The sequence below is a fragment of the Actinacidiphila cocklensis genome, from assembly GCF_907177275.1.
Taxonomy (GTDB): domain Bacteria; phylum Actinomycetota; class Actinomycetes; order Streptomycetales; family Streptomycetaceae; genus Actinacidiphila; species Actinacidiphila cocklensis.
The window spans coordinates 1-57,277 of record NZ_CAJSLV010000072.1 but is presented as its reverse complement, the minus strand read 5'-3'; the positions used below and the strand labels follow the sequence as shown (position 1 = coordinate 57,277).

The window sequence follows — 57,277 nt, the reverse complement described above, 5'->3', positions numbered from 1 at the left end:
GGTCGATCCCGTCGCCCGCACCGCACGGGTCGGCGCGGGGGTGCGCTGGGGCGAGGTGCAGCAGGCCGCCGGCGCGCACGGCCTGACCGGCCTCCCCGGAAACTCTCCTGTGGTGAGCGTGACCGGCTACCCCCTCGGCGGCGGACTGAGCTGGTTCTCCCGCGCCGTGCACCGGGCGCTCTGAGCGCACCGGGACAGGCCGGCCGGTCCCTCAGCCCGCAGCCAGCGCGGCGACCGTGGCCGAGGCCAGCGCGTCGAGCCCGGCGGGGCTGTACGCCGCGCCCAGGACGGCCTGCCGCCAGTAGAGCGGACCGGCCAGCAGGTCGACGGCGAGGTCGGGGGACATACCGGCGGGGACCTCGCCGCGGGCGGCGGCCTGCGCGAGCACCGCCGCCACGATCCCGCCGTGCGCCTCGCGCAGCGCGCCGTGCAGCGCTTCCGCCAGCTCCGGGCTGCGGGCGGCCTCGGCGAGCAGGTCGGGGAGGATCTGCGCGACCGCGGGATGGCGCAGCGCCCGCGCGCTGACCTCCAGCAGCGCTCGCACGTCGCCGCGCAGCGAACCCGTGTCCGGCACCGGGAGCCCCTGCGCGGCGACCGCGGGCACGACGTCGAGGACCAGCGGCAGCTTCGAGTGCCACCGCCGGTAGACCGCCGCCTTGCCGACGCCCGCCCGCCGGGCGATGCCCTCCATGGACATCCGCGCGTAGCCGACCTCGGCCAGTTCCGCGAAGACCGCGGCCCTGATCGCCTCGGTGACCTCCGCCCGGAGGACGGCAGCACCGGCGGGCGGCCGGCGGGGCGGCGGCGAGGTGGAGTCTTCTGCGGTCATACGAGGAGCCTATCGCGACGGAACGGTTGCGTTCCGACCTCCACGGGTCGTAGCGTTCGTTGCGACGATACGGACCCGTTCCGACGTGAACCCTCGGAGACCGCCCATGCAGGACACCACTCCCCTCGCCGCCCTGGCCGCGGCCCACGGGCTGACCGTCAGCGGCGCCCGGCCCTCACCGGCCGGATACGCCCGGCAACTGTGGAGCCGCCGGCACTTCATCCACGAGTTCGCCAAGGCGCGCGCCAAGGCCCCGTACGCCCAGGCCAGGCTCGGCCAGCTGTGGCAGCTCGGGACACCGCTGCTCAACGCGGTCGTCTACTACCTGGTCTTCGGCGCGCTGCTCGGGTCGGGCCGCGGAGTGCCGGACTACATCCCCTTCCTCTGCACGGGGATCTTCGTCTTCGGCTTCACCCAGTCGGCGGTGCTGGCCGGCGCGCGCTCGCTGACCGACAACATCGGGCTGGTCAGAGCCCTGCACTTCCCGCGGGCCGGGCTGCCGCTGGCCGTCACCCTCGTACAGCTGCGACAGCTCGTGCTGTCGCTCGCGGTGCTCGCCGTGATCGTCGTGGCCGGCGGGGCACCCGTCACCGCCCGCTGGCTGCTCGCGGTCCCCGCCCTGGCGCTGCAGACCGTCTTCACCGCGGGATGCGCCCTCGCCGTGGCCCGCGCCGGCGCCCGCACCACCGACTTCGCCCAGCTGCTGCCCTTCGTGGTCCGCAGCTGGATGTACGCCTCCGGGATCTTCTACGACCTCTCCCGGATCACCGCCCGCGTCCCGCACGCCGTGGCGCTGGCGCTGGCCGCCAACCCGGCGCAGGTCTACGTCGCGCTGGTGCGCTACGCCCTGATCGACAGCGTCACCCCCGGCCGGCTGCCGGCCCACGTGTGGCCGCTCGCGCTGATCTGGGCGACTGTGGCGGGGTGTGCGGGATACGCGTTCTTCTGGTCGTCCGAGGAGGAGTACGGACGTGGCTGAACAGTCCGCAGGCGAGGCCGCAGCGCAGCCCCAGCAGGCCGGGAGCAAGGCCGGGCCGGTAGCCGGGCCGACGCCCCGGCGGGAGACCGAGCGCGAGACCGGGCCGGAAACACGCCCCGAGCAGGGAGCCGGGCCGCGGCCCGCGACGCCGCCGGGAGTGCCGACCGTCGTGGTCGACGGCCTGCACGTCGTCTACCGGATCTACGGCGCCGGCGCCGGCCACGGCAGCGCCACCGCGGCCCTGCGCCGCATGCTGCTGCGCCAGGGCACGCCCAGCGTGCACCTCGTGCACGCCGTCAGGGGCGTGAGCTTCACCGCCTACCGCGGCGAGGCGATCGGCATCATCGGCTCCAACGGCTCGGGCAAGTCCACCCTGCTCAAGGCCATCGCGGGCCTGCTCCCGCCGGACCGCGGCCGGGTCTACACCGACGGCCAGCCGTCCCTGCTCGGCGTGAACGCGGCGCTGATGAACGACCTCACCGGGGCCGTCAACGTGATCCTCGGCGGCCTGGCGATGGGCATGTCCCAGGAGGAGGTGCACGAGCGCTACCAGGGCATCGTCGACTTCTCCGGCATCAACGACAAGGACGACTTCATCTCCCTGCCGATGCGCACCTACTCCTCCGGCATGGCCGCCCGGCTGCGGTTCTCGATCGCGGCGGCCAAGAACCACGACGTGCTGATGATCGACGAGGCGCTGGCCACCGGCGACCGCGACTTCCAGCGCCGCTCCGAGGAGCGCATCCGCGAGCTGCGCAAGGAGGCCGGCACGGTCTTCCTGGTCAGCCACAACAACAACTCCATCCGCGACACCTGCGACCGCGTGCTGTGGCTGGAGAAGGGCGAGCTGCTCATGGACGGCCCCACCGACACCGTGATCAAGGCCTACGAGGCCCACACCGGCGGCAGCTGACCCCGCCGGAAACAGGGCCACCGCCTTCCCGTCAGTACGGGTAGAAGCCCGCCCCCGACTTCCGGCCGAGGCGCCCGGCGTCCACCATCCGCTGGAGGATCGGCGGGGCCGCGTACAGCGGCTCCTTGTACTCGGCGTACATGGAGTCGGCGATGGCGGCGATGGTGTCGAGGCCGATCAGGTCGGACAGCTTGAGCGGACCCATCGGGTGGGCGCAGCCCATCTCCATGCCGTTGTCGATGTCCTCGCGGGTCGCGATGCCCGACTCGAACATCCGGATCGCGGACAGCAGGTACGGCACCAGCAGGGCGTTCACCACGAAGCCCGACCGGTCCTGCGCCCGGATCGCGTGCTTGCCCAGCACCTGCGTGACGAGGTGCTCCGCCCGCTTGAGGGTGTCACTGCCGGTGGTGAGCGCGGGGATCAGCTCGACCAGCGCCTGCACGGGCGCCGGGTTGAAGAAGTGGATGCCCAGCACGTGGTCCGGGCGGGAGGTCGCCACCGCCAGCCTGACCAGCGGGATCGACGAGGTGTTGGACGCCAGGATCGCGTCCTCGCGGGTGACCACCTGGTCGAGCACCCGGAAGATGTCGGTCTTGACCTGCTCGTTCTCCACCACGGCCTCGATCACCAGGTCGCGGTCGGCGAACTCGCCGAGATCGGTGGTGAAGCTCAGCCGCCCGAGCGCGTCGTCCCGCTGCTCCGCGGTGATCTTGCCGCGCTCGGCCGCCTTGTCGAGCGAGTGGGTGAGCCTGGCCCTGCCCAGCTCCAGCGCCTCGCCCGTGGTCTCGGCGACCCGGACGTCGAGCCCGGCCTTCGCGCACACCTCGGCGATCCCGGAACCCATCTGGCCGGCGCCGACCACTCCGACGCGCTCGATGTCACTCACTCGACCAGCCTTTCGCGCAGCTTCACGTTTACCGGACAGACGTTACCGGTGTACGGAGCCGGCGCCGCGGGTGGGACCGGCACCGTGCCGGTCCCACCCGCGGCCGCCATGCGCTCAGGAGTGCGGCTGCCAGGCCCCTGCGGGGCTCAGACCTTGGTGCACGCGGCTCCGTTCAGCGTGAACGCGCCGGGCACGGCCGCGGTCCCGGTGACGGTGCCGCCGAAGCCGAACGTCGCGTTGCCGCCCGCCGGAATCGAGGTCGCCCAGCTCGGCGCGGTGACCGACACGGCCGCCCCGCTCTGCGTGTAGTCCGCGCTCCACAGCGAGCTGATCGTCTCGCCCGCCGTGAACGTCCAGCCGAGCTTCCAGTTGCTCACCGCGGAACTGCCCTTGTTGGTCACGGTGACGGAGGCCTGGAAGCCGCCCGGCCAGCTGTTGGTGATCGCGTAGCCGACCGTGCACGCCCCGGTGGCGGGCGGAGTCGTCGGAGGCGTGGTGGGCGGTGTGGTGGGGGGAGTCGTCGGAGGTGTCGTGGGAGGCGTGGTGGGGGGAGTCGTCGGAGGTGTCGTCGGCGGGGTGGTCGGCGGCGTCGTACCGCCGGAGCTGTCCGAGGTGTCGCCGTAGATGATGCCGCGGCCGTTGGTCGCCACGTACACCCGGCCGAAGACCCGCGGGTCGCCGGTGATGGCGGTGTTGGTGACCCCGTACTGGTGGGCGTTGTCGTTGATCCGCACCCAGTTCGCACCCGCGTCGGTGGAGCGGAAGATGCCGCGGACACCGCCGATCTTCGCGCTGGTGTACAGCGCCTGGTAGGACGCGCCGGGGGCGGCCTTGCCGAAGCCGATGGTGTCGGCCTCCTGCACGTCGGACAGCTTGGTGAAGGACGCGCCGGAGTTCGTGGAGTGCCACAGCCCGTAGGTGCTGCCGCTGCCGCCCACGACCCACACGTCGCCCTCGGCGCCGGGCAGCGCCTTGAGCTTCCCGCTGTCGTTGGGCAGCCCGGTGGCCGCGGTGGCGGTGAAGGTCGCGCCGCTGTCGGTGCTCACGTAGAACTTCCCGGCGTACAGGCCGTAGAACTTCTTCGGGTTCACCCGGTCGGACCCGATCGCCGCGCCGGTCGGCAGGCCGCTGGAGGCGGACCAGGAGTTGCCGAAGCCGGTGGTGTGCTGGACGCCGGTGCCCTGCGGGCTCCACAGGAACCCGCTGCCGTCGGCCGCCGCCGCGACCGTACCGCCGCCGCTGACGCCCGACGGGTCGGTGCCGGCGAACCAGTTGGCGCCGTCGTCGGTGGAGAAGGCCACATGGGCGCCCGTGTCCTGGTTGCCGACCCGCACCATGGTGTTCGGGTTGGCGGCCGCGAAGTCCAGGCTCGTGGTGGTGGTGAAGTTCGGCTGGGTGAACATCATCGGGGGTACGGCCGTCAGGTCGGTGTGCCGGAAGCCGCCGATGTCGCCGAGCGCGCTGATCAGCGGGGCGCCGCTGGGCGGGCTGATCAGGTCCTGGACCGACGTCTCCTCAAGGCCCTTGGCGTTCGGCTTGACGGTGAACTTCGCGCCGGTGTCCCAGTTGGTGAGGTTGTCGGTGCCGTAGAGGGTCGCGCCGGTGCCGTACCACATGCGGTTGGAGTTGAACGGGTCGATCTCCAGCGACTCGGTCATCCAGCCGAGCTTGGGGGTCTCCTCCGGCGGTGCCGGGTTCGCGCCCCAGCTCAGCCAGGGGGAGGCGGAGACGTCCATGGTGTAGCGGTCGCTGCGGGTGGGGTAGCTGGGGGTGTCCCAGGCCCGCGTCCAGGTCGCGCCGCTGTCGGTGCTGCGGAACACCTGGGTGTCGGCCCACCAGGAGCTGTACCCGGTGACCATGACGGTGCCCGGGTGCTGGCGGTCCACCGTCAGGCCGCTGTAGCCGAAGTAGGTGTCGGCGTCCGACATCGGGCTGATGTTGGTCCACGTGCCGGTCGCGGTGGCGTATCGCCAGACCTGGCCCTTGGCGCCGTCGTAGGGGCCGCCGGTGTCGCTGGTGGCGAGGTAGAGGTAGCCGTTGACCGGGTCCAGGACGCCCTTGTGCGCGATGTAGCCGGTGGGCTGGCCGGCCAGCCGGGACCAGGTGGCGCCGCCGTCGGCCGAGCGGTAGACGGTGTTGGCCTTGTCGGCCACGCCCACGTAGATCGTCTGCGTGGTCGAGCCCTTGGCGGCGCTGCGCGGGTCGAAGGTCACCCACACGTCGCCCTGGTTGTCGCTCTGGTAGCCGGTGCTGTCGGAGGCGTCGGCGACGTAGTTGCCCACGTTGGGGAAGGAAGTGACCTTCGCCCAGGTCACGCCGGAGTCCGTGCTGCGCCACAGTCCGTTGCCGCTGGGCGCGGCGAAGTACAGGATGCTGTCCTTGTTCGGGTCGATGGCCAGCCGCTCACCCATGCCGCGGCCCGGCATGTTGCCGCCGAGCTTGAACGGCAGCGCGGTCGCCGACCAGGTCGCCCCGCGGTCCGACGAGCGCAGGATGGAGCCGTTGTCGGGATCCCAGGAGTTGGTGTACATCCCGACCGCCGCGTACACCTTGTCCGGTGCGAGGGCGTCGGTGGCCAGGCTCACCACGCCGTTCTTGTTCCAGTCGGTCCAGCCCGCCGAGTCCAGCAGGGGTGTCCAGGACTTCGTCGACTCGTTCCAGCGGTATGCGCCGCCGATGTCGGTACGGGCGTAGGCGAGGTTCTTCTCCGACTGGTTGAAGATGATGCCGGGGACGAAGCCGCCGCCCTGGATCTGCACGTTCTTCCAGCTGTACGTGTCCGCGACGGCGGTCGGCGCCGCCGCGGCGTCCGAACCGGTGGCGGCGGCGGTGGCCGAGGCCACGGTGACGGCGCCGCCGATCAGGGAGAGTGCCGCGACGAGCGCGGCGAGGGGTCTGCGAAGCATGGGTACGTCCTCGATGTGGGGGGCGGACGAACGATGAGAGATGCGTGGGAGCGCTCCCACGAGAGGTCCGATGATAGCGCTCGCATGTCAGGGCGAGAAGGGTCTGCCAACGGTCGTTTGTGGGCGGTCCGTTGCCCCACCCGTCGGATGTCGCCCCGTGCGCAGGGTGCCCCCGGAAAGGCTCACCCCGCGCGCGGAGAGGGCCTGGTTCGGGGAGGGGGTGGTGGGGGAAGGGATGGACGGATCCCGGGTCGGCGAGTGACACATCCTCAGGAGGCAGCATGCCGAAGCTCTCGCGGAGAACGCTCACATTGGGCGCGGCCACCGTGGCCGCATCCGCGGCACTGCCGCTCGCGGCGGCGACCGCGGCAAGTGCGGCGACAGCCGCGTCCTCGGGGCGGACCGCGGCGCAAACGGCATCGCACGGCCACCCCGACCCGCACCGCAGGGAACTGCGGGGCATGTGGATCGCGACCGTCGCGAACACCGACTGGCCGTCGGCCCCCGGCCTGTCGCCGGAAGCCCAGCGCGCCGAACTGCTCGACCTGCTCGACCTGGCGGTCGAGCGGCGGCTGAACGCCGTCATGCTCCAGGTGCGGCCCACCGCGGACGCGTTCTGGCCCTCCCCGTACGAACCGTGGGCCGCGTACCTGACCGGGACCCAGGGGCGCGACCCCGGCTGGGACCCGCTGGGCACCGCCGTCCGCGAAGCGCACAGCCGCGGCCTCGAACTGCACGCCTGGTTCAACCCCTACCGGGTGGCCAACAGCGCCGACCCCGCCCTGCTCGCCCCCACCCACCCGGCACGGCTGCACCCGGAGTGGACGGTCGCCTACGGCGGCAAGCTCTACTACAACCCCGGCCTGCCCGAAGTGCGCCGCTTCGTCCAGGACGCGATGCTCGACGCGGTCCGCCGCTACCCGGTCGACGCCGTCCACTGGGACGACTACTTCTACCCCTACCCGGTCGCCGGCCAGGTCTTCGACGACGACGCCGCCTTCGCCGAGTACGGCGCCGGCTTCCCCGACCGCGACGCCTGGCGCCGCAACAACACCGACCTGCTGGTGCGCGAGACCGCGGCCCGTATCAAGGCGATCCGCCCCGGGACCCGGTTCGGCATCAGCCCCTTCGGCGTCTGGCGGAACGCCGCCACCGACCCGCTGGGCTCGGCCACCACCGCAGGCGTGCAGACCTACGACGACCTGCACGCCGACACCCGCGGCTGGGTCCAGCGGGAGTGGATCGACTACATCGTCCCTCAGGTCTATTGGAACATCGGCTTCGCCGCGGCCGACTACGCGGCCCTGGTCCCCTGGTGGTCCGACGTCGTCGCCGGCACCCGGGTGCGGCTCTACGTCGGTGAGGCCCTCTACAAGGTCGGGGTCGCGGGCCAGCCCGCCGCGTGGCAGGACCCCCGAGAGCTGCTCCGACACCTGGACCTCTGCGCCGAACACCCGGAGGTCCGAGGGAACGTCTACTTTTCGGCGTCGCAGGTCCGGGCTGACCCCTTTGGGGCCATGACCCTCGTCCAGGACCGCTACGCACAGCGGGGTGGGCAATGGGCACGCTAGAGAGGATGGCGGTGGCACGGCTGCTGCTCCTCACCAGCAGATAGCGCCGCGGGTTACAGCTGCGCGCTTGTCTTTCCAGGAGCCGGCACAAAGTGCCGACCGGCGCGGGGTGCTGCAACTCCAGAGCGCGCGTCGCCCAGGAGGGGTGAGCGCTCACATTCAGTGTGAGAGGCCCAGGTGTGCGCAGTCGGCCAGCGGGGACACTGCTCCGGTAGATGGTCGAAATGAGACTGACACATCCTTCGGCGCCACCTCAAGGGGTGTGCGGTACGAGCCTGTTCCGGCGCCGGCCCCGCGCGCCAGCCGTCCGCGCGGGGACCTCGGCTTCTGGCGCCGACGCGAGCGCAGGGGCACCCAGGGCAAGGGTTGGGACGGGAGGTCTCACCGATGACCGGGTGAATCGGTTCGTGTCGTGAGGCTTGACACTGCGAGGGGTGCAGGTGCACGTTCTTGTATCCGAAACATCTGTCCCTCCAGTGACGCCATATCTCCGACCGATCGGTATGTGTGAGCGCTAACACCGTGGGTGCCTTTCAGGCGAGCCGAGGGGTCGGGCGGTCCGGGCGCCACCCTTCCCCCTGGTTGTCGGCGAGTTGTGGTGGGACAAGGCCAACCCGGCGGGTCGCTCACCGCCTTACGGCTTCAGCGCCGCCCCAACCGGTTCACCACCTGCCCGTGCCTGGTCCGTTTACAAGGAGGATCGTGTGAAGCGACAACACGTACAGCCGCCGCGCCGTCGACGCCTGGCCCTTTGGTCCGTGGCCGTCGTGGCGCTGCTGACCGGGGCTGTGGGAACACAGCCGGCCACGGCGACCGCCCCTCGAGCCACGCCGGCAGTTGCCTCGCCGGCCTCCGGCACCGACGGCGTCACCGCTGGCAACGCCGCCATCGCGTCGGTCGACCTGGCCGGCACGTGGGGGTTCACCCCGGTGGGCCGGTCGGCGACGTCGATCACGGTGCCGGGCGGCGGTTGGTACAAGCAGGGCTTCACCGATGTGAACGAGGCGGTGTACTCCCGCACGATCACCGTGCCGGACTCCGGGCAGCCGCAGTCCGCGTGGATCGAGTTCGGCGCGGTGAACCACCAGGCGACCCTGTCGGTCGACGGTCGGACGGTGGCGACCAGGACCACCGCCTTCACGCCGTCGGGCTTCGACATCAGCGCGTACGCGGCACCGGGTACCACGCACACCATCACGGTCGATGTGAAGGGCAGGGGTGCCCTGAAGAACCCCGCGAACGGCAGGTATCTGGTGCCCGACGCGGCCGACTGGGCCGAGGCCGTGCCGCAGGGGATCTTCCGTTCGGCGTTCCTGCGCGTGTATCCGGCGGTGTACGTCAGTGACACGTTCGTCCGTACGTCGGTGGCGAATCAGACCCTCGCCTACGACGCGTCGGTGACCAACACCTCCGGCGCCGCGCGGACGGTGACGCTGACCGGTTCGCTCGCATCGGACAACGGCACGTCGTTCACCTACCCGGCGCTGCCGAGCAGCACGGTGACCGTGGCCGCCCATTCGACCGTCAAGGTGACGGTCGGGCCGGTGGCGTGGAACCTGGGCTCCTCCTCGTACTGGTGGCCCAACGTCCCCTACCGGCAGGGGTATCGGGCGCAGTTGCACCGCCTGACGGTCCACGCGGCGACCGACGACGGCCGCACCAGCGACGCGACCTACCGCTTCGGATTCCGGGAGAGCAGCCAGAACGGCGAGTACTACTACCTCAACGGCGTGCGGGTGAACTTCCGCGGCGACAACCTCCAGGGCGCGGACTTCGACCGCATCAACGACGGCGGCAAGGGCGACGCCTACGACACCCTGCCCGGCTTCCTCGCGCCCTCCTCGGGCAACGGCGGCTGGCCGCAGGCGGTCGACAACTACCAGCGGCTCAACTACAACGTGGTCCGCATTCATCAGGAGCCGGCCAGCCCCTACATGCTCGACGTGGCCGACGAGATGGGCCTGATGATCATCGACGAGACCGGCATCCGCGGCTCCAACAGCCTTCAGGACTTCGTCGCCGGGCACGACAACATGGTCGACCACGCCCGCGCGCTGACCCTGCGCGACCGCAACCACCCGGCGATCATCCGCTGGAGCCAGAGCAACGAGCCCGGCAGCAGCGGTATGGACTCGGAGCAGTTCGAGAAGGACCTGTACGCGGCGATGAACGGCAACGACGGCACCCGGCCGGTCAGCGTCGACGCGTGGGTCGGCGCTCCGGCCAACCCCTACCCCACCATGACGTACGCCAACTTCGATGTCTTCGGGCACTACTTGGACGGTTTCGGCACCTACGGCGAGAAGGTCGTGTCGGTGGCCGGCCGGCCCGACGGCGAGGGCGAGTACATCTGGCCGAAGTGCAACACCAAGCAGGGCTTCGAGTGGTTCGCCACCACGATGGTGGCCAAGCGCGGCAAGGACGCCAGCGACTTGCGCCCCTACACCCTGCTGTCCGCCTGGGCGGGCGTCATACCCGGCGTCCGCACCACCGACTTCACCCCCGAAGAGGGCGGCCATCCCGTCTACGGCGCCGACAACCTCTCCGACCCGTGGAGCAATCCGCAGATCCAGCGCATCCAGGCCGCGTTCAACCCGGTCGCCGCGATCGACCTGCCCTACTGGTCGGCCTCGGGCGCGTCGGACTCCAACGGCACCTTCCCGCTCCCGCAAGCGGTCCCCGGATACGCCGCCAACAGCACCGTGAACCGTGCGATCTCGGTGTTCAACGACGACTTCACCGGCACCGCCGTGGGCTTCGCCTGGAGCGCCCACCTCGACAGCGCCACCGGCCCGGTGATCGCCTCCGGGAACACCACCCTCACCGTCCCGCTCGGCTCGAAGGCGACGCAGACCGTGTCGTTCACCGCGCCGTCCAGCGGCTCACGGGTCTACCTCGTCCTGTCCACCAGCAAAGCCGGGACGACCGTGTTCAGCGACGCGGTCGAGTACTTCACCCTTGGCAGCTCCACGAGCCCCGCGCCGGGCACCTACCGGATCGTCAACCGCAACAGCGGCAAGCCGCTGGCCATCGCCGGCAACTCCACGGCCGACGGCGCCAAGGCCGTCCAGCAGACCGGGAACGCGACCTGGACCCTCGGCTCCGCCCAGGACGGCGCCTACACCCTGCGCTACACCGCGAGCGGCAAAATGCTCGACGTCAACGCCTCCTCCACCACTGCCGGACTGCAGTTGCAGCAGTGGTCCGCCAACGGGGGCACGAACCAGCAGTGGTACCTCCGGCCGACCGGTGACGGCTACTACACCATCGTCAGCCGCGCCAGCAGTCTGGCCGCCGATGTGTCCGGCCAGTCGACCAGCGACGGCGCCCAAGTCGTGCAGTGGGCCGTCAACAACGGCGCCAACCAGCAATGGCAGCTGACACCGGCCTGAGCCGGCGGCCCGCCTGTCGGATGTGCCGCCACCTCCCCGTGGCGGCACATCCGGGGCGTGCGGACATCCCGGGGGGCACACAGGGCTGATTCAAAGTCCTGGTGATCATGTGTTGGTGCAGGTCAGGTGAGTCCGAGCAGGTCGAGTGGGTGTGTGAAGGGTTGGTAGGAGGCTTGTCGTAGCCCGGCGGCGATGCTGCGGTGGCCGGCGTCGCGGAGTGTGTTGACTGCGAGGTTGCGCAGTGTGGCCATGTTCGCCGGACCGTGCCCGGTGCGGATCTGGGAGGCGTCCTCGGCGAAGGTCGTGTCCCTCACGTGGTGGACCGACTCGATGCCCCAGTGGCCGCGGGCGAGTTGTCCGAGATGCTGGGGGGATGCCTGATGGGTAGCCATATCGGTGATCGCGTGGACGGTCTGCCGGGTGGTCTTCCCGCTCTTGGCGTCGGTGCGGTAGCGGTGGATCTTCACGGCCTGCGTGACATGCGGGAAGTCCAGGCCGAGGCCGGTGACGGTCAGCACACGCACCGAGCGGGTCTCGCGTCGGCCGTGCCCGGTCTCGCGGTCGTAGCGGGCGGCGGGTGGAACCTGCAGGGCGGCCTGGTGGATGGCGTCGGTGATGGTCATGCCGACCGAGTACGACAGCCACCGGCCCCGCTTCGCGAGCCAGGCGACGAACTCGTGGGTGCCGCCTGCGGAGTCGGTACGGATCAGCGTCTGGCGTCCGCGCCGGTACTTCTTCGGCAGCTGGGCCAACGCGAGTTGGGCTGTGGTGATGTGGTCGGCGGCGGTGTTGCCGCCCGCTACCGCCAGCGCGCCGATGGTACGGGCCATGTTCCCAGTGCCGATGATCTGATGCCGCTCATGAGGTGTGCTCTCTTCCTTGTTCTCGAACTTTCGCTTTGTTTCGTTTGTGCCGAGTCACCCAACTGGGTGAGCCGCAGAGCTCGGCGCTGGCGGAGGAGCCGGGGGTCCGACTGGATGCCGGCATCCAGTCGGACCCCCGATTCCGCCGGTAGGTCGGGATGCGTGAACCTGCCCCTCGATGACCTCTTCCAAGGAGGTCACAGACATGGGACGAGGCATCCATGATCGTTACTCCCCGTTCGTGCGCAGTTCCCAGGGCTGCATGCCGAGGACATGCGCAAGGTGCCCCTGCAACTCGACGGCGGACGGCAGCGGGCGCCACCATATGGTCACCTCGGCAATCTCGCCGTCCGCGTCGAGCAGGGCGTAATCCACTCCGTTGACTACGGTGTCTTCGATCTGCAGCCGGAAGAATGCGGTGTGGTGGGTCTCGCCGCTGAGGACCTCCCTGTAAGTGAGGTCGGCCGCCAGCCTGTGGACGGTCTGTATGGCTTCCACGACGGCCTCGCGCCCGATGAGTGGCTCGTCGCCGAGCGGGCTTCGGGCGCGCGCAGCACTTCAACGTGTTGCGAATGTCCGCATTCGGGGCCAGTCCCTTGGCCCGTGATGACTGCGTTCCAGCGGGCATGCCCGCACATACCGGTGTGTCCGTTCAGATCACCGTGGTGCCGCCGTCAGTGGTCAGTTCCAGCCCGTTCACGTAGCTTGAGTCGTCCGAGGCGAGGAACAGCGCGACCGTCGCGATCTCCTCGGGGCGGCCCATCTTGCCCCGCGGGATCAGGGACTCGAACTGCCGCTTCCTCTCCTCGTCGAACAACTCCTCCTGCTTGGCCGTGGCGACCTGGCCGGGGGCCAGCACGTTCACCCGGATCCGCCTGTCCCTCAGCTCGTTCAGCCACACACGGGCCCAGGCCTGCTGCACGGCCTTGCTCCCCGCATACACACTCCACCCGGGGAAGCCCCTGAGCGAAGCGTTCGACCCGGTCATGAAGATCGAGCCACCGTCGTTGAGCAGCGGCAGCGCCTTTTGCGCCGTGAACAGCGTGCCGCGCGCGTTCAGCCAGATACGCACGCGAATACAAGCTCGCCATCGCCGCGCGGCTCGCCGGAACGGCCCGCGAAGCCGGCGCCACCAACCCCGAACAGCTCGGCGAACAACTGGCGCTGCTCCTCGATGGCGCCTCGGCCCGCCCCCGGGTCCTCAACGCCGAATCCTTCCCCGCCGCCATCGCCGCCGTCCTCATGGACAACGCCCTCCCCGCGACAGACCCGGGGGCGCCATCTGGCTACTGAGGTCGATCGGGTCATTGAGTGACTTCAGGTTCTTATGGGGCTTCTGGCACCACTCAATGATCACCTGAAGGTCCAGGATACGCCGAACAAATCGGTCCAGCTTCCAGAAGTAGAGGACATCGAACTCAGGTGCCCGGTCGTTCAACCACTCTCCGAGTTCCTTGTGCTTTCCATGGCGGAACCTTGGTTGCGGACACGTTCAGACCCCGGGTGCCGATGGCCGTTCATCTATGCGGGCAGTCATCCCAACACCGGAGCAAACCCCCGGATCGGGTCCAACCCGTACACCACTTCATAGGACGCAACCTTAGTGCGGGCCTCAGGCCGCCAAGTCGTCGCCAAGCGCGGTGAGCTAAATTCGTGGCGCATGCCGTGTACGTTGGCTGACTTTTGGAGGAGTTTATGCCAGAAGCTATTGGATTGGACAAGGTTTATTCAGCGATCGAAGAAGCGGCCCGGCTGCTGGACGTGCCGTGTTCGCTCGACCAGGTCTCGCAGGCTCTGAAGGCGTTCGGAGACGAACTCCCCGATGCCCACCTGGTTTTCAGTATGGCGGGCGGTGAACGCCATCGCGGGGAGCTCGACTTCGACTTCTCGGTGTCTCCCAAGGGCCTGAACCCCTATGCCACCGCGCTGGCGGAAGGTCTTGCCAAGGAGACCGACCACCCCGTCGGCTCACTGCTGACGGAGGTCCAGGCGCGCTTCGATATTGCAAGTTACGGTGTCGAGTACGGCGTCATCGGCGGCTTCAAGAAATCTTATGCGTTCTTTCCGCTCGACGATCTCCCGCCGCTGGCGAAGCTCGCCGAAATCCCCTCCATGCCGCCTGCCCTTGCCGAGCACGTGAGCATGCTGACGAGCCTCGGACTGGACGACAAAGTGTCGATCATCGGGCTCAACTACGCGAAGCGGACGCTGAATGTGTACTTCGGCGCGGCAGTCGTGGAGACGGAGGCCAAGCTTTCGATGCTGCACGCGTTCGGGTTCCCTGAGCCGGACGCCCGCGTCGCGGAGTTCATCAAACGGTCGTTCTCCATGTATCCCACCTTCAACTGGGACTCCTCGGCGGCCGAGCGGATCTGCTTCTCCGTGAAAACCCAGAACCCGAAGGAGCTTCCCGCTCCTTTCGACCCGGAGATCGAGAAGTTCGCGTGTGACGTTCCCCAGGCATATGCCGGTGACCGGGAGTTCGTTTCCGCCGTCGCGCTGGCACCATTCGGCGAGGCATACTATAAGCTCGCAGCTTATTACCAGAAGGCGCGCGAGTCGTCGAAGGCCGCTTTTGCGGCCAAACCGAACTGATGGTGCGTTACAAGACAAGCAGGCACCAGGCCCGCGCTATGCGCCTGGCGAGTTGACGTCAAGCGGGGTGGGCGACCATCCCAGCAGGATCCGAAGTTGGCACCTGGAAGGGGAGCGCATGTCTACAGCCATTGAAGTGGAAGAATCGTCGGCCGTCATCACTGCGTACGGACAGGCATTCGCGAAGGCCGGAGCGGCGGCGTTCAACGGGCCGCGCGATAAGCTTGGCGAGACAATAGTCAGGCTCACTCTGGAATTCTTCGAGGACTCCGAGTGGCAGCCGAAGCTCATTGAGACCCTGCGTACTGCGAACAACAGTAAAGAGGGCGCGGAGGTAATGGGAAACCTGTTCTCCGCCCAGGTCTTCGCGCAGGCGGGCGTGATATTCGACGATGCCCCGCTGACCATCGACGAGCTCTCGGACAAGCTCGGCATCAATCCGCTCAACATCAACTCCTCGGCCGCGCAGCTCTGGGGCGTGTTCCTGTTCCGCTACGTCCTGGGGGTGCAGCCCCTCGCGTCGGCGTCGGTGGACCAGATCGTCGAGGTCGTCGCGCCCACCCTCCAGCGCTACATCGTTGGCTAGCGGGCATGACTAATCTCGAAAAGCCACAGGACAAGCCAGGCGACCACACCGGCGGCAATCCCATGCGCTGGAAAGCTCTGGCTGTGCTCACCGCCGTGCAGTTCATGCTCATGCTGGACGTCACCGTGGTGAACATCGCGCTCCCCAACATCCAGGACGACCTCAACTTCTCCACCGAAGGCCTCGCCTGGGTGGTCAACGGCTACCTGCTGACCGCCGCCGGATTCCTGCTGCTGGGCGGGCGTATCGCCGACCTGCTCGGCCGCCGCCGGGTCTTCGTGGCAGGCGTCCTGGTCTTCGGTGTCTCCTCGGTCATCTGCGGCGCCGCGAACACCTCCGGTCTGCTGGTCGGCGGCCGGTTCCTCCAGGGATTCGGTGAAGCGCTCGCGGGACCGGCCGCGCTCGGCCTCATCGCCGTGCTGTTCACCGACGGCAAGGAGCGGGGCAAGGCGCTGGGGATCTGGGGCGGAATGGCGGCGCTCGGCGGGGCGGTCGGCTCGGTCGTCGGCGGGCTGGTGACCGATTACATCGACTGGCGCTGGATCTTCTACATCAACGTGCCCGTCGTGCTGCTGGCGCTGGTGCTGATCCCTCGCCTGATGTCGGAGAGCCGGATGGCTCGCCGCGAGAGCCACCAGCTGGACCTGGTCGGGGCGGTCACGATCACCGGCGGGCTGACGGCAGCCGTGTACGGCCTGCTGGAGGCAGCCGACAAGCCGTGGGGGTCCTCGCGGGTGCTGCTGCCGCTGCTGGGCGGAATCGCCCTCCTGGTCATCACGGTGGTGTGGGAGGCGCGGGCACCCGAACCGCTGATCCCGCTCCGGTTCTTCAGGAACCGCACGCGGGTGACGAGCAACGTCGTGAGCATGATGTCGTTCGCGTCGTTCTACACCTACGCCTTCGTGGCGACCCTGTACCTCCAGCACGTGCTGCACTATTCGCCGATGAAGACGGGGCTGGCGTATATCCCACTCACCCTCGCAACGGGCGTCGGCATGGGCCTGTCCACCGCGCTGATGCCCCGTATCGGCGTCAAGCCGCTCGTGGTGATCGCCTTCTTCGGCAGCGCCCTGGGGCAGCTCATCGCCGCCAGCGGCTTCGCCCCGCATGCCAGTTACGTCGGCGGGGTCATGCCAGGCCTCATCGTGTTCGCATTCTTCAACGGCATGGGCTTCCCCGTTCTGATCAACGGCGGGTTGCACGAGGTCACCGGGCAGGACTCGGGGCTGGCCTCCGGTGTGCAGACCTCGATGCAGCAGATCGGTGCGGCACTGGGCCTCGCGGTCCTGGTGCCGATCGCCCTGCGCTACGTCAGCGACCACGCGGCGGACGGCAACCTCCCTGCGGTCACGTCCGACGCGTACACGCTGGTGTTGCGCGTCTCTGCCGGCGTACTCGCTGCCGCGGGTCTGCTCGCCCTCTTCCTGCTCGGGAGGGTGAACGCCAAACCGCGGGACGCCCATGCGGAGGCCGCCGGCTCGCTGACGGAATCGCCCGCCCCCGCGGCCACCGGAACCTGATCGGCGCTCAACCCCTCGAGCACGTCAACGCGCCACCCCCGAACCTGGCCGGGGATGGCGCGTTGTGCTGTGCGCCCGGGGGCAGCAGGACAGCCCGGGGCCTGGCAGGACCAGGCCGCGGGCTGTCCCGCACCTCACCTTCGACGCCGACTACCCCCAGGTGCGCGGCAACGTCTGCTTCTCCGCCACCCAGGTCGCCGCGAACCCGCTCGGCGCGATGACCCGCGCGGTCGCGGACCAGTATCCGACCCGGTTGCGCACGCCGTGAGTTCGGGCGCAGGGAAGCAGGGAAAACCCGTCGAACGGGTATGCGGTGTGCTGTTACGGTCTGCCGCGTGGCGAAACTGAACCAGATCATCGCGGTCGAGAAGGGCGTCAAGGCCAAGGCGCAGCAGGAGTTGACGGCAGCTCAGCACGATCTGCAGAAGCCCGCGCTGCTCTCCGGCATATCCAGGACCTACCAGCCCAAGGACGAGGAGGGCGAGCAACTGCCGCCCGAGTCGACGAGGGTGCAGGTCCAGGCGGAGGGCGCGCTGCGGGCCACCGCGGACGCGCTGACCCGGCTGTTCGACGTGACCGCCACCAAGGACTGGGCCAACTGCGAGGCGCGCGCCGACGTCACCGTCGAGGGACGGGTGGTCGTCGCCGCGGTGCCGGTGCCGTATCTGCTGTTCCTGGAGAAGCAGTTGACCGACCTGCACGGCTTCGTCCGCAAGCTGCCGGTGCTGGACGCCGCCGAGTCCTGGACGCTCGACCCGTCGACCGACGCGTGGAAGACCGAGCCGGTGCGCACCATCCGTACCAGGAAGGTGCCGCGCAACCACGTGAAGGCCGAGGCGACCGAGAACCACCCGGCGCAGGTGGAGGTCTACTACGAGGACGTGCCGGTCGGTTACTGGACGACGGTGAAGTTCTCCGGCGCGCTGCCCGCCCGCCGGGTGAACGAACTGCTGTCCAGGGTGGAGAAGTTGCAGCAGGCGGTGAAGTTCGCCCGCGAGGAGGCGAACGGCGCCGAGGTCACCGACCAGCGGGTCGGCGACGCCGTGCTCGGGTATCTGTTCAGCAGCTGATTCCCACCCCAAGACCCCCCTCCGCCCGAGTGCGGAGGGGTGCGCGAGGAGCGCAAAGCTGAAACTGAAGTTCGTCGTGAGCGACGTCGATTCGCCGTCAATCTCAGACTCTTGCTCCAGACTCAGCATTCGCCCGTCGCCCGCCGTACCGACCGGTCATGGTCCGGGTCGTCAGGTGCCGGTTCGACTCCGGTCCGCCGCTCTCCTTTCCTGCGGCGGTAGTTCAATGGCAGAACGAGACGACATGAGAGTGAACCGTGGCGCGACTGGTGCGGCGGGGCCTTCGGCGGCGCCTCAGGGACCCGGAGGATGGACAAAACCTCCGGGTCCCGCTCCGCTCACGGCCCCGCGCTCTGCCTGAGCACGTCGAGGAAGGCCGCGGCGGCGGCCGTCCTGTGCAGGTCGCGGCAGGTGGCCGCGTAGACCGTGCGCACCGGCAGCTCGTCCGGGCGCAGGGGCACGAGAGCCACGTCCGGGCGTACCGCGCCCACCGCGAGCGACGGCAGCAGCGTGACGCCCAGGCCCTGCGCCACGAAGCCCAGCTTGGCCAGCCAGTCGGCCACCACCAGGGTGACCCGGGGCCGGAAGCCGCCGCTCAGCGCGGGCGCCAGCAGGGTGTCCTCGGCCCTGGGGCTGCTGGCCACCCAGGCCTCGTCGGCGACGTCCGCGAGCGCCACCTCGGCCCGCCCGGCCAGCCGGTGCCCCGCGGGCAGCGCGAGCAGCATCGGGTCCTCCAGCAGGCGGACCAGATCGAGGCCTTCGAAGTCGGGGCTGCCCGTGGTGCTGACCACCGCCACGTCCAGGTCGCCGGTCAGCACCGCGGCCGCCAGCCGGTGCGAAGGACCTTCCCGCACGGTGACCGCAACCGCCGGGTGCCGGGTGCGGAAGGCGGCGTAGGCGCGCGGCAGGAGCCAGGCCTGTGCGGTGGCGAAGGCGCCGGCCCTGACCCGGCCCGCGGTCAGCTCGCGCAGCGCGGTCAGGTCCCGGCGGGCGGCGGCCAGCCGGCCGAGCACGGCATCCGCGTGCGGCAGCAGGGCGTGGCCGGCCGCGGTGAGCCGGACCCCGCGCGGCAGCCGGTCGACCAGCGGCGCCCCGGCGGCCGCCTCCAGTGAGGCGATCTGCCGGGAGACCGCCGACTGCGTGTAGCCCAGCTCCCGGGCGGCAGCGGTGAACGACCCGAGCCGCGCCACCTCGGTGAAGACCCGCAGCGCGGCGGCGGGCAGGTCGGGGACAGAGGTATGCGGACTGCTCATGCCTTACATGCTAGACATTCGCTTGTGGCATGTGAGGGCCGGGCCTAGCGTCGACGTCATGACATCGCACCCCGCCGCATCCGCAACCGCCGCACTTCCCCGGGTCGCCTTTCTCGGCCTCGGGCTCATGGGCACACCGATGGCGCACCGGCTGCTCGACGCCGGACTGCCGCTGACCGTGTGGAACCGCACCGCCGCCCGCGCCGAGCCCTTCGCCGCCCGCGGCGCCACCGCGGCCGCCACCGCCGCCGGGGCCGTCGAGGGCGCCGACGTCGTGGTGATGATGCTCGCCGACCCCGCGGCGGTGGCGTCCGTGGTCGGCGAGATCGCCGGTGCCCTGCGGCCCGGCACCGTCCTGGTCGACACCTCGAGCATCGGCCCCGACGCGGCGAGGGCGGCCGCCGCGCGCCTGCCGCGGGGCGTGGCCTACGTGGACGCGCCCGTGATGGGCAGCGTCGACCGGGCGGCCGCCGGCGAGCTGCTGATCCTGGCCGGCGGCGAGACCCGGCCGGTCCTCCCGGTGCTCGCGCACCTCGGCAAGGTCCGCGAGTGCGGCGGCGTCGGCTCGGGCGCCGCGCTCAAGCTGGTGCTCATCAACGCGGTGATCGGCGGTGTCGTGCTGACCGCCGAGGCCATGGCGCTCGGCCGGGCGCTCGGGCTGGACGACGGCCTGGTCACCGACGGCCTGGCCGCCAGTCCCCTGGGGCCGCTGCTCCAGCGGGTGCTGACCACCACGGCGCACTTCCCGCTGGAACACGCCGCCAAGGACGTGCGCCTCGCGGCCGCGGCGGCCGACCTGCCGCTGGCGCGCACCGTCCTGGAGCGGCTCACCTCGCACCCGGGGCCGGCCGGCGCGGACCTGGCGCGGATCGCGGACCTGCCTGCCGGGGAGGCGGTGCGCGGGTAGGCCCGGGTCCAGGGCCTACGCTGAGGGGATCATGTACCGATTCAGCACCCCCTGGGGCGACCTCGACCTGACGCGCTACCCGGCGGAGCCGCGCGAGCAGTTGCGGGCGTGGGACGCCGCTGACGACTACCTGCTGCGGCACCTGGCGGCGACGGAGCCCGTGCCGGGCGGCACCACCGTGGTGCTGGGGGACCGGTGGGGCGCGCTGGCCACCGCGCTCGCCGAGCGCGAACCGGTCCAGGTCTGCGACTCCTTCCTCGGGCAGCAGGCGACCCTGGCGAACCTGCGCAGGATCGGCGCCGAGGACCGGGTGCGGCTGCTGTCCGCCCGGGAGAGCTGGGCGACGTGGGGCGCCGAGGGGGGTCCGCCGCGGCGCGTCGACCTGCTGCTGGTCCGGGTGCCCAAGAGCCTGGCGCTGCTGGAGGACCAGCTGCGCGCGCTCGCCCCCGCCGTCCACGGCGGCACCGTCGTGGTCGGCACCGGCATGGTCACCGAGATCCACACCTCGACCCTCGCCCTGTTCGAGCGCATCCTCGGCCCGACCGTCACCTCGCTGGCGGTCCGCAAGGCCCGGCTGATCCACTGCACGCCCGACCCCGACCTGCCCCGCACCCGCGGCCCCTGGCCGCTGCGCTACGCCCTGCCGGACGGCATCGGCCCGATGTCGGGGCGTACGGTCACCAACCACGCCGGCATCTTCTGCGCCGACCGGCTCGACGTCGGCACCCGGCTGCTGCTCGCCCACCTGCCGCGCAGGCAGGGACCCGACCGGGTGATCGACCTGGGCTGCGGCAACGGCGTCGTCGGCACGGCCGCGGCGCTCGCCAACCCCGACTCCGACGTCCTGTTCACCGACGAGTCGTACCAGGCCGTCGCCTCGGCGGAGGCGACCTTCCGGGACAACGCGGACCCGGCCACCGCCGCGCAGTTCCTGGTCGCGGACGCGGCGACCGGCGTACCGGCGGGCAGCGCCGACCTCGTACTGAACAACCCGCCCTTCCACTCCCACCGCGCCACCAGCGACAGCAGCGCCCGGCGGATGTTCGCCACCGCCCGGGCGGCGCTGCGCCCCGGCGGCGAGCTGTGGGTGGTCGGCAACCGCCACCTGGGCTACCACGTGCAGCTGCGGCGGATGTTCGGGAACTGCGAGGTGGTGGCGTCCGACCCGAAGTTCGTGGTGCTGCGCGCGGTCAGGCGGCCGCCCCGGGCGCGCTGAGCCGGGGCGCGCGGGACGGGGGCCGGGTCACGTGGCCTCGACGGCCGCCTTGATCCGGCCGGCGAAGGCGTCCGCGTCCCTGCGGGCGGCCAGCAGGGCGAGGCCGACCAGGAGCTTCCCCGCCCCGTGGCCCTCCAGGACGTTGAAGACGGTCACCCGGGTGCCGCCGCCGGGCAGCCGCTCCAGGTCGTAGCCGCCCTCCTTGGACGTCACGGTGTTCCTGGACAGCTCGGTCCAGCGGATCGTGACCGGCTCGACGAACTCGCTGATCCTGAACTCGCGCCTGGTCGTCATGCCGGCGTCCTTGACGGTGCTCGCGTAGACGGTGCCGACTCCGGTGGGGCCGTCGGTGGTCTTGGCGATCTCCTGGACCCGCGGGCTGAACCTCGGGTCGTTGGTGCCGTCGGCGAGGAAGGCGAAAACCTCCTCGATGGGGCGGTCGATCTCGGCTGTTCCCTCGAACCTGCCGGCCATGGATCCTCCTGTACGGGCGTCCGCCCCCTCTGCTGACGTGCGGGCATCGTCCCAGAACAGCCCGGGCGAGGGCGGCAGGCTCGCGAGGCGGGCACCGAACGGGCGAGCGCCACCCCGGCGGCGCTACCGCGACGCGGCCGGCCGCACCCCGGCGGCGACCGTGCACGCCGAGACCAGCCCCGCCAGCGGCACCGCCAGGTGCCCCGCCGGAGTACAGGCCAGCACGGCCAGCGCGCCGATCGGCAGGACCAGGTGCTGCGCCAGGCCGGTCTTGAAGTGCCGGGTGTGCACCGCCCACACCGTGATCATGAAGACGGCCGTGGGGATCGTGACGCAACCGGCCGCGGCGCGCGCCGACAGGTCGGTGTGGTGGGTGATCTGCTCCACCACCACCTCGATGCCCGCGCCGATCGCGGCGGCCGAGCCCAGCACGGCGTAGTGGCCGTAACCCCACACGAACGACTGCCGGTTGGAGGTCAGGTGCTGGTGGATGGGTACGGCGAAGTAGTTCCAGTAGGCCGCGAAGACGATCAGCAGCCCGCCGGCCGCGACCGGCAGCAGCAGGTCGAGGGCGGCGGACTCGTCGAGCGCGGACTGCACCGCGACCGTGGCCGCCGAGATCGACTCGCCCAGCACGATGAGCGTGAACAGGCCGTACCGCTCGGCGATGTGGTGCGGATGCCAGGAGGTGCGCCGCACGTGTTCCGCGTAGGCCGGCACCGCGAGCTCCGCCACGACCAGCAGCAGGAAGCCGCCGATCCACAGGGAGCCGGGCAGCAGGACCAGGCCCACCCAGCCGAGCTGCACCACGACCAGGCCCGCCGCGTAGCGCAGCGCGACCGTCCGCTCCGGCCCGGTCTCGCCGGACGCCGCCCGCAGCCACTGGAAGGTCAGCGCCAGCCGCATGATGAGGTAGCCGACGACGGCGACGGTGTAGTCGGCGTCGTCGAAGGCCCGCGGCACACCGGCGGCGAGCACCAGGACGCCGGACATCTGCACCAGCGTGACGATCCGGTAGAGGACGTCGTCGGTGTCGTACGCGGACGCGAACCAGGTGAAGTTCATCCAGGCCCACCAGATGGCGAAGAAGATCAGCAGGTAGCCGCTGATCCCGTGCCCGGGGTGTCCCCCGGTGAGCGCGTGCACCAGCCGCGAGCCCGCCTGCGCGACCGCCACCACGAAGCACAGGTCGAACAGCAGCTCAAGCGGTGTCGAGGCGCGGTGCGGCTCGGTCCTGCTGCGCGCCCTTATCCGCACCCGCGCGACAACCGCCCTGCCGTGGCCCGCTCCCGTGGGGGTCGTCTCGTCCATTTGCGCGCCGCACTCCTTCACCGCTCAGCCGTCGGACGCGATTCTCGCCGACCCGGCCGTTCGCGCGGAACCGTGGCGCGATCAGACCTTTGCATAAAAGTGCGGGTCGCCGTATAGTCATGCCATTGACGAGGAGGGTTCGATGGAAGTGCGAGCGGCGGTTGCCGGGGCGAGCGGGTATGCGGGCGGTGAGGTGCTGCGGCTGCTGGCCGGGCATCCCGAGGTCGAGATCGGGGCGGTGACCGCGCACTCCAGCGCCGGGCAGCGGCTCGGCGGGGTGCAGCCGCACCTGGTGCCGCTGGCGGACCGGGTGCTCCAGGACACCTCCGCCGAGGTGCTCGCCGGGCACGACGTGGTCTTCCTCGCGCTGCCGCACGGGCAGTCCGCGGCGGTGGCCGAACAGCTCGGCCAGGACGTGCTCGTGGTCGACATGGGCGCCGACTTCCGGCTGCAGGACGCGGCGGACTGGGAGCGCTTCTACGGCTCGCCGCACGCCGGCACCTGGCCGTACGGACTGCCCGAGCTGCCCGGTGCGCGCACCGCGCTGGCCGGGACCCGGCGGATCGCCGTCCCCGGCTGCTACCCCACCGCCGTATCGCTCGCGCTCGTCCCCGCCTACGCCGCCGCGCTCGCCGAGGACGAGGCGGTCGTCGTCGCCGCGTCCGGCACCTCGGGCGCGGGCAAGGCCGCCAAGCCGCACCTGCTGGGCTCGGAGGTCATGGGGTCGATGAGCCCGTACGGCGTCGGCGGCGGCCACCGGCACACCCCGGAGATGATCCAGAACCTCAGCGCCGCGGCCGGCACCCGGGTCGGCGTCTCCTTCACGCCGACGCTGGCGCCGATGCCCCGCGGCATCCTCGCCACCTGCACCGCCAAGGCACGCCCCGGCGTCACCGCCGCCGAGGTGCGCGCGGCGTATGAGAAGGCCTACGCCGACGAGCCGTTCGTCCACCTGCTGCCGGAGGGCCAGTGGCCCGCGACCGCGTCGGTGTACGGCTCCAACGCCGTCCACCTCCAGGTGGCCTACGACCAGGACGCCCACCGGATCATCGCGATCAGCGCCATCGACAACCTGACCAAGGGCACCGCGGGCGGCGCGGTGCAGAGCATGAACATCGCCCTCGGACTGCCCGAGGCGACGGGTCTTCCCATGATCGGAGTCGCTCCATGAGCGTGACCGCAGCGAAAGGATTCCAGGCGGCGGGTATCGCCGCGGGGATCAAGGCGAACGGCAACCCGGACCTGGCCCTCGTGGTCAACTCGGGGCCGCGCCGCGCCGCCGCGGGCGTCTTCACCTCCAACCGGGTGAAGGCCGCGCCCGTGCTGTGGTCGGAGCAGGTCCTCAAGGGGGGTGCGGTGACCGCCGTCGTCCTCAACTCCGGCGGCGCCAACGCCTGTACGGGACCGCAGGGCTTCCAGGACACCCACGCCACCGCCGAGCGGGCCGCCGAGGTGCTGGGCCACAGCGCGGGCGAGATCGCGGTGGCCTCCACCGGCCTGATCGGCGTGCTGCTGCCGATGGACAGGCTGCTGCCCGGCATCGGGCAGGCTGCGGCCGAACTGTCCGAGCACGGCGGTGAGAAGGCCGCCATCGCCATCAAGACCACCGACACCGTCCACAAGACCGCGGTGGCCGGCGGCGCGGGCTGGACCGTCGGCGGCATGGCCAAGGGCGCGGGCATGCTCGCGCCGGGCCTGGCCACCATGCTGGTGGTGCTCACCACCGACGCCGACCTGGACACCCCGACGCTGGACAAGGCGCTGCGGGACGCCACCCGGGTGACCTTCGACCGGGCCGACTCCGACGGCTGCATGTCGACCAACGACACCGTGCTGCTGCTGGCCTCCGGCGCGTCCGGCGTCGTCCCCGGCTACGACGAGTTCGCCGACGCGGTCCGCACCGTCTGCGCCGACCTGGCCAGGCAGCTGATCGGGGACGCCGAGGGCGCGAGCAAGGACATCAGGATCGAGGTCGTCAACGCGGCCAGCGAGGACGAGGCGGTCGACGTCGGCCGCACCATCTCCCGCAGCAACCTGCTCAAGTGCGCGATCCACGGCGAGGACCCCAACTGGGGCCGGGTGCTGTCCGCGATCGGCACCACCTCCGCCGCCTTCGAGCCGGACCGGCTCAACGTCGCCATCAACGGCGTGTGGGTGTGCAGGAACGGCTCGGTCGGCGACGACCGCGACCTGGTCGACATGCGCTTCCGGGAGGTCGTGATCACCGCGGACCTGGCCGCGGGCGACGCGTCGGCGGTGATCTGGACCAACGACCTCACCGCCGACTACGTCCACGAGAACAGCGCGTACAGCTCATGACGGCGCGCAAGCACTCGGCCCTGCCCAAGGCGCAGGTGCTCATCGAGGCCCTGCCCTGGCTGACCCGGCACAACGGCCGGGTCGTGGTGATCAAGTTCGGCGGCAACGCCATGGTCGACGAGGAGCTGAAGGCCGCCTTCGCGCAGGACGTGGTCTTCCTGCGGCAGGCCGGCCTCAAGCCGGTCGTCGTGCACGGCGGCGGCCCGCAGATCAACGCGGCGCTCGACCGGCACGGCCTGGTCAGCGAGTTCAAGGCCGGGCTGCGGGTCACCACGCCCGAGGCGATGGACGTGGTCCGGATGGTGCTGGCCGGGCAGGTGCAGCGGGAACTGGTCGGGCTGCTCAACCAGCACGGCCCGCTCGCGGTCGGCCTGACCGGCGAGGACGCGCACACCATCACCGCGGTCAAGCACTTCCCGACGATCGACGGCGAGCCGGTCGACATCGGCCGGGTCGGCGAGATCACCGCCATCGACACCGGCGCGATCGAGGCGCTGCTCGCCGACGGCCGAATCCCGGTGGTCTCCTCGATCGCACGGGCCGCGGACGACGGGCACATCTACAACGTCAACGCCGACACCGCCGCCGCCGCACTGGCCGCGGCGCTGGGCGCCGAGACGCTGATGGTGCTCACCGACGTCGAGGGGCTCTACGAGGACTGGCCGCACAGCGACGACGTGATCAGCCGGCTCACCGCCACCGAGCTGGAGAAACTCCTGCCCGACCTGTCCAGCGGCATGGTCCCGAAGATGCGCGGCTGCCTGTACGCGGTACGCAACGGCGTGCACACCGCCCGGGTCATCGACGGCCGGGTCCAGCACTCGATCCTGCTGGAGATCTTCACCGACGAGGGCATCGGCACGATGGTCGTCCCCGACGACCCGCGGCCGCCCGCCCCGCAGCACACGACAGAGTACGTACCCGAGCAGGCAGCCGCAGAAGGGGGAGTACGGTGACCGGCACCACGGACATCACCAGCACGGCCACGACCGGCAACGAGGCGCTGGCCACCCGCTGGCAGGGCGCGCTGATGGACAACTACGGCCTGCCCCGGGTGCCGCTGGTACGGGGTGAGGGCGCGCGGTTCTGGGACGCCGACGGCAAGGTCTACCTGGACTTCCTCGGCGGTATCGCGGTCAACTCGCTGGGCACCGCCCACCCGGCGGTGGTCGAGGCGGTGACCCGGCAGGTCGGCTCGCTCGGGCACGTCTCCAACCTCTTCATCGCCGAGCCGCCGATCGCCGTCGCCGAGCGGCTGCTCCAGCTGTTCGGCAGGTCAGGGCGGGTCTACTTCAGCAACTCCGGCGCCGAGGCCAACGAGGCCGCCTTCAAGATCGGCCGGCTCACCGGCCGCACCCGGATGGTCGCCACCGACGGCGCCTTCCACGGCCGGACGATGGGCGCCCTCGCGCTGACCGGCCAGCCGAAGAAGCAGGCCGGCTTCGCGCCGCTGCCCGGCGAGGTCGTCCACGTGCCGTTCGGCGACGTGGCGGCGCTGCGGGCGGCCGTCGGCACCGACACCGCGCTGGTGATCATCGAGCCGATCCAGGGCGAGAACGGCGTGGTCCTGCCGCCGGCCGGCTACCTGCGGGCCGCCCGGGAGATCACCGCGGCGACCGGCACCCTGCTGGTGCTGGACGAGGTGCAGACCGGCATCGGCCGGACGGGCCACTGGTTCGAGTGCCTGGCCCAGGGCGTCGAGCCCGACGTGGTGACACTGGCCAAGGGCCTGGGCGGCGGGCTGCCGATCGGCGCGACCGTCGCCTTCGGGGCCGCGGCCGAGCTGCTCACCCCCGGTGCGCACGGGTCGACCTTCGGCGGCAACCCGGTGGCCTGCGCCGCCGCGCTCGCCGTGCTCGACACCATCGAGACCGAAGGGCTGCTCGACCACGTCAAGCGGCAGGGCGAGAAGCTGCGGGAGGGGATCGAGGCGCTGCGGCACCCGCTGGTCGATCATGTGCGCGGCGCGGGCCTGCTGATCGGTATCGTGCTCACCGAGCCGCTGTCCGCACCGATCCAGCAGGCGGCTCAGGACGCCGGACTCCTGGTGAACGCCGCCGTGCCCGACACGGTACGGCTCGCTCCGCCGCTGATCGTCGGCGACGACGAGACGGACGCGTTCCTCCGGGTGCTGCCCGGCGTCCTCGACCAGGTGTGGCAGGCGAACCAGCAGAACCGGGCAGCCCGGGGCACCGCCGGAGTCCGGGGGACAGACGGAGAATGACGCGACGATGAGCGAGGCCCAGCAGCACGGCGGCGGCCAGGCCGTACCGCAGACCCGTACGGCCCGGCACCGCAGGATCGTGGACATCCTCGGCCGGCAGCCGGTGCGGTCCCAGAGCCAGCTCGCCAAGCTGCTCGCCGACGACGGGCTGAGCGTCACACAGGCGACGCTCAGCCGCGACCTGGACGAACTGGGCGCGGTCAAGATCCGCACCAACGACGGCGAGCTGATCTACGCCGTCCCCTCCGAGGGCGGGTTCCGCACCCCGCAGGCGCCGCTCGGCGAGTCGGTCAAGGAGGAGCGGATGCGGCGGCTGGCGGGTGAGCTGCTGATCTCCGCCGAGGCCTCGGCCAACCTGGTGGTCGTGCGTACTCCGCCAGGCGCGGCACAGTTCCTCGCGTCGGCCATAGACACCGCGGAGGTCTACGACATCCTCGGTACGATCGCCGGTGACGACACCGTCGTCCTGATCAGCCGGGACCCCACCGGCGGCCAGAAGCTCGCCGACCACCTGCTGCGCCTCGCCCAGGGCGAGGTCTAGCTCCCCCCACCCGCACTCCCTATACCACCGTAGGACACGCTGACCTGCGGTTTTGACGAAGCATACGGTGGAGTGCATACTTATACGAGTCAGCGTATGCACCGTAAGGAGAGACCCGTGACCGAGCGCGTCGTACTCGCCTACTCAGGCGGCCTTGACACCTCCGTCGCCATCGGCTGGATCGCCGAGGAGACCGGCGCCGAAGTCATCGCCGTGGCCGTGGACGTCGGCCAGGGCGGGGAGGACCTGGACGTCATCCGCAAGCGCGCCATCGCCTGCGGTGCCGTCGAGGCCGAGGTCGCGGACGCCAAGGACGAGTTCGCCGAGGAGTACTGCCTGCCGGCGATCAAGGCCAACGCGCTCTACATGGACCGCTACCCGCTGGTCTCCGCGCTGTCCCGGCCCACCATCGTCAAGCACCTGGTCGCGGCCGCCCGCAAGCACGGCGCCGACACCGTCGCCCACGGCTGCACCGGCAAGGGCAACGACCAGGTCCGCTTCGAGGCCGGCATCTCCTCGCTCGCCCCCGAGCTGCGCTGCATCGCGCCCGTCAGGGACTACGCGATGACCCGGGACAAGGCCATCGCCTTCTGCGAGGCCAACAACCTGCCGATCGCCACCACCAAGAAGTCGCCGTACTCCATCGACCAGAACGTCTTCGGGCGGGCCGTGGAGACCGGCTTCCTGGAGGACATCTGGAACGCGCCGATCGAGGACGTCTACGAGTACACGCAGAACCCGGCCACCCCGCGGGAGGCCGACGAGGTCGTCATCAGCTTCCGCAAGGGCGTCCCGGTCGCGATCGACGGCCAGGAGGTGACCGTCCTGGAGGCGATCCAGCTGCTCAACGTGCGGGCCGGCGCCCAGGGCATCGGCCGGATCGACATGGTCGAGGACCGGCTGGTCGGCATCAAGTCGCGGGAGATCTACGAGGCTCCCGGCGCGATCGCGCTGATCACCGCCCACCAGGAGCTGGAGAACGTCACCGTCGAGCGGGAACTCGCCCGCTACAAGCGGCAGGTCGAGCAGCGCTGGGGCGAGCTGGTCTACGACGGCCTGTGGTTCTCGCCGCTCAAGCGGGCGCTGGACGGCTTCATCGCCGAGGCCAACGAGCACGTCACCGGCGACATCCGGATGGTCATGCACGGCGGCCGGGCCGTCGTCAACGGCAGGAAGTCCGGCGAGTCGCTCTACGACTTCAACCTCGCCACCTACGACACCGGCGACACCTTCGACCAGTCCCTGTCCAAGGGCTTCATCGAGATCTTCGGCATGTCCAGCAAGATCGCCGCCAAGAGGGACGTGACACTGTGACCGCCGACGCGAAGAGCAGCAAGCTGTGGAGCAGCCGGTTCGCCGACGGGCCCTCCGCGGCCCTGGAAGCGCTGTCGGCCTCCGTCCACTTCGACTTCCGGCTCGCGCCCTACGACATCGCCGGCTCCCGCGCGCACGCCCGCGCCCTCTACCGGGCCGAGCTGCTGACCGCGGACGAGCTGGACCGGATGATCGCCGGCCTCGACGCGCTGGAAGCGGACGTGGCCGCCGGCGACTTCACCGGCACCATCGCCGACGAGGACGTGCACACCGCACTGGAACGCGGCCTGGTGGAGCGCCTCGGCGCGGAACTGGGCGGCAAGCTGCGGGCCGGCCGGTCGCGCAACGACCAGATCGCCACCCTCTTCCGGATGTACCTGCGCGACCACGCCCGCACCATCGGCGGCCTGGTCGCCGACCTGCAGGACGCGCTGGTCGGCCTCGCCGAGGCGCACCCGGACGCCGCGATGCCCGGCCGCACCCACCTCCAGCACGCCCAGCCGGTGCTGTTCGCGCACCACATGCTGGCGCACGTCCAGTCGCTGTCCAGGGACGCCGAGCGGCTGCGCCAGTGGGACGAGCGCACCGCGGTGTCGCCCTACGGCGCCGGCGCGCTCGGCGGGTCCTCGCTCGGCCTCGACCCCGAGGCCGTCGCCCGCGACCTGGGCTTCGAGCACGGCTCGGTCGGCAACTCGATCGACGGCACCGCCTCGCGGGACTTCGCGGCCGAGTTCGCCTTCGTCACCGCGATGATCGGCGTGAACCTGTCGCGGATCGCCGAGGAGGTGATCATCTGGAACACCAAGGAATTCTCCTTCGTGACCCTGCACGACGCCTTCTCCACCGGCTCGTCGATCATGCCGCAGAAGAAGAACCCGGACATCGCCGAACTGGCCCGCGGCAAGTCCGGGCGGCTGATCGGCAACCTCACCGGGCTGATGGCCACGCTCAAGGCGCTGCCGCTGGCGTACAACCGGGACCTCCAGGAGGACAAGGAGCCGGTCTTCGACTCCTGCGACACCCTTGAGGTGCTGCTGCCGGCGTTCACCGGAATGATGGCCACCCTGACGGTGCACACCGAGCGGATGGCGCAGCTGGCACCCGCCGGTTTCTCGCTCGCCACCGACATCGCCGAGTGGCTGGTCAAGCAGGGCGTGCCCTTCCGGGTCGCGCACGAGGTCGCGGGGGAGTGCGTCAAGGTCTGCGAGGCCGAGGACATCGAGCTGCACGAGCTGACCGACGAGCAGTTCGGCAAGATCTCCCCGCACCTGACGCCCGAGGTCCGCGACGTGCTCGACGTGCGGGGCGCGCTGGCCTCCCGCAGCGGCCGCGGCGGTACGGCGCCGAGCGCGGTCGCCGTCCAGCTCGCCGAGGTCAAGGCCGACCTGGCGGTCCAGCACGACTGGGCGGCCAGGGCCGGCAGCCAGGCTCCGGGCACCGCCGGGACTCAGTCCCGGTAGACAGCGGGAGGCGGCCCGAAGGTGGTGCCGTCTCCCAGCCAGTCGCGCGCGAGCTTCTCCAGCGAGCCGTCCTGCCGCATCTGCTCCAGGACCCCGTTGACGAACCGCACGAAGTCCACCTGCCGCGGCTGCATGGCGATGCCGTGCGGTTCCGCGGTGAAGCGCGGGCCGATCAGCTTGGTGTTCGGGTCCTGCCGCTGCAGGCCGATCAGGATGGTGTCGTCGGTCGAGACCGCGTCCACCTGGCCCAGCTGCATGAGCATCAGGCAGTCCGTCCAGTCCTTGACGCCCACCGCGACCACCGGGTGCTCCTTGAGCCCCCTGAGGGTGTCGATGGAGGTCGTGCCCGACGCCGCGCACACTTTCCGGCCGCCGAGGTCGTCGATGGACTTCGCCGTCGAGTCCTTGGGTACCAGCACCCGCTGGCCGGCGTCCATGTAGTCGCTGGAGAAGGCCACGCTCTGCCAGCGCTCGCAGTTGATCGTCATCGAGTCGATCACGATGTCGACCGGGTCCTTCTGCAGCAGCACCGGAATGCGCTGGGCCGAGGTGATGGTGCGGAACTGGATGCGGTCGGGACGGCCGAACAGCGCGGTCGAGACCCGCTTCAGCAGCTCGATCTCGTAGCCGTCGAGCTGCCCGGTCAGCGGGTTGCGGTAGCCGAACAGATACGAGTTCTGGTCCACCCCGGCGATCAGCCGGCCGCGGGCCACGATCCCCGCCATCGTCGACTTCGCCGGCATGTGACCCGGTTGCGGCAGCGCCCCCGCCGGCCGGTAGCTCCGCGGGGTCGCGCCGCACCGCGTGGCGTCCGCCGGCCGCGCCGAGGACTGCGGCACCTGACCGGGGGCGGCGGTCCGCTGCTCCCGCTCCGGAGTTCCGCCGCCCGACGAGCAGCCCGTCAGCAGTACCGCCGCGAGAGCCGCAGCCACCGTCCCGTACCGTAAGCCACCGCGCACCGCAGCCCCCCTGACACCGGGTCCCGTCCTGTGCAACGGACGACGCCGGTGATCTCCCCGCGGTTCCTGCCGCCGCGCCGCACGCGCGGCGGGCTGTCCGCCGGGGCGGCCGTCAGGCGGCCTTGGCCTTGGTCGCGTAGATGTCGACGTACTCCTGGCCGCCGAGCCGCATGACCTCGCTCATGACCTCGTCGGTGACGGCCCGCAGGACGTAGCGGTCGCGGTCCATGCCCTCGTAGCGGGCGAACTCCAGCGGGCTGCCGAAGCGGATGGTGACCGGGGCGATCCGCAGCATGCCGGAGCCGCCGGGCTGCACCTTGTCCGTGCCGATCATCGCGAACGGCACCACGGGGGCGCCGGTCATCAGGGCCAGCCGGGCGACACCGGTGCGGCCGCGGTAGAGCCGGCCGTCGGGGGAGCGGGTGCCCTCGGGGTAGATGCCGAAGATCCGGCCCTCCTCCAGCACCCGGCGGCCGGTCATCAGCGCCGCCACCCCGCCGTGCCCGCCGTCCCGGTCCACCGGGATCATGCCGCAGGTGGTGAAGAACCACGCCATCAGCCGGCCCTTGACGCCCTTGCCGGTGACGTACGCGTCCTTGCCGATGAAGTAGACCTGCCGCTCCACCACGAGCGACAGGAACAGCGAGTCGACGAAGGTGACGTGGTTGCCGGCCACGATCACCGGACCGTCGCCCGGGATGTTCGCGAGACCCTCGACCCGGGGGCGGTACAGGACCCGCATCAGCAGTCCGAGAATCGCCTTGAGCACGCTGCGGGACAACGCATTCCTCCGGTTCACGCGGTGGGGCGGCCGGACCTACCGGCCCGTACGTACACGAGGACGATACTTCCGGGAGGGGCGCCGCCGCACGTCGGGTTCACGGAGATGCCACGCGGTGTTGACCTGAGTTACGGATGTGTTCCGTCCGGCGTCGGACGCAGTCAAGCTGCTCGCGGCACGATGCGTGCATGACGGATGACCAGCACACGACCGGCCCCGGCAGGCGCACCCTGCTGTCCGCGGCAGCCCTCGGCGCGGGCGGCGCGGTGATCGGCACCGCGGGCGCGGCGCAGGCCCAGCCCTCCGGCGGCACGGGCAAGGGGCACGGGGGCGCCCCGAAGCTGCCGGTGCCGACCATCGTCGGCCACCGCGGCAGCGCAGGCTACCGCCCCGAACACACCTTCGGATCGTACGAGTACGCGCTGGCGATCGGCGCGGACGTCGTCGAGCAGGACGTCGTACCCACCAGGGACGGGCACCTGGTGTGCCGCCACGAGCCGGAGATCGGCGGCACCACCGACGTCGCCGACCACCCCGAGTTCGCCGGCCGCAGGACCACCAGGACCATCGACGGCACCGCCACCACCGGCTGGTTCACCGAGGACTTCACCCTCGCCGAGCTGAAGCGGCTGCGTGCCGTCGAGCGGCTGCCCGCCGTCCGGCCGCACAACGCGATCTACAACGGCCGTTGGGACATCCCCACCTTCGCCGAGGTGCTGGAGTGGGCCGACAAGGAGGGCCGCAGGCGCGGCAGGCCGGTCTGGCTGCACACCGAGACCAAGCACCCCACCTACTTCCGCGGCATCGGCCTGCCGCTGGAGGAGCGGCTGGTCGCGCTGCTCAAGCCGTACGGCAGGCACCGCGCCGACGCCCCGCAGTTCCTGCAGTCCTTCGAGGCGCAGAGCCTGCAGCGGCTCGGCCGGCTGGGCGCGGCCGCGACCAAGGTCTTCCTGCTCAACGGCCTGACCTCGCAGCCCTGGGACTTCATCGTGGCCGGCGACAAGCGGACCGTGGCCGACCTGGTCACCCCCGAAGGGTTGCGCTGGATCGCCGGGTTCGCGCAGGGCATCGGCCCGACCACCGACGTGATCATCCCGCGGGACGCGTCGGGCAAGCTGCTCGAACCCACCGCCGTGGTCCGGGACGCGCACCGGGCGGGACTCGTCCTGCACCCCTTCACCGCCCGCAACGAGAACCAGTTCCTGCCGGCGGACTTCCGGGTCGGCACCGACCCGAACGCCTACGGCGACCCGATCGCCGCGTTCAGGACCTGGTTCGCCACCGGTATCGACGGCCTGTTCACGGACAACGCCGACACCGCGGTGCTGGCCCGCGAGGACTACTGGGCCTCGTGAACCGCACGGGCCGCGTGCACTCCATGAGGTGAACACGGCCGCGCCGGGCATCCGCCCGGCGCGGCCGGCGTGCGGAGCCGGATATGCACGTGCCCATGGACACCGCCGCATTCACTGCCGCCGTTACCGTCACCGCCGCCACCGCGCTGCCCGCCGGGTACGCCTTGCTGCTCGCGGCCGAGGCCGCCGCCTACGCGCTGCCGGGGACCGGGATCGAGGCCGCCGACCTCGAACAGGCCGTCTGGCTGCGGCTGCTGGAACACGACGGGCCGCCCGCCGACCCGGTCGACTGGATGCGGGCCGCGGTCCGCGCCGAGGCGCTGGCCTGCGACGTGCGGCGGCGCTGCGAGCGCCCGTACGCCGACCAGGACGCGGGACCGCCGCCCCGACTGCCGCATCCGGCGGGCGACATCGCGGACCGGGTGATCGCCGCGGACGCCGTGCGAGCGGTCCTGGCGGCCGTCCGCACGCTGCCGGGGCGCTGCCCGCAGGTGGTACACGCTCTGATGTCCGGTTCTGACCCCACATACCGGCAAATCTCCCGGGAGTTGGGAATCTCACAGGGCAGTCTGGGGCCGCTGCGCTCGCGGTGTCTGGGGTGTCTGCGATCCATCCTGAATTCGAGGGTTGGATCCCCGGTGAGACGGGGTAATGCACGGTAAACAGTCAGTGGCAGTGGGCACCCTCGGCACGCCCGGACGGGACTGAGACGGGTAGCGCTCAGGCGGTACCCCACCGGAATCTTTGTGCGATCATCGGCGCCACGGAGGCGGCGCACACCCGCACCAACTCCGGTCAGGCACACGTCCCGGGCGCATACCTCACCCTCAAACTGCCCGGACGGATTCGAAGGGGAGGCCTGCGCGCATGGGCATGAGCGTGACCATCTCTACGGCGGAGTCGAGCGACGCCGAGAAGATCCTGAAACTCCAGTACCTCTGCTACCAAAGTGAAGCCGAGCTGTACGGCGACTACAGCATCGAACCGCTGACCCAGACCCTGGAGGACCTGCGTGCCGAACTGTCGGGGGGCTGCGTGCTGGTGGCGCGCCTCGGCGAGGAGGTCGTCGGTTCCGTGCGGGGTGCCGTCGACGACGACGGCACCGCCAGGATCGGCAAGCTGATCGTGCATCCGCGCCTGCAGCGGCACGGCCTGGGCGGGCGTTTGCTGCACGCCCTGGAGGACCGGCTCGCGGCGGAGGCGGAGGCCAAGCGGTACCGGCTGTTCACCGGGCACCGCAGCGAGGTCAACCTGCGGATGTACCGCAAGCTCGGCTACGAGCAGGTCGGTGTGGCCGAGCCGGTCACCCGCAGGCTGAGCCTGGTCACCATGGAGAAGTCCGCGGAGACCGCCGGCTACGCAGCGACCGCGTGAACGTCACGGCGTGAACGTCACGGCCGGGGTGCGGCACTCTCCTGGGTGCCGCGCTCCGGCCGGCCTGCCTCGCGCAGCCACAGCAGGCCCATGACCGGCAGGATCAGCGGCAGGAAGACGTAGCCGACGCCGAAGTCGGACCAGACCGTCGCGTCGGGGAAGGCCGAGGAGTCGGCCACCGTCAGCACGCCGACCGCGATCACCCCGATCAGCTCGGCCGAGCAGGACACCAGGGCGATCCTGCGGGCCTGGTCGCCGCCCCGCCACAGAGCCACGGTGATCACCGCGTAGACCACGCCGGCCGCGAGCGACAGCACGTACGCCAGCGGCGCGTCCGAGAACTTGGTGCTGATCTGCACGATCGAGCGGGACAGCGCGGCCACCGTGAAGACGCCGTAGAACCACAGCAGCAGCCGGCCCGGCCCCTGCCCGAGCCGCCTGCCGCGGGGCCCGGCGGCGGGCTCCCCGGGTGCCGCCGTTGTCTGCTGCTGCGCCATCGCCGTGTCCTCCGTGCCGTCCGCGGTGCTCTCGTCAGCCATTGCCGGCTCCCCAGATCTCGTGCAGCCGCAGTTCGAGCACGGCCAGGATCACACCGCCGGCCGCCACGACCGCCGAGCCCCAGCGGCTGCGCTCGGTCAGCGACATGAGGGCCGCCAGCGGAATCGTGCAGGCCGCGCCGATCAGGTAACCGACGAAGGTGGCCACCCCGTGGTCGGGGCGGTCGCCCTGTCCGAGCTGCACCAGCCCCACCGCCAGCTGGACCAGCGCGGCGAGCGCGACCACGGCCATGCCGATGAAGTGCCAGTCGTTGGTCGGCTCGTCGCGGTACGCGGCGTAGGCGCACCACACCGCGAGCAGCAGTGCCGTGACCGTGACCGTGAGGGTGACCGCGTCGAGCATGCGCCGACTTTATTACGGACCGTCCGGCCGCCGGTCCGCCACCCCCGCCCTCGGGCGCCGCCACCGGTGGCCCCGGCGGTCCCGGCGGCCGGAAGGGGCGGCTCCGGGGCTGTGAAGTCACCATGTCGACGCTGTGTCCGCATAATGAACAAGTCGCCCGGATTTCGGAACCGGTCGGGATGTCTGGTTTACTGGGGTCCATGACCACGACGAACCGCCGCATCCGCGCGACCGAGGCGACCACGCCCGGTGTTCGTTGTATGTGTCGAATGTGTGCCTGACCTGAGGCCCTGAGCGGCGCCCCCGAGCGCCGCGCCCCGCGTCACCCCCTCCGGTGCAGCGCCGCGCCGCGCCGCCGGAACCGAAGCTCCGCGCGGGCCGACCCGCGCCACGCTCCCGCAGCACACTCCCCTTGTGCGGTGGTTCGCCCCGCCGTGCGCCCGACCACGATGGACACTCCTGTGATCACCACCACCGACCTGCGCAAGGTCTACCGCTCACGCGACCGCGAGGTCACCGCACTGGACGGGGTCGACCTGACGGTGCGCGAAGGCGAGGTCTTCGGCGTCGTCGGACGCAGCGGAGCCGGCAAGAGCACCCTGATCCGCTGCGTCAACCTGCTGGAACGCCCCACCTCCGGCACCGTCGAGGTCGCCGGCCGCGACCTGACCGCGCTGGCCGGCCGCTCCGACCGGGCACCCGCCGCGCTGCGTGCCGCCAGGGCCGGCATCGGCATGGTCTTCCAGCACTTCAACCTGCTGTCCTCGCGCACCGTCCAGGACAACGTCGAACTCCCGCTGGAGATCCTCGGCGTCTCGGGCCGCGAGCGCGCCCGCAGGGCGGGCGAACTCCTCGACCTGGTCGGCCTGTCCGACAAGGCCCGCGCCTACCCCGCGCAGCTGTCCGGCGGCCAGAAGCAGCGGGTCGGCATCGCCCGCGCGCTGGCCGGCGAGCCCAAGGTGCTGCTCTCCGACGAGGCCACCTCGGCGCTCGACCCGGAGACCACCCGCTCCGTCCTGCAACTGCTGCGCGACCTCAACCGGCAGCTCGGCCTGACCGTGCTGCTCATCACACACGAGATGGACGTCGTCAAGGCCGTCTGCGACTCGGCGGCCCTCATGAAAGGCGGACGCGTGGTGGAATCCGGCACCGTGGCGGAACTGCTCGCCACCCCCGGCTCGGAACTGGCCGACGAGCTCTTCCCGGTCGGCGGCCAGGCCTCGGGACCCGACCGTACGGTCGTCGACCTCACCTTCCACGGCGAGAGCGCGACCCGCCCGGTGATCTCCCAGCTGGCCCGCACCTACAACGTGGACGTGTCCATCCTGGGCGCCGCCATGGAGACCTACGACGGCCGGCAGATCGGCCGGATGCGGATCGAACTGCCCGGCCGCTTCGAGGACAACGTCGTGCCCATCGGCTTCCTGCGCGAGCAGGGCCTCCAGGTCGACATCGCCCCGGCCGAGCAGGAGCCCGCTGGCGGCACCGCGGCCGCACCTGCGTCCGTGCTGCACAAGTCCGCGCAGGAGACCGCGGCGGTGAGCAGGTGACCTGGTCGGAGATGCACCCGCTGCTGACCCAGGCGTGTACCGACACGCTGCGGATGGTCGGCTGGTCCACCGCCGTGACCGTCGCCGCCGGGCTGCCGCTCGGCGTGCTGCTGGTCCTCACCGACCGCGGCGGCCTGCTGCGCAACCTCGCGGTGAACCGCGCGCTCGGCTTCGTGGTGAACCTCGGCAGGTCGCTGCCGTTCGTGATCCTGATGATCGCGCTGCTGTCCTTCACCCGCGCGATCGTCGGCACCACCATCGGCTGGCAGGCCGCGGTCGTCCCGCTGTCGGTCGGCGCCGTCCCCTTCTTCGCCCGGCTCGTCGAGACCTCGCTCCGCGAGGTCGACCACGGCCTGGTCGAGGCCGTCCAGTCGATGGGCGGCAGCACCTGGACCGTCGTCCGCAAGGTGCTGCTGCCCGAGTCGCTGCCGTCGCTGATCGCCGGCGCCACCACCACCGTCGTCGCGCTGATCGGCTACTCGGCGATGGCCGGCGTGGTCGGCGGCGGCGGACTCGGCGACCTCGCGCTGCGCTACGGCTACCAGCGGTTCGAGACCGGCTTCATGTGGGTCATCGTCGCCGTCCTCGCGGCCCTGGTCACCCTGGTCCAGCTGGCCGGCGACCTCGCCGCGAGGACCGTCGGCCGGCGCGGCCGTTCCGGCGCGCCGCCCCGGCTGCGGCTGCTGCGCTCCGCGCGCCCCGCCGCCCCCTCCACCACCTGACCCTCCTCCCGCGGCCACCCGGCCGTACCCGCACCACCCCGCACCACCAGCACACGCAACAGAAGAAAGAGGCACTTTTCGTGCGTAGCACCGCCAAGATCACCGCCGCCGCCCTCGTCGCCGGAGCCCTCGCGCTCGGCCTGTCCGCCTGCGGCTCCTCCGGCTCCGACGCCGGCACGTCGAGCAAGGACGACCGCAAGGCCGCCAAGGACGCGTCCGCCCCGCTGGTCGTCGCCGCCAGCCCCACCCCGCACGCCCAGATCCTGGACTACGTGCGCGACCACCTCGCCAAGAGCGCGGGACTCGACCTCCAGGTCAAGGAGTTCTCCGACTACGTCCTGCCCAACACCGCCACCGAGCAGGGCCAGGTCGACGCGAACTTCTTCCAGCACAAGCCCTACCTGGACGACTTCAACAAGAAGAACGGCACCCACCTGGTGGCCGTCGCCGACGTCGAACTCGAACCGCTCGGCGTGTACTCGCACAAGATCACCGCGCTGTCCGCGCTCAAGGACGGCGCAAGCGTGGCCGTGCCCAACGACACGACCAACGAGGCCCGCGCCCTGGACCTGCTCGCCGCCAACGGCCTGATCACGCTCAAGTCCGGCACCGGCCAGACCGCGACGCCCGCCGACGTCACGTCCAACCCCAGGCACCTGAAGTTCAAGGAGCTGGAGGCCGCCCAGCTGCCCCGCTCGCTGGGCGACGTGGACGCCGGCGTGATCAACGGCAACTACGCCATCGAGGGCGGCCTGAGCCCCGTCAAGGACGCCCTGGTGCTGGAGAAGGCGCAGGGCAACCCCTACGCCAACATCCTGGTGGTCAAGCAGGGCCAGGAGAGCGACCCCCGGGTGCAGAAGCTGGTCAGGCTGCTCAACTCGCCCCAGGTCGAGCAGTACATCAAGGACACCTTCAAGGGCGCGGTGATCCCCGCCTTCGGCACCCCCGCCGCCTGACGGCACGGGTCCGCGGCCCGCACCGGCCGCGGACCCGTCCCGGTGTCCGCGCTCAGCCGCGCCGCAGCCAGTAGACGTCCGTGGTGTAGGGCATCTCTATCGCGCCGCTGACCCGCGTCGCGTCGTGCGCGCCGAGCACCGCCTCCACCTCGGCGCGCACCTGCGCCTGCGCCCCCGCGTCCAGCACCGCGATGTGGCTGGAGGACATCATCCGCTCCACCACGTCGTCCACCGTCGTCGAGTACGGGTTCGGCCAGTGCCGCTCCGACATCTCGCCCCAGCCCGCGGCCTGCGCCTCGAACGCCTTGCGCCAGCCGCCGCCCGGACCCGCGTCGCCCAGCGCCGACGTCAGCGGCGGGCTGGGCAGGTCGCGCGGCGCCAGCCGGAAGTAGATGTCCTGGAAGTCCCGCACCCACGGCACCGACGTGTCGTAGGTGTTCCACACCAGCGCCAGCACACCCGACGGCCGCAGCAGCCGCTCCACCTCGGCCAGCGCCGCCCGCTCCTCGAACCAGTGCCAGGACTGCGCGGCCACCACCGCGTCCGCGCACCCGTCGGGCAGCCCGGTCGCCTCCGCCGTGCCCGCCGTCACCGCAACCCCCGGCAGCAGCTCCGCCAGCGTCTCGCGCATCTCCTTGACCGGCTCCACCGCCAGCACCTCGGCGCCGGTCAGCGCCAGCAACCGGGTGAACTTGCCGGTCCCCGCGCCGAGATCGACCACCGTACGGCCCGCCTCCAGCGGCAGCGCGTCGGCGAGCGCGGCGAGCGCGGCGAGCGGATAGGAGGGCCGGGAGCGCTCGTAGACCCCGGCGGCCCGCTGATAACCGACTCCTGCTGCGTGGTGCACCGTCACGCGGGCTGACGGTAGCAGGATCGGATGACTCCCACGGATACCCGCCCTGAAGGGCATCCGCCCTACTCTGGAAGGGCGTTCGCCGCTCCGTCCGCCGCCGGCCGCCCGCGGCGACCCTGCCCGGCGGGTGCCGCGCGCGATGCTGCATGCTGTGCAATCCACCTAGGCCCTGGTTACGGAGCAGTGAATGACCTCCACCTTTCCGGACATCTCGCTCAGTACCGAGCGGCTGGTGCTGCGCCCGTACGACGAGGCCGACATCCCCGAGCTCGTGGAGATGATGAACGACGACCTGGTGACCGCCTGGACCGGTGTGCCGTGGCCGTACACCGAGGCGAACGCCCGCACCTTCGTCACCTCCGCGGGCCCCGCCGAGCGGCGCAGCGGCCGCGGGCTGGTGCTCGCCGTGACCGAGATGCTCACCCAGCGGCTGGTCGGCACGGTCCAGCTGCAGAACACCGACTGGCGCATCCGCGGCACCGAGATCGGCTACCTGACCGCGTCCTGGGCGCGCGGTGAGGGATACGCGGGCGAGTCGGTGCTCGCCGTCGTCCGCTGGCTGTTCGGCACCCAGGGCTTCGAGCGGGTCGAACTGCGCACCGCCGCGGACAACACCGCCTCGCAGCAGGTCGCGCAGAAGATCGGCTGCATCAGCGAGGGGGTGCTGCGCAACGCCGGCATCATCCGCAGCAGGCCCGACGACGACCCGCACGGCCACTGGGCCGAGACCCGCACCGACCTGCTGGTGTGGAGCCTGCTCCCGGAGGACGTGGACGACGCCGACGAGCTGGACGACCCCGCGGGCCGCGCCGACGGCTACGACTCCGGCTACGACAGCGCGTACACCGCCTACCGCGGCCAGGCCGACTACAGCGCCGACTACAGCGCCGCCGCCCACCGCCGCTGACCTGCGCCGGCGGCCGCCCGGAGCGGTGTGCGCACATCCGCACCGCACGCGGCACACCCTCGTACACCCGGTCGGGTTAGGGTTCTCACCCGGGCCTTCCCTCCGCCCCTTCCGAGAGGGCTCCACCGGCACCCCCGCGACCCACGGCATGGAGGCAGACGACGATGGCCGACCGGGTCACCGTGATCGGATGGGACGGCTCCCCGCCGTCCGACGCCGCCCGCGCCGCGCTGGACGCGGCCACCCTCGTGGCCGGCACCCGCCATCACCTGGCCCTGCCCTACGTCCCCGCGCAGGCCGAGCACATCGTGCTCGGCAGTATCGACATCGCCGCCCGCAGGATCGCGGGGCACCGCGGCACCGCCGTCGTCCTCGCCGACGGCGACCCCGGCTTCTTCGGCGTGGTCCGCGCCCTGCGCGACCCCGAACACGGCCTGGAGATCGAGGTCATCCCCGGCGTCTCCGCCGTCGCCCGGGCCTTCGCCCGCGCCGGCATGCCCTGGGACGACGCACGGGTGGTCGTCGCCACCAGCCGCACCCTGCGCCGCGCGGTCAACGTCTGCCGCTCCTACCCCAAGGTCGCGGTGCTCACCGCGCCGGGCGCGGGACCCGCGGAAGTCGCCCTGCTGCTCGCCGGAGTGCACCGCACCTTCGTCATCTGCGAGGCCCTGGGCACCGAGCAGGAGCAGATCTCCGTCCTGACCTCGGACAAGGTCGCCGACCACATCTGGCGCGACCCCAACGTCGTGCTCGTCGTCGGCGGCAGCACCTCCGCCCCGGGTATCGCCGCACTCGGCGCCGCCCCGCTGCCCGCCCCCGGCTCCGCGGTGGCCAGGCCCGGCGCCGGCGGCTGGATCGCCGGCCGCGACCCCGGCTTCCCCGGCCCCGTACGCGGCTGGGCGCTGCCCGCCTCCGAGTACGGCGGCGACGTGCCGGCCCACGTGCGCGCCGTGCAACTCGCCAGGCTCGGCCCGCGAACCGGCGACCTCGTATGGGACATCGGCTCCGCGGACGGGGCCGTCGCGGTGGAGGCCGCCCGGTTCGGGGCCGCCGTCATCGCCGTCGACCGCGACGCCGACGCCTGCGACTGGATCACCGCCACCGCCCGCCGCAGCGGCGTCCAGGTCCAGGTCGTGCACGGCACCGCGCCGCAGGCGCTCGAAGACCTGCCGGAGCCGGACGTGGTCAGGATCGGCTGCGCCGACGCCGCCGTGGTCGCCGCCTGCGCCGCCCGCCGCCCCGAGCGCATCGTCGCCTCGGCGGCCACCAGGGACGCCGCGGAGGCCGTCGACAGGGCGCTCACCGAGGGCGGTTACACCGTCGAACGCATGTTGCTGCAGTCGGTCGAACTGGGCTCGGGATGGGACGAGCGGGACCGCTCCACGGACTTCGTGCTGTGCGGCACCCGACGCTGACCTGTCCATGATCAATGACCCTTCCCCGGCGGTGTTTGCGCCGGTCGGAGCCCTGCCGGCACGGGCATTGTGAGATACGTCCCGAGGTGCGGACTTCGGCACGGTCGTCGGTGCCCCGGGGGGTAGGCTGACGGATCGTTGTGCCGTCGTCGTGCGTTGACGGGGTGTCGAAAATTCCGGCGTCCCGGCGGCCGACGTGCCGCATCCCATGCACGCTCGTTGGAGTCCGTGGGGGGTGGGTTGTGCGCGGTGCAGCGGCTGGAAGGAGCGAAACCGATGGGCGAGGGGCACGCATGACGGACACCGGTCAGATCCCCGGCGAGGGGCTGCCGGAGAACGCGGTCGGTGAAGCGGCTCCGCAGCCGCACACCGACGCACTCGGCGCACCGCAGGCCACCGCACCCGGCTGGGGCACGGAGGAGCCCGCCGAACTCGGCGCTCCCGCCTACACCTACCTCGACCAGCCCGCCGCCCCCGGCGCCGGGCTCGACGACGACGAAGACGTCCTGCTCATGCCGGGACCGCAGGGCACCTGGAGCGACCCGCAGCCGGTGCCGCCGCAGCCGCTCCCCGTCGCGGAGACCCCCGCGCCCGACTACGGCACCCCGCAGGGAGTTGACACCCCGTCATCCGCCCCCGCGGCCCCCGCCGCCCCGCGCCGCCCGCTGCACATGGGCCCGCCGGTCAACGACACCCCCAGCGGCGGCGTCTCCGTCCGCTCCCTCGCCGACCGCGGCCCCGCCCAGGGCGGCACCCCGGTACCGACCCCGGTCAGGCTGCAGGGCGGTCCGCCCACCTCGGGTCCCGAATACCTCGACGTGCCCCAGGACGACGTCCACGGCATCCCCGCCCAGCAGACCGGCGAGTCCGCCGACCCGGCGACCCTGACCCCGGGCAGTGCCTGGCCCGCGGCGCATACCCCGTCCCAGCAGTCGCTGATCCCGCACGCCGACAGCGTGATCCCCTCCCAGCCGGCCCCCGAGCCGATCCTGGCCTTCGCCCCGGCGGAGCCGGAACCGGCGGCGGAGCAGACGCCGTACGCCGGCGCTCCCGCGGTCCCGGCCGCGGAGGCCGACGCGGCTCCCGGCGCCGAGCCCGTCGCGCTCACGGCGGACACGGCAGGGCAGGCCGCCGTACCGCCCACGCCGGTTGCCGGCGTGCCGGTCGTCGACGAGCCGGTGGCGGTCGAGCAGGTGGCGGTGGCCGCGGGTGCCGCTGAGCCGGCCGGGCCCGTGGCCGGTGGAGCCGAGCAGGTGCCCGTACCGTCCGCTCCGGCCGGAGGCGCTGAGCCCGCCGGGCCCGTGGCGGGTGGGGCGGAACCGGCCCCCGTACCGGTCCTTCCGGCCCTGGACGATTCGGCGGGTGCGGGCGTACCGGTCGTGGACGAGCCGGTGGTGGCCGAGCCGCTGCCGCCCGTCGCCGCGGAAGGGGACGCGGGGGAGCCCGCGCCTGCCGAGGAGCACGCGGCGCAGGCAGGCCCGGCCCTGTCGGGTCCCGCGGCCGCACTGTCAGGGGCGCTGCAGGCCGTCGGCCCGACACCGCCGATCGGTCTCGACCTGTCGGCCCCGCCGGCAGGACCCGCCTTCGCGGCGACCGGCACCGCCAACCTCGCCTCCCTGGTGGCGGCCGCGAGCAACGCCCCCGCCCAGGACACCGGTTCACCGGCCGCTCCCGCCGAGGCCGCGGCGGACGCCGTACCGGCCGTGCTGGCAGCGCCCGTTGCGGCCGAGGTCCAGGCCGCGCCCGACGAGGAGCCCGCCGCAGCCGCGGCTGTCCCCGTCGAGGTGCCCGAGGGCCGTACCGTCCGGCGTGCGGCGCGCGCACACGCGGCACCGTCGCCCGAGCAGGCCGCGGAAGAAGCCGCGCCCGTGACCGCCGACGCACCCGCAGAGGCCGCACCGGAGACCGCGGACGCCGCCCCCAAGGGCCGCAGGGCCGCCCGCCGGGCCGAGGCCAGGGCCGCGGAGGCCGAGGCCTCGGAGCCGGCGGAGGCGTACGAGCCCGCCGTGCGGGACGCGGTGCACCGGGTCATCCGGGAGCGCCGCGACATCCGCAACGGCTTCCGCTCCGACCCGATCCCGCACGACGTGCTGCTGCGCGTCCTGGAGGCGGCCCACACCGCGCCCAGCGTCGGCCACTCGCAGCCGTGGGACTTCGTCGTCATCCGCTCGGAGAAGACCCGCGAGAAGATGCACGAGCTGGCCATGGCCCAGCGCGAGGCGTACGCGAAGTCGCTGCCCAAGGGCCGCGCCCGGCAGTTCCGCGAGCTGAAGATCGAGGCGATCCTCGACACCCCGGTCAACATCGTGGTGACCGCGGACCCGACCCGCGGCGGCCGGCACACCCTCGGACGGCACACCCAGCCGCAGATGGCGCCGTACTCCTCGGCGCTCGCGGTGGAGAACCTGTGGCTCGCCGCCCGCGCGGAAGGGCTCGGCGTCGGCTGGGTCAGCTTCTTCGACGAGCGCCAGATGGTCGCGGAGCTCGGCCTGCCCGAGCACCTGGAGGTCGTCGCCTACCTGTGCGTCGGGTACGTCGACGAGTTCCCCGAAGAGCCCGAGCTGATGCAGGCCGGCTGGTCGCAGCGCCGCCCGCTGTCCTGGGTGGTGCACGACGAGGAGTACGGCAACCGGGCGCTGCCCGGCGAGGAGCCGCACGACCTGCTGGAGGAGACGCTGCGCGGCATCCGCCCGCTGGACGCCAAGGCGCTCGGCGAGGCGTGGGAGCGGCAGAAGCGGATGACCAAGCCGGCCGGCGCGCTGGGCATGCTGGAGATCATCTCCGCGCAGCTCAGCGGCCTGTCCCGGCAGTGCCCGCCGCCCATCCCAGAGCCCGCGGCGGTGGCGATCTTCGCCGGCGACCACGGGGTGCACGCCCAGGGCGTCACCGCGTGGCCGCAGGAGGTCACCGGGCAGATGGTCGCCAACTTCCTCGGCGGCGGGGCGGTCTGCAACGCCTTCGCCAACCAGGTCGGGGCGGAGGTCTGCGTCATCGACGTCGGCGTCGCCTCGGAGCTGCCCGGTACACCCGGGCTGCTGCCGCGCAAGGTACGGCCTGGCACCGCCGACTTCACGGTCGGTCCCGCGATGACCCGCGAGGAGGCGCTGCGCGCCATCGAGGTCGGCATCGAGACCGCCCGCGACCTGGTGGCCGCCGGCAACAAGGCGCTGCTCACCGGTGAGATGGGCATCGCCAACACCACGACGTCGGCCGCGCTGATCGCCGTCTACACCGGGGTCGACCCGGCGGAGGTCACCGGGCGCGGCACCGGGATCAACGACGAGATGCACGCCAGGAAGGTGGACGTCGTCCGGCGCGCACTCGACCTGCACCGGCCCGACCCTGACGACCCGATCGCGGTCCTCACCGCGATCGGCGGCCTCGAACACGCCGCGATGGTCGGCCTGCTGCTCGGCGCGGCCGCGCTGCGCACACCGGTGATCCTCGACGGGGTCAGCGCGGGGGCGGCGGCGCTCGTCGCCCGCGCGATCGCACCGGAGGTGCTCGCCGCGTGCATCGCCGGGCACCGCAGTGCCGAGCCGGGCCACGTCGCGGCCCTGACCACCCTCGGCCTGCGGCCGCTGGTCGACCTCGACCTGCGCCTGGGCGAGGGCACGGGTGCGCTTCTCGCCCTCCCCCTCGTCCAGAGCGCCGCCCGCGTCATGCACGAGGTCGCCACGTTCGACGCGGCAGGCGTCACGGAGAAGGCCTAGCCCCTCCCCGGGAGGGGCACGCCAACGCGTGCCCCTCGCGGGGCCTGCGCGCACAGTTCTCCGCGCACAGTTCTCCGCGCCGACCTCAGGTGGGTGCCACTTGCCGCGGCATGTCGCCTGATCCGCCGCCAGGGCTGGTCGCGCAGTTCCGCCCCCAGGGCTTCGCCTGGGGTACCTACCCCCAGCGCCCCTTTTCGGCCTGCGTCCTCCCGCGCACAGGGTTCGCCCCTGGCAGGGGCTTGCCCTCCGCGGAGAGGGTGAGCGTTTTTCAGCGGCGCTGGGGGTACCTCCAGGCGAAGCTCTGGGGGCGGAACTGCGCGCGCAACCCACCACCGGGGGAGAGGCGCGCGGGCCACCGCAAGGGGCACCCACCTCGTGGCGCGGGCCAAAGCGCACAGTCCTCCCCGGGCCACCGGGTATCGGGGCGGCGCCAGAACGTAAGATCAGCCGGAAAGCACTGTTCACGCGAGGGAGCCGAGCCCGATGGATCGGATGGACGACGCCCCGGCGTACCCGGTCGGACTGCGGCTGCGCGGCCGCCGCGTCGTGGTGATCGGCGGCGGGCAGGTCGCGCAGCGCCGGCTCCCGGCGCTGGTGACCGCGGGCGCGGACATCGTCGTGGTGTCGCCTGAGGCCACCGCGTCGGTCGAGGCGATGGCGGCCGCGGGCGAACTGCGCTGGGAGCGCCGGGCCTACCGCCCGGGCGACCTGGCCGAGGCCTGGTACGCCCTGGTCGCCTCCACCGACGCGGCCGCGAACGCCGCGGCCTCCGCCGAGGCGGAGGAGCGCCGCGTGTGGTGCGTCCGCAGCGACGACGCCGAGGCGGCGACCGCGTGGACGCCGGCCACCGGCCGCACCGAGGGCGTGACGGTGGCCGTGCTGACCGGCCGGGACCCGCGCCGCTCCGCCGCCGTGCGGGACGCGGTCGTCGAGGGCCTGCGGGACGGCAGCCTGGTCGCGCCGCGGCACCGCGCGCGCACCGCGGGCGTCGCCCTGGTCGGCGGCGGCCCCGGTGACCCCGACCTGATCACCGTCCGCGGGCGCCGCCTGCTGGCCGAGGCGGACGTGGTGATCGCCGACCGGCTCGGCCCGCGCGACCTGCTGGACGAACTCCCGCCGCACGTCGAGGTGATCGACGCGGCGAAGATCCCGTACGGACGGGCGATGGCGCAGGAGGCCATCAACGCCGCGCTGATCGAGCACGCCAAGGCCGGCAAGGCCGTCGTGCGGCTCAAGGGCGGCGACCCGTACGTCTTCGGCCGCGGCATGGAGGAGGCGGAGGCGCTGGCGGCGGAGGGCATCGCGGTGACCGTCGTCCCGGGCATCTCCAGCTCCATCAGCGTGCCGGGCGCCGCCGGCATCCCGGTCACGCACCGGGGCGTCGCCCACGAGTTCACCGTGGTCAGCGGCCATGTCGCGCCCGACGACGCCCGTTCGCTCGTCGACTGGTCCGCGCTGGCCCGGATGCGCGGCACCCTCGTGCTGCTGATGGCCGTGGAGCGGATCGGCGCCATCGCGGACACCCTGATCGCCGGCGGCCGCCCGGCCGGCACTCCCGTCGCGGTGGTCCAGGAGGGCACCACGGCCGCCCAGCGCCGGGTGGACGCCACCCTGGCGTCGGTGGCCCGCACGGTCGCGGAGGAGGGCGTACGCCCGCCGGCCGTGATCGTCATCGGCGACGTGGTGAGCGTGGGGCGCACCGTCGGCCAGGCCCGTGGCTGAGCCGGTCGCGGTCGTCGACCCGGACGACCCGCGGCTGTACGACTACACCGCCCTCACCGACGTCGAGCTGCGCCGCCGCCGCGAACCGGCTGAGGGCCTCTTCATCGCCGAGGGCCAGAAGGTCGTCAGGCGTGCCCTGCGGGCCGGTTACGCGATGCGCTCGATGCTGCTCACCGAGAAGTGGGTGGACGCGCTGCGGGACGTGATCGACGAGGTGCCCGCACCGGTCTACGTCGTCAGCGACGAGCTGGCCGAGCGCGTCACCGGCTACCACGTCCACCGCGGCGCGCTCGCCGCGATGCAGCGCAAGCCGCTGCCGGACGCGGCCGACGTGCTGGCCGGCGCCCGCCGCGTGGTGATCATGGAGGCGGTCAACGACCACACCAACATCGGGGCGATCTTCCGCAGCGCCGCCGCCCTCGGCATGGACGCCGTGCTGCTGTCGCCGGACTGCGCCGACCCGCTCTACCGCCGCTCGGTGAAGGTCTCGATGGGCGCGGTCTTCTCGGTGCCCTACGCCCGGCTCACCGCCTGGCCGCGGGATCTGTACGGGACGGTGAAGGACGCCGGTTTCCGGCTGCTGGCGCTCACCCCCGCGGCGGAGGCCACCGCGCTGCCCGACCTGGCCGCGCACGAACTCCCGCGGCTGGCACTGCTGCTGGGCGCGGAAGGCCCGGGGCTGAGCCCGCGGGCGCTCGCCGCCGCCGACACCCTGGTCCGCATCCCGATGTCGCACGACATCGACTCGCTGAACGTGGGTGCGGCGGCAGCGGTCGCCTTCTACGCCGTCGCGGCGGGAAGCCCCCGCCCCGCGCGGTAGCCGGGCCGCCGGCCGGTCAGCCCATCCGCCCCGAGAGCAGCCGGCGCTCCAGGTCGGCCTGGCTCTGGGTGACTTCCTTGTCCTGGCTCGCCAGCTCCTGGCGTACGTACGCGGCGAACTCGTTGGCCTGCTTGGTGATGTCGCCGGCCGCGCCGGTCAGGTCGCTCGCCCACGTACGGGCGGTGGGCCCGCACCACACGTCGCCCTTCCCGCCCGCCATCCTGGTGTCCGCGTCCTTCAACGCACCCGCCACATTGGACAGTTCGCGCTGCACGTCGTTGTTCAGCTGATTGAGGGCCGCCCACATGGGACTTGGCACCTTGTCAGCCATCATGTCCTCCCGTTGGTCACTGCGTGGATGCTTGCGTGGTGGGGAAGCCCGTCGGCACCGGCCGCGGCGACGCCGCCGTGGGGCGGTAGTCGTCCCGGCTGCTCCCGTTGCGGTAGGCGGCCAGCAGGTGCTCCTGCGCCTTCCCGAACCTCCGGCACCCGCTGAGCACATCGAGATAGCCGGCGCCCGGCTCGCCGCCCGACCGCTCGTGCAGGGTGAGCCGCAGCGACACCCCGCCGCGCGTCGCCAGCCAGCCGTGCAGCGGCTCGCGCCGCGGGTCGGGCATCGCGGACTCCGGTATGTCCACCGGCGCGAAGGTCCAGCCCTGCGGCGCCAGCGCGCCCTTGATGCCGGACAGCAGCTGGGCCATCGTCTCCGAGTCGTCCTTCGGCGACAGGTAGTCCTCGATGTCGTACCGGACCGCGCCCTTGCCGTGCGCCTCGCTCTTGTCGCATGCGGTGAAGGCGCCCTGCCCGTACGGTTCTTCCAGCGTGGCCGGCAGCGCGGGGCGCACCGTCCAGTACGCCGCCGCGACGCCCTTGCGCACCTGCTCGGCGGTGGCGGTTCCGTCGGCCGCGCTCGGGCCGCCGCCGCAACCCGCCGCCAGCGCGGCACAGGTGAGGACGGCGAGCACGGGCAGCGGCCTGCGGAACCCCATGGTCAGTGGACTCCCGTCATCGAACCGAGCCGGCCCAGGTCGCGGTTGAGGAACGCCTTGTCCAGCGCGTTGGCCACCGCCGCGTCCTTGAGCCACTCGCTGTACGCCTTCTGCTGGCCCGGGGTCGCGTTCTCGACCAGATGCCCGTCGTCGGTCAGGAACGGCTTGCCGTCGGAGTAGATCTGTGCGTACTGCTGCGGATTGCCCAGGCTGTGGTTCTTCATGTAGCTCTGGTGCGCCGCCTCGCTCCAGTCGTCCCGCCAGGTCGCGGTGGAGGGCGGGTCGCCCATCTGGTCCGGGCTGATCTTCACGATGTGCGTGGTGAAGAGGTTCAGCACGTCCTTGATGGCCGCCTTGGAGACGGTCTTGACGACCGCGCCGGGGTCGAAGGCGATGTCGACACCGGTGCCCAGCACCGTGCTCAGCTGCGAGCTGACGATGCCCTGCCAGGTGCTGGCGTCCTTGCTGTCCTTGGCCTTGATCTCCTGGTAGACCTTGGTCGCCTCGAAGCCGAACGTGCCCTCGATCAGGCCCGCCGCGTTCTGCGCCGCGGGGTTGTCCGGATCGCTGTCGGCGACGCGGTTGGCCATGTCCTTGCTGAACGCCAGGAGTTCCGCGGTGGCCTTGGGATTCTGCATCGACTCGTGGATGAAGCCCTCCCACGCGGAGTTGGGCACCGAGACGTGCCCGGGACCGAGGTCGACCGGGAAGGGGTCGGTCAGCGAGGCCTTGACGTCGTCCCCGTAGAAGACGATGACGTCCGCGAAGACCTGCTGCATCTCCGGGTGGGTGTGGTTGTCGTGGCTGGAGTAGTAGGTCACCAGCTTGGTGGTGTTGTCCGCGGCGAGCTTCGGGTCCGCGCCCGGGCCGCCGATCATGCCGGCCTCCAGGACCGCGGCGAAGTCCTTGACGTACGGGTCCACCAGGCCGCCGGTGTGCTCGGAGTTCGCCTTCATGAACTCCGGCAGGTACTCGATGTTGTCGTGCACGAACTGGGTGGCGGCCTTCGGGTCGGCGGCCAGCGCCTTCCACACCTCGTCCGAGTACATCGTGTTGCCCGGCGCCAGGCACTGGTCGGCCAGGTTGGTCAGCACATCAGCGGGGAACACGGCTTTGTTCACCAGCCCGGACAGCAGCGACAAAGGCTCCCGGCCGTCCCGGTCCTTGAAGTCGACGCCCGCCCGCATCGCGTTGGCGACGAAGTTGGCCAGCGCCGCACGCCCCAGTTCCGGGTGGTCGAAGTCCAGAGCAGCGGAATCGTGCAGCAGCTCCGTGAGCCGGTACTGCCCGAGTTCGGTCGCCCCCGCTTTCGCGTAGTCCGGGTCGGACTGGTTGGCCTGGATCAGCTTGAGATAGTCCTGCAGGCTGATCTTGCCGTCCTTGAACTTCTTCGCGTCGTCCTGTCCCGCTTTCGCGGCCGCCTCGGACGTGGGGAAATTCCCCAGGCTGCCCGCGCCCGCACCGACCATGCCCTTCTGGCCGAAGTCGCCCTGTTCCGCCGACTGGTTGGCGGCCAGGCTCTGCCGGCGCCGCAGCATGGGCAACTGGCCCTGCGCCCACGAGAAGTGCTTGTTGATGGTGCTCAGCCGGCTGGTGTCCAGGCCGATCCGATTGGCCTGGCCCATCCAGCTGCTGACCTGCGGCGCCGCGCTCCCGTTTCCGTCGTAACCGGTTTTGTTCTTCATGGAGTTGATCAGGTCCCAGAGCTTTTGCGGATCGATACCGCTGAAGTCTCCGCCCCCGTCGTCTGGTCGTCCCACGTGAATTCCTCAGTTGTCGGCAGGCCGCCTTCCGGCCATCGTCCGTGGAGATGGCGAACATCCTCCCAAGGCCGAGTTGTGGCGTCCACCGTTCGGACGCCGTTGGGACGGCCTTGGGACACGGTCGGGACCTGCGGGAAACGGCCCGCCGACATTCAACGCGTCGCGCTCACCCGGCCGCCGGCAGCCGCACCGGTCCCGCGAGCGCCCGCCGGTGCCGGCCGGGAGAGCCGAGCGCGATCTCGTCGGCCTTCGCGCGCTTGAGGTACAGATGCAGCGGGTGCTCCCAGGTCATGCCGATACCCCCGTGCAGCTGCACCGCCTCCTCGGCAGCACGGACCGCGACGGGGGAGACGTACGACTGCGCCACGGCCACCGCGAGCACCGCCTCCGCCGGGTCGGAAGGCAACGCGGCCAGCACACCGGCCGCGTTGCGCGCCGCCGCCCGGGCCGAGACCACGTCGAGCCACAGGTCGGCCAACCGGTGCTTGAGCGCCTGGAAGGACCCCACGACCCGGCCGAACTGCCGCCGCTGGCCGAGGTATCGGACCGTCTCGTCCAGGCACCACTGCGCCAGGCCCAGCTGCTCGGACGCCAGCAGCCCCGCGCCGGTCAGCAGCGCCCGCTCCAGCGCGGCCGCCGCCGCGTCACCGCCGGCCAGCAGCCGCCCTGCCGCCCCGTCCAGCCGCAGATCGGCCAGCGGCCGCGTCAGGTCGAAGGACACCGGCCGCTCGACCGCGGCCTCCGCGGCCGCCACCTCGTAGAGGCCAGGCCCCTGCGGGCCGAGCGCCGGCACCACCAGCACCTCTGCGGTGAGCGCGTCCGGCACGCTGGTCACCGTGCCGGTCAGCCGCCCGCCGGCGTCCGCCCGTACCGCGGCAGGGAAGCCGTCGCCCGGCGCCGACGGCAGCGGCACCGCGAGCGCGGCCACCGCCTCGCCCGCCGCGAGCCGGCCGAGCAGCGCGGCCGTCGCCGGGTCCGCGGTGTCGCAGCCCAGCAGCGCGGTGGTCGCCAGCACCGCGCTGCCCAGGAACGGCACGGGCGCGACCGCGCCGCCCAGTTCCTCCAGCACCACGGCGGCCTCACGCGCCGAAGCGCCCTGGCCGCCCAGCTTCTCCGGCACCAGCAGCCCGGCAAGGCCCAGCTCCAGGGCCAGCACCCGCCACAGCGCCGGGTCGTACGGCTCCGCGGTCTCGATCCGGCCCAGCACGTCCGCGGGACCGCACCGGTCGGCGAGCACCGCGCGGACCGCGGCCCGCAGGTCGTCCTCGACGTCGGAGTAGAGCAGGTCGGGAATGGCGGGGGAGGGCAGCGCAGTGCTCATCGGGGCAGGTCCTTCCAGGCGGCGTCCTTGTCGTTGCGTGGTTCCGCGGGCAGCCCGAGCACCCGCTCGGCCACGATGTTTCGCAGGACCTCGGACGTACCGCCCTCGATCGAGTTGCCCTTCGCCCGCAGATAGCGGTAGCCCGCGTCGCGCCCGTAGAAGTCCACGCTCTGCGGGCGGACCATCGTCCAGTCGCCGTACCGCAGCCCCTGCTCGCCGAGCAGCTCCACTTCGAGCCCGCTGAGCTGCTGGTTGAGCCGGGCCAGCGACAGCTTCAGGCCCGAGCCCTCGGGACCCGGCGTCCCCGCGGCCATCTGCTGGCGCACCCGCTCCGCGGTCAGCCGGGCCACCTCGGAGTCCACCCACAGCCGCAGCAGCCGGTCGTGCAGCTCGGGCGTGCGCAGCTCGGGCCTGTCCCGCCAGGTCGCGGCCACCGGGCCGATCATGCCGCTCTCGCGCGGTACGGACGCGCCGCCGCCGATCGCGACGCGCTCGTTCATCAGCGTCGCCTGCGCCACCCGCCAGCCGTCGCCGACCGCGCCCAGCCGGTGCGCGTCGGGAATCCTGACCCCGGTCAGGAAGACCTCGTTGAACTCCGCCTCGCCGGTGATCTGCCGCAGCGGCCTGACGTCGACGCCGGGGTCGGTCATGTCGCACACGAAGTACGTGATGCCGCGGTGCTTGGGCACGTCGGGGTCGGTGCGGGCGATCAGGATCGCCCAGCGGGCGGTGTGGGCGCTCGACGTCCACACCTTCTGGCCGTCCACGACCCACTCGTCGCCGTCGCGCACCGCCCGGGTGCGCAGGCCCGCCAGGTCCGAGCCGGCGCCCGGCTCGCTGAACAACTGGCACCAGACCTCCTCGCCGGTCCACAGGGGGCGCAGGAAGCGGGCCTTCTGCTCGTCGGTGCCGTACGCCAGGATGGTCGGCGCGGCCATGCCCAGGCCGATGCCGATGCGGCGCGGGTCGTTGTCCGGCGCCCCGGCCGCGTCCAGCTCGGCGCTCACCACGGCCTGCAGCGAGCGCGGGGCGTCCAGGCCGCCGAGCCCCACGGGGAAGTGCACCCACGCCAGGCCGGCGTCGAACCTGGCCCGCAGGAACTCCCCGGGCTCGGTGACGCCCGGTTCCCACCCGTCGAGCAGCGCCCTCACCCGCCCCCGCACGTCCGCTGCGCTCACGCTTCCCATGTATCCCGCCTTCTCTCCGCCGGAGGCATCCCTAAGCAAGCGCTTGTTAACTTACCGACCCGAACCCGTCCCTGCCACTCCCTGCGGGGTGCTTTCCCGGATGAGTGCTCCTTGCGCTGCGCGCTTGCCGTTCTCGCCGCCGTGGCTTGTCGCGCAGTTCCCCGCGCCCCTCAAAACGCCCACCCTCTCCACGAGAGGCCACCCTCCAGGGGCGCGGTCTGCGACGACGGGGTGGAAGGCATGCGCGCAGCGCAAGGGGCAGTTCCTCAGGGGCGCGGGGAACTGCGCGCTCAGCCACGACGGCGTGGCAGGCAGGCGCCCACCGCAAGGGGCAGAAACCCCGCAAGCCACGCGCGCAAGGTGTTCAGGGGCCGCCGGGACCCGGGGTCAGGGGGGCGACGGAGGGTGGGACGGGCGCGCCGGCGCCATGGGAGAAGCGGTGGCAGCCCTGGACCGCGGCGATGCAGATCGCCGCAAGCAGCGTGACGATCACGAAGACCACCAGCCGCTGCCGCAGCAGCCGCCGCGCGGGCGCGGGACCCGGGGGCCTGCGGCCCCCGCCCGTGCGCACCGGCGTGCGAGCCGACGGCACCGCGGGTGTGCGCCCGCGCGCCGACGGTGCGGCCGTCACCCCCGAATCGGAGCCCTGCGGGCTCCTGCGGGTTCGCTGCTGCGCGTACTCCTCGGCCCGCCGCCCGACGGGCCGCTCCGGCCGCGGCCCGGCCGCCTTGGGCAGCCCGTCCCGCCGCGGCACCCCGATCCCGCGCGCCTCGCGCGTGGCGATCTCGGTCAGCCGCTCGGACAGCTGCACCGTGCTGGGCCGCTCCTCCGGGTCCTTGGCGAGACACGCGTAGACCAGCGGCGCCAGCGCGTCCGGCACCCCGGCCAGGTCGGGCTCCTCGTGCACCACCCGGTAGAGCATGACCTCGGAACTGCCCTGCCCGAAGGGCGAGTCCGCGGTCGCCGCGTACGCCAGCGTGGCGCCGAAGGCGAAGACGTCGGTGGCCGGCGTGACCGCCGCACCCCGTACCTGCTCGGGCGCGAGGAAACCCGGCGAGCCGACCGCCGTACCCACGTGGGTCAGCGTGCTCGCCCCGGTGGCCCAGGCGATGCCGAAGTCGATGATCCGCGGGCCCTTGGGCGACAGCAGGATGTTCGACGGCTTGAGGTCGCGGTGGACGACCCCGGCCTCGTGCACCGCGACCAGGCCCTCGGCGAGCGCCGCCCCGATCGAGGCGACCTCGGCCGCGGCCAGGATGCCGCCCTCGGCGACCTTGTCGTGCAGCGACGGGCCGGGGACGTACTGCGTGGCGAACCAGGGGCGCTCGGCCTCCAGGTCGGCCGCCACCAGCCGGGCGGTGCAGCCGCCGCGGATGCGGCGGGCCGCCGAGACCTCGCGGGCGAACCGCGACCTGAACTCCTGGTCCTCCGCCAGCTCGGGTCTGATGACCTTGAGCGCCACCCGCTGCCCGCGCTTGTCCGCGCCCAGGTAGACCACGCCCATGCCGCCCGCGCCCAGCCGCCGATGCAGCCGGAACGCGCCGACGACCCGCGGGTCCTCGCGCCGGAGCCGCATCATCGCCATGTCCGTTCCCCTACCTTCGGTGGGCGAGTACCCCACTGCTGCTTCCGGTGCCAGCACCGACGGCCGGGTCGGCCGCCCACAGCTTACGGACTCAAGTCCCGCCGCGCGGTGAAGGCCCGCAGGCGGCGGGCCGTGAATTGTCAGTGCCCGGTGGGATCCTGGACATGTGGCGAGGGGTCCGTCCGACGGGCCGTCACTACCGCGCCCCGATCCGCCAACGGTCCGTCTGCCAAAGGGGAATGACGCCGTGAAAGGTGATCGAGTGGAAATAGTCGTCGACGCGGGGGACACCACCCGCACCTATGAGGTCATCGCCACCCGGGCCGGCCGCCGGGTCGAGACGGCAGTGCGCCGCGGGGTGGTGGAAGTGAGTGAAGTCACCCGCAGCGGCACCGTCGTGCGCACCGCCCGCTTCATGGCCACCCGGGTGCTCGCCCTGGTCGAACAGCCCGTCCCGCGGGACGACGAGCACGCCGGACGGCTGCCGGCATCTCAGGGATGACCCTGGGGACCCGGGTGGCGGTGTCCACCCAGGGGAGTATTTGCAAGCGCTCCTGTCATCCTCCGGGAGGCCTGCAAAGGGGTACCAGGGCCTGACGACCGGGGGCTGCGGCGCACCTAATGTTGATGTTCAGCGGCGGGCGGAGCACTCGTCCCCCGAGGTCAAGCGCCCGCCGCTGCCAAAACTGCACATTGCGACCGACCACACAGCAGACCTCAGGACCTCAGGGAGAGGCACATGGCGAGCATGGCGGACACGGTGACCCGCACCGCACGAGCCGTGCACGGCGGGCGGCGGACCGGGACCCGGCATCCGCTGGTGGCGGCAGCCATGGTGCTGCCGCTCGCCGCACTGCTCGCCTACGCCTTCGGAGGTGTGGATGCGGTGGTCACACAAGCGTCGTCCGTGGCCGGCCTGATGGGGCGCTGAGAGGCGTGCCAGGCCTGGAAGAGCGGTCCAGGCCAGGGACTCACCGGTAGAACCCCGTGGGGACGGGGGTACGGCGGACGACTGCGTTTGCCCGGGTGTCACTCGATACCCGGGCATTGCGCTGTCCGGACCCCGTACGGCCGCTGGGAGAGCCGCACAGCCGCGGGGATGCTTGACTGGCCCGATGACGACCACGGGGGAGCAGTCCGGCACCCAGGCGGGCGGCACGCTGCGTATCGACCCGCAGGCCGCACGCCGTGCGGCCCGGCCACCGGCCGACGACGCCCTGGTCACGGCGCTGGCCGCCGCCGCGGCCGCGGCCGCACGGCGCGGCCTGCGGGG

At 71.9% G+C, this 57,277-nt stretch carries 50 protein-coding genes and 3 pseudogenes (1 of these 53 cut by a window edge); 32 read left to right on the top strand and 21 right to left on the bottom strand.

Annotated features, from left to right (window positions below; translation table 11 throughout):
• A protein-coding gene (locus NFU81_RS26965; RefSeq protein ID WP_251494949.1) for an FAD-binding protein crosses the window boundary here: on the top strand, positions 1-184 show its end. 275 nt of this gene lie to the left of the window's left edge; only the last 184 of its 459 coding nucleotides appear in the window; the start codon falls outside the window, past its left edge; its stop codon occupies positions 182-184.
• A gap of 27 nt (positions 185-211) precedes the next feature.
• On the opposite strand, the gene NFU81_RS26960 is transcribed toward NFU81_RS26965, so the two are convergent.
• Complete coding sequence (locus tag NFU81_RS26960) at positions 212-829, bottom strand: TetR/AcrR family transcriptional regulator (protein WP_251494946.1); 618 nt, start codon at positions 827-829, stop codon at positions 212-214.
• Between the two features lie 106 nt (positions 830-935).
• Between NFU81_RS26960 and NFU81_RS26955 the strand changes: the two genes are divergently transcribed.
• Together NFU81_RS26955 and NFU81_RS26950 are read left to right on the top strand one after the other, a co-directional pair.
• Positions 936-1,808: an ABC transporter permease gene (locus NFU81_RS26955; RefSeq protein WP_251494943.1), complete on the top strand. Its 873-nt coding sequence runs from the start codon at positions 936-938 to the stop codon at positions 1,806-1,808.
• A 157-nt stretch (positions 1,809-1,965) separates the two neighbouring features.
• Complete coding sequence (locus tag NFU81_RS26950) at positions 1,966-2,721, top strand: ABC transporter ATP-binding protein (protein ID WP_251494992.1); 756 nt, start codon at positions 1,966-1,968, stop codon at positions 2,719-2,721.
• Positions 2,722-2,752: 31 nt separating this feature from the next.
• Here the strand turns inward: NFU81_RS26950 and NFU81_RS26945 are convergent, their stop codons facing one another.
• Together NFU81_RS26945 and NFU81_RS26940 are read right to left on the bottom strand one after the other, a co-directional pair.
• Complete coding sequence (locus NFU81_RS26945; protein WP_251494940.1) at positions 2,753-3,610, bottom strand: 3-hydroxybutyryl-CoA dehydrogenase; 858 nt, start codon at positions 3,608-3,610, stop codon at positions 2,753-2,755.
• Positions 3,611-3,756: 146 nt separating this feature from the next.
• Entirely contained in the window at positions 3,757-6,516 is a 2,760-nt protein-coding gene (locus tag NFU81_RS26940) for a cellulose binding domain-containing protein (protein ID WP_251494937.1), read from the bottom strand.
• 281 nt (positions 6,517-6,797) lie between these two features.
• Between NFU81_RS26940 and NFU81_RS26935 the strand changes: the two genes are divergently transcribed.
• Together NFU81_RS26935 and NFU81_RS26930 are read left to right on the top strand one after the other, a co-directional pair.
• Entirely contained in the window at positions 6,798-8,087 is a 1,290-nt protein-coding gene (locus NFU81_RS26935; protein ID WP_251494934.1) for a glycoside hydrolase family 10-like protein, read from the top strand.
• Between the two features lie 704 nt (positions 8,088-8,791).
• Entirely contained in the window at positions 8,792-11,479 is a 2,688-nt protein-coding gene (locus tag NFU81_RS26930) for an RICIN domain-containing protein (RefSeq protein ID WP_251494932.1), read from the top strand.
• Positions 11,480-11,601: 122 nt separating this feature from the next.
• Here NFU81_RS26930 and NFU81_RS26925 read toward each other — a convergent pair.
• From NFU81_RS26925 to NFU81_RS26910, 4 genes and pseudogenes are all read right to left on the bottom strand, one after another.
• A pseudogene (locus NFU81_RS26925) lies at positions 11,602-12,336 on the bottom strand (ISAs1 family transposase); the annotation flags it as partial.
• Positions 12,337-12,570: 234 nt separating this feature from the next.
• The gene (locus NFU81_RS26920) at positions 12,571-12,840 is read right to left on the bottom strand and encodes a hypothetical protein (RefSeq protein WP_251494927.1); all 270 of its coding nucleotides are present in this window, start codon (positions 12,838-12,840) and stop codon (positions 12,571-12,573) included.
• A 154-nt stretch (positions 12,841-12,994) separates the two neighbouring features.
• Positions 12,995-13,405, bottom strand: a pseudogene (locus tag NFU81_RS26915) (SDR family NAD(P)-dependent oxidoreductase); the annotation flags it as partial.
• Between the two features lie 222 nt (positions 13,406-13,627).
• A pseudogene (locus tag NFU81_RS26910) lies at positions 13,628-13,853 on the bottom strand (recombinase family protein); the annotation flags it as partial.
• Between the two features lie 202 nt (positions 13,854-14,055).
• On the opposite strand from NFU81_RS26910, the gene NFU81_RS26905 reads away from it, so the two are divergent.
• The 5 genes from NFU81_RS26905 (at position 14,056) to NFU81_RS26885 (ending at position 18,113) form a co-directional block, all read left to right on the top strand.
• On the top strand, positions 14,056-14,937 hold the full coding sequence (locus NFU81_RS26905) for an aromatic prenyltransferase (protein ID WP_251494922.1): 882 nt from the start codon (positions 14,056-14,058) through the stop codon (positions 14,935-14,937).
• Positions 14,938-15,055: 118 nt separating this feature from the next.
• A complete protein-coding gene (locus tag NFU81_RS26900) occupies positions 15,056-15,523 on the top strand; it encodes a TetR/AcrR family transcriptional regulator (RefSeq protein WP_251494919.1) in 468 nt (155 codons plus the stop codon).
• A 5-nt stretch (positions 15,524-15,528) separates the two neighbouring features.
• Positions 15,529-17,043: an MFS transporter gene (locus tag NFU81_RS26895; RefSeq protein WP_251494916.1), complete on the top strand. Its 1,515-nt coding sequence runs from the start codon at positions 15,529-15,531 to the stop codon at positions 17,041-17,043.
• A 64-nt stretch (positions 17,044-17,107) separates the two neighbouring features.
• On the top strand, positions 17,108-17,311 hold the full coding sequence (locus NFU81_RS26890) for a hypothetical protein (RefSeq protein ID WP_251494914.1): 204 nt from the start codon (positions 17,108-17,110) through the stop codon (positions 17,309-17,311).
• A 67-nt stretch (positions 17,312-17,378) separates the two neighbouring features.
• Positions 17,379-18,113, top strand: a complete 735-nt coding sequence (locus NFU81_RS26885; protein WP_251494911.1) for a DUF7873 family protein — start codon at positions 17,379-17,381, stop codon at positions 18,111-18,113.
• Between the two features lie 338 nt (positions 18,114-18,451).
• Here the strand turns inward: NFU81_RS26885 and NFU81_RS26880 are convergent, their stop codons facing one another.
• Entirely contained in the window at positions 18,452-19,366 is a 915-nt protein-coding gene (locus tag NFU81_RS26880) for a LysR family transcriptional regulator (protein WP_251494908.1), read from the bottom strand.
• Positions 19,367-19,424: 58 nt separating this feature from the next.
• Between NFU81_RS26880 and NFU81_RS26875 the strand changes: the two genes are divergently transcribed.
• Both NFU81_RS26875 and NFU81_RS26870 read left to right on the top strand, forming a co-directional pair.
• Positions 19,425-20,273 (top strand): NAD(P)-dependent oxidoreductase, encoded by an 849-nt coding sequence (locus tag NFU81_RS26875; protein ID WP_251494904.1) that lies wholly within the window; start codon positions 19,425-19,427, stop codon positions 20,271-20,273.
• A 31-nt stretch (positions 20,274-20,304) separates the two neighbouring features.
• Entirely contained in the window at positions 20,305-21,489 is a 1,185-nt protein-coding gene (locus NFU81_RS26870; RefSeq protein ID WP_251494902.1) for a methyltransferase, read from the top strand.
• Between the two features lie 27 nt (positions 21,490-21,516).
• On the opposite strand, the gene NFU81_RS26865 is transcribed toward NFU81_RS26870, so the two are convergent.
• Positions 21,517-21,963, bottom strand: a complete 447-nt coding sequence (locus NFU81_RS26865; protein WP_251494899.1) for an SRPBCC family protein — start codon at positions 21,961-21,963, stop codon at positions 21,517-21,519.
• 123 nt (positions 21,964-22,086) lie between these two features.
• Positions 22,087-23,274, bottom strand: coding sequence for a low temperature requirement protein A (locus tag NFU81_RS26860; RefSeq protein ID WP_251494896.1), 1,188 nt, complete (start codon positions 23,272-23,274; stop codon positions 22,087-22,089).
• Between the two features lie 142 nt (positions 23,275-23,416).
• Here NFU81_RS26860 and argC point away from each other — a divergent pair, with 142 nt between their 5' ends.
• The 7 genes from argC to argH all read left to right on the top strand — a co-directional run bounded on the left by argC (position 23,417) and on the right by argH (position 31,132).
• Positions 23,417-24,445, top strand: coding sequence for an N-acetyl-gamma-glutamyl-phosphate reductase (argC, locus tag NFU81_RS26855; protein WP_251494893.1), 1,029 nt, complete (start codon positions 23,417-23,419; stop codon positions 24,443-24,445).
• Positions 24,442-25,593, top strand: coding sequence for a bifunctional glutamate N-acetyltransferase/amino-acid acetyltransferase ArgJ (argJ, locus tag NFU81_RS26850; protein ID WP_251494890.1), 1,152 nt, complete (start codon positions 24,442-24,444; stop codon positions 25,591-25,593). The genes argC and argJ overlap by 4 nt, the downstream gene beginning before the upstream one ends.
• Positions 25,590-26,549: an acetylglutamate kinase gene (gene argB / locus NFU81_RS26845; protein ID WP_251494887.1), complete on the top strand. Its 960-nt coding sequence runs from the start codon at positions 25,590-25,592 to the stop codon at positions 26,547-26,549. Before argJ ends, argB begins: the two co-directional genes overlap by 4 nt.
• Entirely contained in the window at positions 26,546-27,817 is a 1,272-nt protein-coding gene (locus NFU81_RS26840; protein ID WP_274037523.1) for an acetylornithine transaminase, read from the top strand. The genes argB and NFU81_RS26840 overlap by 4 nt, the downstream gene beginning before the upstream one ends.
• 7 nt (positions 27,818-27,824) lie before the next feature.
• Positions 27,825-28,358: an arginine repressor gene (locus tag NFU81_RS26835; RefSeq protein WP_205045655.1), complete on the top strand. Its 534-nt coding sequence runs from the start codon at positions 27,825-27,827 to the stop codon at positions 28,356-28,358.
• Between the two features lie 117 nt (positions 28,359-28,475).
• A complete protein-coding gene (locus NFU81_RS26830; protein ID WP_251494885.1) occupies positions 28,476-29,672 on the top strand; it encodes an argininosuccinate synthase in 1,197 nt (398 codons plus the stop codon).
• Entirely contained in the window at positions 29,669-31,132 is a 1,464-nt protein-coding gene (gene argH / locus NFU81_RS26825; RefSeq protein ID WP_251494882.1) for an argininosuccinate lyase, read from the top strand. The genes NFU81_RS26830 and argH overlap by 4 nt, the downstream gene beginning before the upstream one ends.
• On the opposite strand, the gene NFU81_RS26820 is transcribed toward argH, so the two are convergent.
• Both NFU81_RS26820 and NFU81_RS26815 read right to left on the bottom strand, forming a co-directional pair.
• Positions 31,120-32,064, bottom strand: coding sequence for a glutamate ABC transporter substrate-binding protein (locus tag NFU81_RS26820; RefSeq protein WP_251494879.1), 945 nt, complete (start codon positions 32,062-32,064; stop codon positions 31,120-31,122). The genes argH and NFU81_RS26820 overlap by 13 nt on opposite strands.
• 139 nt (positions 32,065-32,203) lie before the next feature.
• The gene (locus NFU81_RS26815) at positions 32,204-32,872 is read right to left on the bottom strand and encodes a lysophospholipid acyltransferase family protein (protein ID WP_251494877.1); all 669 of its coding nucleotides are present in this window, start codon (positions 32,870-32,872) and stop codon (positions 32,204-32,206) included.
• A 188-nt stretch (positions 32,873-33,060) separates the two neighbouring features.
• Here NFU81_RS26815 and NFU81_RS26810 point away from each other — a divergent pair, with 188 nt between their 5' ends.
• The 3 genes from NFU81_RS26810 (at position 33,061) to NFU81_RS26800 (ending at position 35,601) form a co-directional block, all read left to right on the top strand.
• Complete coding sequence (locus tag NFU81_RS26810; RefSeq protein WP_251494874.1) at positions 33,061-34,227, top strand: glycerophosphodiester phosphodiesterase; 1,167 nt, start codon at positions 33,061-33,063, stop codon at positions 34,225-34,227.
• 95 nt (positions 34,228-34,322) lie between these two features.
• Positions 34,323-34,889 (top strand): RNA polymerase sigma factor, encoded by a 567-nt coding sequence (locus NFU81_RS26805; RefSeq protein WP_251494872.1) that lies wholly within the window; start codon positions 34,323-34,325, stop codon positions 34,887-34,889.
• Between the two features lie 205 nt (positions 34,890-35,094).
• Positions 35,095-35,601, top strand: a complete 507-nt coding sequence (locus NFU81_RS26800) for a GNAT family N-acetyltransferase (RefSeq protein ID WP_251494869.1) — start codon at positions 35,095-35,097, stop codon at positions 35,599-35,601.
• A gap of 17 nt (positions 35,602-35,618) precedes the next feature.
• Here the strand turns inward: NFU81_RS26800 and NFU81_RS26795 are convergent, their stop codons facing one another.
• Entirely contained in the window at positions 35,619-36,098 is a 480-nt protein-coding gene (locus tag NFU81_RS26795) for a hypothetical protein (protein ID WP_251494986.1), read from the bottom strand.
• A 34-nt stretch (positions 36,099-36,132) separates the two neighbouring features.
• A complete protein-coding gene (locus NFU81_RS26790) occupies positions 36,133-36,501 on the bottom strand; it encodes a hypothetical protein (RefSeq protein ID WP_251494866.1) in 369 nt (122 codons plus the stop codon).
• Positions 36,502-36,962: 461 nt separating this feature from the next.
• Here NFU81_RS26790 and NFU81_RS26785 point away from each other — a divergent pair, with 461 nt between their 5' ends.
• The 3 genes from NFU81_RS26785 (at position 36,963) to NFU81_RS26775 (ending at position 39,729) form a co-directional block, all read left to right on the top strand.
• On the top strand, positions 36,963-38,051 hold the full coding sequence (locus tag NFU81_RS26785; RefSeq protein WP_251494863.1) for a methionine ABC transporter ATP-binding protein: 1,089 nt from the start codon (positions 36,963-36,965) through the stop codon (positions 38,049-38,051).
• The gene (locus NFU81_RS26780; RefSeq protein ID WP_251494861.1) at positions 38,048-38,773 is read left to right on the top strand and encodes a methionine ABC transporter permease; all 726 of its coding nucleotides are present in this window, start codon (positions 38,048-38,050) and stop codon (positions 38,771-38,773) included. The genes NFU81_RS26785 and NFU81_RS26780 overlap by 4 nt, the downstream gene beginning before the upstream one ends.
• An 80-nt stretch (positions 38,774-38,853) precedes the next feature.
• Positions 38,854-39,729, top strand: a complete 876-nt coding sequence (locus NFU81_RS26775) for a MetQ/NlpA family ABC transporter substrate-binding protein (protein ID WP_251494844.1) — start codon at positions 38,854-38,856, stop codon at positions 39,727-39,729.
• A gap of 52 nt (positions 39,730-39,781) precedes the next feature.
• Here the strand turns inward: NFU81_RS26775 and NFU81_RS26770 are convergent, their stop codons facing one another.
• A complete protein-coding gene (locus tag NFU81_RS26770; RefSeq protein WP_251494841.1) occupies positions 39,782-40,582 on the bottom strand; it encodes a class I SAM-dependent methyltransferase in 801 nt (266 codons plus the stop codon).
• 187 nt (positions 40,583-40,769) lie between these two features.
• Here NFU81_RS26770 and NFU81_RS26765 point away from each other — a divergent pair, with 187 nt between their 5' ends.
• The 5 genes from NFU81_RS26765 (at position 40,770) to NFU81_RS26745 (ending at position 49,159) form a co-directional block, all read left to right on the top strand.
• Positions 40,770-41,489, top strand: coding sequence for a GNAT family N-acetyltransferase (locus NFU81_RS26765; RefSeq protein ID WP_251494838.1), 720 nt, complete (start codon positions 40,770-40,772; stop codon positions 41,487-41,489).
• Positions 41,490-41,653: 164 nt separating this feature from the next.
• Entirely contained in the window at positions 41,654-42,904 is a 1,251-nt protein-coding gene (gene cbiE, locus NFU81_RS26760) for a precorrin-6y C5,15-methyltransferase (decarboxylating) subunit CbiE (protein ID WP_251494835.1), read from the top strand.
• A 293-nt stretch (positions 42,905-43,197) separates the two neighbouring features.
• Entirely contained in the window at positions 43,198-46,617 is a 3,420-nt protein-coding gene (cobT, locus tag NFU81_RS26755; protein WP_251494832.1) for a nicotinate-nucleotide--dimethylbenzimidazole phosphoribosyltransferase, read from the top strand.
• A 483-nt stretch (positions 46,618-47,100) separates the two neighbouring features.
• Positions 47,101-48,339 (top strand): uroporphyrinogen-III C-methyltransferase, encoded by a 1,239-nt coding sequence (gene cobA / locus NFU81_RS26750; protein ID WP_251494829.1) that lies wholly within the window; start codon positions 47,101-47,103, stop codon positions 48,337-48,339.
• Positions 48,332-49,159, top strand: coding sequence for a TrmH family RNA methyltransferase (locus NFU81_RS26745; RefSeq protein WP_251494827.1), 828 nt, complete (start codon positions 48,332-48,334; stop codon positions 49,157-49,159). The genes cobA and NFU81_RS26745 overlap by 8 nt, the downstream gene beginning before the upstream one ends.
• A gap of 16 nt (positions 49,160-49,175) precedes the next feature.
• Here NFU81_RS26745 and NFU81_RS26740 read toward each other — a convergent pair whose 3' ends face one another.
• From NFU81_RS26740 to NFU81_RS26715, 6 genes are all read right to left on the bottom strand, one after another.
• Positions 49,176-49,466: a hypothetical protein gene (locus NFU81_RS26740; protein WP_251494825.1), complete on the bottom strand. Its 291-nt coding sequence runs from the start codon at positions 49,464-49,466 to the stop codon at positions 49,176-49,178.
• A gap of 40 nt (positions 49,467-49,506) precedes the next feature.
• Positions 49,507-50,148 (bottom strand): hypothetical protein, encoded by a 642-nt coding sequence (locus NFU81_RS26735; RefSeq protein ID WP_251494823.1) that lies wholly within the window; start codon positions 50,146-50,148, stop codon positions 49,507-49,509.
• Positions 50,149-50,150: 2 nt separating this feature from the next.
• Positions 50,151-51,908: a hypothetical protein gene (locus NFU81_RS26730; RefSeq protein ID WP_251494822.1), complete on the bottom strand. Its 1,758-nt coding sequence runs from the start codon at positions 51,906-51,908 to the stop codon at positions 50,151-50,153.
• 169 nt (positions 51,909-52,077) lie between these two features.
• Positions 52,078-53,232 carry an acyl-CoA dehydrogenase family protein gene (locus NFU81_RS26725; protein ID WP_251494820.1) on the bottom strand — a complete coding sequence of 385 codons (1,155 nt, stop codon included), beginning with the start codon at positions 53,230-53,232 and terminating at the stop codon, positions 52,078-52,080.
• Positions 53,229-54,419, bottom strand: coding sequence for an acyl-CoA dehydrogenase family protein (locus NFU81_RS26720; protein ID WP_251494817.1), 1,191 nt, complete (start codon positions 54,417-54,419; stop codon positions 53,229-53,231). The genes NFU81_RS26725 and NFU81_RS26720 overlap by 4 nt, the downstream gene beginning before the upstream one ends.
• A gap of 364 nt (positions 54,420-54,783) precedes the next feature.
• A complete protein-coding gene (locus tag NFU81_RS26715; protein WP_251494815.1) occupies positions 54,784-56,004 on the bottom strand; it encodes a serine/threonine-protein kinase in 1,221 nt (406 codons plus the stop codon).
• Between the two features lie 247 nt (positions 56,005-56,251).
• Here NFU81_RS26715 and NFU81_RS26710 point away from each other — a divergent pair, with 247 nt between their 5' ends.
• Both NFU81_RS26710 and NFU81_RS26705 read left to right on the top strand, forming a co-directional pair.
• Positions 56,252-56,506 (top strand): hypothetical protein, encoded by a 255-nt coding sequence (locus NFU81_RS26710; protein WP_251494814.1) that lies wholly within the window; start codon positions 56,252-56,254, stop codon positions 56,504-56,506.
• A gap of 246 nt (positions 56,507-56,752) precedes the next feature.
• Complete coding sequence (locus NFU81_RS26705; protein WP_251494982.1) at positions 56,753-56,935, top strand: hypothetical protein; 183 nt, start codon at positions 56,753-56,755, stop codon at positions 56,933-56,935.
• The last annotated feature ends 342 nt before the right edge of the window (positions 56,936-57,277 follow it).

Coding starts and splice junctions, on each gene's coding strand:
- NFU81_RS26960 (WP_251494946.1), bottom strand. CDS start 829: ATGACCGCAGAAGACTCCACCTCGCCGCCGCCCCGCCGGCCGCCCGCC.
- NFU81_RS26955 (WP_251494943.1), top strand. CDS start 936: ATGCAGGACACCACTCCCCTCGCCGCCCTGGCCGCGGCCCACGGGCTG.
- NFU81_RS26940 (WP_251494937.1), bottom strand. CDS start 6,516: ATGCTTCGCAGACCCCTCGCCGCGCTCGTCGCGGCACTCTCCCTGATC.
- NFU81_RS26935 (WP_251494934.1), top strand. CDS start 6,798: ATGCCGAAGCTCTCGCGGAGAACGCTCACATTGGGCGCGGCCACCGTG.
- NFU81_RS26900 (WP_251494919.1), top strand. CDS start 15,056: ATGTCTACAGCCATTGAAGTGGAAGAATCGTCGGCCGTCATCACTGCG.
- NFU81_RS26895 (WP_251494916.1), top strand. CDS start 15,529: ATGACTAATCTCGAAAAGCCACAGGACAAGCCAGGCGACCACACCGGC.
- NFU81_RS26880 (WP_251494908.1), bottom strand. CDS start 19,366: ATGAGCAGTCCGCATACCTCTGTCCCCGACCTGCCCGCCGCCGCGCTG.
- NFU81_RS26875 (WP_251494904.1), top strand. CDS start 19,425: ATGACATCGCACCCCGCCGCATCCGCAACCGCCGCACTTCCCCGGGTC.
- NFU81_RS26870 (WP_251494902.1), top strand. CDS start 20,305: ATGTACCGATTCAGCACCCCCTGGGGCGACCTCGACCTGACGCGCTAC.
- NFU81_RS26865 (WP_251494899.1), bottom strand. CDS start 21,963: ATGGCCGGCAGGTTCGAGGGAACAGCCGAGATCGACCGCCCCATCGAG.
- NFU81_RS26860 (WP_251494896.1), bottom strand. CDS start 23,274: ATGGACGAGACGACCCCCACGGGAGCGGGCCACGGCAGGGCGGTTGTC.
- argC (WP_251494893.1), top strand. CDS start 23,417: ATGGAAGTGCGAGCGGCGGTTGCCGGGGCGAGCGGGTATGCGGGCGGT.
- argJ (WP_251494890.1), top strand. CDS start 24,442: ATGAGCGTGACCGCAGCGAAAGGATTCCAGGCGGCGGGTATCGCCGCG.
- argB (WP_251494887.1), top strand. CDS start 25,590: ATGACGGCGCGCAAGCACTCGGCCCTGCCCAAGGCGCAGGTGCTCATC.
- NFU81_RS26835 (WP_205045655.1), top strand. CDS start 27,825: ATGAGCGAGGCCCAGCAGCACGGCGGCGGCCAGGCCGTACCGCAGACC.
- NFU81_RS26810 (WP_251494874.1), top strand. CDS start 33,061: ATGACGGATGACCAGCACACGACCGGCCCCGGCAGGCGCACCCTGCTG.
- NFU81_RS26805 (WP_251494872.1), top strand. CDS start 34,323: ATGGACACCGCCGCATTCACTGCCGCCGTTACCGTCACCGCCGCCACC.
- NFU81_RS26800 (WP_251494869.1), top strand. CDS start 35,095: ATGGGCATGAGCGTGACCATCTCTACGGCGGAGTCGAGCGACGCCGAG.
- NFU81_RS26795 (WP_251494986.1), bottom strand. CDS start 36,098: ATGGCGCAGCAGCAGACAACGGCGGCACCCGGGGAGCCCGCCGCCGGG.
- NFU81_RS26790 (WP_251494866.1), bottom strand. CDS start 36,501: ATGCTCGACGCGGTCACCCTCACGGTCACGGTCACGGCACTGCTGCTC.
- NFU81_RS26765 (WP_251494838.1), top strand. CDS start 40,770: ATGACCTCCACCTTTCCGGACATCTCGCTCAGTACCGAGCGGCTGGTG.
- cbiE (WP_251494835.1), top strand. CDS start 41,654: ATGGCCGACCGGGTCACCGTGATCGGATGGGACGGCTCCCCGCCGTCC.
- cobT (WP_251494832.1), top strand. CDS start 43,198: ATGACGGACACCGGTCAGATCCCCGGCGAGGGGCTGCCGGAGAACGCG.
- cobA (WP_251494829.1), top strand. CDS start 47,101: ATGGATCGGATGGACGACGCCCCGGCGTACCCGGTCGGACTGCGGCTG.
- NFU81_RS26740 (WP_251494825.1), bottom strand. CDS start 49,466: ATGTGGGCGGCCCTCAATCAGCTGAACAACGACGTGCAGCGCGAACTG.
- NFU81_RS26735 (WP_251494823.1), bottom strand. CDS start 50,148: ATGGGGTTCCGCAGGCCGCTGCCCGTGCTCGCCGTCCTCACCTGTGCC.
- NFU81_RS26725 (WP_251494820.1), bottom strand. CDS start 53,232: ATGAGCACTGCGCTGCCCTCCCCCGCCATTCCCGACCTGCTCTACTCC.
- NFU81_RS26720 (WP_251494817.1), bottom strand. CDS start 54,419: ATGGGAAGCGTGAGCGCAGCGGACGTGCGGGGGCGGGTGAGGGCGCTG.
- NFU81_RS26715 (WP_251494815.1), bottom strand. CDS start 56,004: ATGGCGATGATGCGGCTCCGGCGCGAGGACCCGCGGGTCGTCGGCGCG.
- NFU81_RS26705 (WP_251494982.1), top strand. CDS start 56,753: ATGGCGGACACGGTGACCCGCACCGCACGAGCCGTGCACGGCGGGCGG.